Origin of the sequence: Burkholderia sp. MSMB1826 (genome assembly GCF_001526325.1) — a bacterium.
In the GTDB taxonomy this organism is placed as follows: domain Bacteria; phylum Pseudomonadota; class Gammaproteobacteria; order Burkholderiales; family Burkholderiaceae; genus Burkholderia.
Genome location: NZ_LOYN01000030.1, coordinates 1 through 56966, shown reverse-complemented (window position 1 = coordinate 56966; position 56966 = coordinate 1). Strand labels below are relative to the sequence as shown.

The window sequence follows — 56966 nt, the reverse complement described above, 5'->3', positions numbered from 1 at the left end:
CCGTCGATCCCGCGCAGAACGACGCACCGTACATCCTGCCCGGCTTCATCGACCTGCACGTGCACGGCGGCGGCGGCGCCGACGTGATGGAAGGCGGCGACGCGATCGAGACGATCGTCCGCACGCACGCGCAATTCGGCACGACGAGCCTGCTCGCGACGACGATGACCGCGCCGCGCGACGAACTGATGGAGGTCGTCGCGAACCTCGGCACCGTCGCGCGCAACCGCACGCCGGGCGGCGCGCGCGTGCTCGGCGTGCATCTCGAAGGGCCGTACATCAACCCCGGCAAGCTCGGCGCACAGCCCGACGCGGCCGTGTCGGCCGCGCTCGACGAGGTGCTGAAGTACCTGTCGATCGCGCCGATCCGCGTCGTCACGCTCGCACCGGAAATCGCGGGCCACATCGAGATCATCGGCGAGATGGCCGCGCGCGGCGTGCGCGTGCAGCTCGGCCACTCGCTCGCGACCTACGACGACGCGGTCGCCGCGCTCAAGCACGGCGCATGCGGCTTCACGCACCTGTTCAACGCGATGTCGCCGCTGCATCACCGCAACCCGGGCCTCGTCGGCGCGGCGCTCGCGCACGCCGAATACGCGGAAATCATTCCCGACCTGCTGCACGTCCACCCAGGCGCGATTCGCGCGGCGCTGCGCGCGATTCCGCGCCTGTACGTCGTGACCGACAGCACGTCCGCCACCGGCATGCCCGACGGCGAATACCGGCTCGGCAGCCAGCACGTGACGAAGTGCCTCGGCGGCGTGCGGCTCGCCGACGGCACGCTCGCCGGCAGCACGCTGACGATGGACCAGGCGCTGCGCAACCTCGTGTCGCTCGGCCTGCCGATCGCCGACGTGTCGAACCGGATGTCGCGCTATGCGGCCGACTACCTCGGCGTCGCCGATCGAGGCCGCCTCGAGCGCGGCGCATGGGCCGACCTCGCGGTGTTCGATCGCGACCTGAACCTCACCGCGACCTACGTCGAAGGAGAATCGATTGTCGAATATGCTTAAGGAAGCGCGCGAGTCCGCCCAGGTCGTCGCCGCGCAGATCGCCGACACCGCGCGCGTCGAAGCGCTCGCCGGCCAATTGCTCGATCACCCGCCGGCCGTCGCGCTGACGGTCGCGCGCGGCAGCTCGGATCACGCCGCCAGCTATTTCGCGAGCCTGACGATGAGCCGCCTCGGCGTGCCGGTCGCGTCGCTGCCGATGTCGGTCGCGACGCTGCAGCAGGCGCCGCTGAAGGTGAAGGACCAGCTCGCGATCGCCTTTTCCCAGTCGGGCAAGAGCCCCGATCTCGTCAATACGATGGCCGCGCTGCGCGAAGCCGGCGCACGCACCGTCGCCGCCGTGAACGTGCTGCCGTCGCCGCTCGCCGACGCGTGCGAGCACCAGTTGCCGCTGCTGGCCGGCCCCGAGCTGTCGGTCGCCGCGACCAAGAGCTATATCGCGATGCTGTCGCTGTCCGCGCAGATCGTCGCGTACTGGCAGCGCGACGCCGCGCTGATGACCGCGCTGCGCGGCCTGCCCGACGTGCTCGCGCAGGCCGGCCGGCTCGACTGGTCGCAGGCCGTCGCGGCGCTCGCGGGCATCGAGCGGATGATCGTCATCGGCCGCGGCCTGGGCCTCGCGATCGCGCAGGAAGCCGCGCTGAAGCTGAAGGAAACGTCCGGCATCCAGGCCGAGGCGTTCTCGAGCGCCGAAGTCCGTCACGGCCCGATGGAGCTGATCGACCGCGACTATCCGCTGCTCGTGTTCGCGCCGCCCGGGCCCGAGCAGGCCGGCCTGCTGCAGCTCGCCGCGGACATGCGCGCACGCGGCGCCGCCGTGCTGCTCGCGGCGCCCGCCGGCACGCCCGGCGTATCGGGCACCGTGCTGCCGCTCGCGCAGTCCGCCCATTCGGCGCTCGACCCGATCGCCGCCATTCTTTCGTTCTACGTGATGGCGGCGGATCTCGCCGTCGCGCGCGGCCGCAATCCCGACACGCCGCGCCACCTGAACAAAGTGACAGAAACGCACTGATAGCCGAGAAAGCCGATGAGACGCGCCGAGGAATCCCAGTTGAAGAGCCCCACCCACGATCAGATCGTTCTGCTCAGCCCGTTGACGGGGCCGATCGTCGCACTGGCCGACGTGCCCGATCCGGTGTTCTCCGGCGGGATGTTCGGCGACGGCATCGGCATCGACCCGCTCGCGGGCCGGCTCGTCGCGCCGTGCGCGGGCGTCGTGTCGCATCTGGCGCGCACCGGCCACGCGGTGACGATCACGACGCCGCAAGGCGCGGAAGTGCTGCTGCACATCGGCATCGATACCGTCGAGCTGAACGGGCAGGGCTTCATCGCGCACGTCGAAGCCGGCGCGCGCGTCGAAGCGGGTGCGCTGTTGATCGAGTTCGACCAGGACGCGGTGGCGCGCCATGCGCATTCGCTCGTGTCGGTGATCGCGATCGCGAATTCCGACGCGTTCGAGGTCGTCGATCGCGCGAGCGGTTTCGCGACCGCCGGCGAGACGCCGTTGCTCGCGCTGCGCGGCAAGGGCGACGCCGCCGCGCAGGCGGCGCAGGCGGGTGCTGCCGCGCACAACGAAGTGCGCCGCGCGATCGTGCTCGCGCAGCCGGGCGGGCTGCATGCGCGGCCGGCCGCACGGGCGCGTGAAGCCGTGCGCGGGTTCGACGCGGCCGTCGACGTGCTGTACGACGGCCGCAAGGCGTCGATCGCGAGCGTCGTCGGCCTGCTCGGCCTCGGCGCCGGCGAAGGTGCGACGGTCGAACTGGTCGGCCGCGGCGCGCACGCGCAGCAGGCGGTCGATGCGGTCGAGCACGAGCTGCTGCGCGAGGCGCACGGCGAAGTGGAAGAAAAGCCGGCGCGGCTGACATCGCCCGCGCCGCAGACGGTCGCACGCCACGCCGGCGCACCGATCGACGGTGCGCCCATCGATCCGAACACGCTCGCCGGCGTATGCGCGTCGCCCGGCATCGCGGTCGGCACGCTGGTGCGTCTCGACGATGCGGACATCGTGCCGCCCGAACAGGCCACCGGCACGCCGGCCGCGGAAAGCCGCCGGCTCGACCACGCGCTGAAGGCGGTCGACGCCGAACTCGGCGAAACGGTGCGCAACGCGTCGGCGCGCGGCGCGGTCGGCGAAGCGGGCATTTTCGCGGTGCATCGCGTGCTGCTCGAGGACCCGACGCTGATCGACGCGGCGCGCGACCTGATCAGTCTCGGCAAGGGCGCGGGCTTCGCATGGCGCGCGACGATCCGCACGCAGATCGACACGCTGTCGAAGCTCGACGACGCGCTGCTCGCCGAACGCGCGGCCGACCTGCGCGACATCGAGAAACGCGTGCTGCGCGCGCTCGGCCACACGAACGGCGCCGCGCGTGCGTTGCCCGACGAGGCGGTGCTCGCGGCCGACGAGTTCACGCCGTCCGACCTGTCGTCGCTCGATCGCGAGCGCGTGACCGCGCTCGTGATGGCGCGCGGCGGCGCGACGTCGCACGCGGCGATCATCGCGCGGCAGCTCGGCATCCCGGCGCTGGTGGCGGTCGGCGACGCGCTGTACGCGATTCCGGACGGCACGCAGGTCGTCGTCGATGCGAGCGCGGGCCGGCTCGAACACGCGCCGACCGCGCTCGACGTCGAGCGCGCGCGGCACGAGCGCCAGCGCCTGGACGGCGTGCGCGAGACGAACCGGCAACGGGCCGGCGAGGCGGCCGCGACGGTCGACGGCCGCGCGATCGAGGTCGCCGCGAACATCGCGACGCTCGACGACGCGAACACCGCGGTCGACAACGGCGCGGACGCGGTCGGGCTGCTGCGCACCGAGCTGATGTTCATCCATCGCCAGGCCGCGCCGACGGCGGTCGAACACCGGCAGAGCTACCAGTCGATCGTCGACGCGCTGCAGGGCCGCACGGCGATCATCCGCACGCTCGACGTCGGCGCGGACAAGGAAGTCGACTACCTGACGCTGCCGCCCGAACCGAACCCGGCGCTCGGCCTGCGCGGCATCCGTCTCGCGCAGGTGCGCCCCGATCTGCTCGACGATCAATTGCAGGGCCTGCTCGCGGTGAAGCCGTTCGGCGCGGTGCGCATCCTGTTGCCGATGGTGACCGACGCGGGCGAACTCGTGCGGCTGCGCAAGCGCATCGACGAATTCGCGCGCGCGCAGGGCCGCACCGAGCCGATCGAGGTCGGCGTGATGATCGAGGTGCCGTCGGCCGCGCTGCTGGCCGACCAGCTCGCGCAGCACGCGGATTTCCTGTCGATCGGCACCAACGACCTGACCCAGTACACGCTCGCGATGGACCGCTGCCAGGCCGATCTGGCCGCGCAGTCCGACGGCTTGCATCCGGCCGTGCTGCGCCTGATCGACATCGCCGTGCGCGGCGCGGCAAAGCACGGCAAGTGGGTCGGCGTGTGCGGCGCGCTGGGCGGCGATCCGCTCGCGGTGCCGATCCTGGTGGGCCTCGGCGTGACCGAACTGTCGGTCGACCCGGTGTCGGTGCCGGGCATCAAGGCGCGTGTGCGCCGTCTCGATTACCAGTTGTGCCGTCAGCGCGCGCAGGATCTGCTCGCGCTCGATTCGGCACAGGCGGTAAGGGCAGCAAGCCGCGAGGTCTGGCCGCTCGACTGACGTCGGCGGGGGGCGCGCGACCCGTTTCACTACGAAAGCAATTAGGTCAACGACGATTGAAGAGACATGGATTGGAGGACTGAATGGACGGGAACCCGTTTCTGAAGATACAGGGCCTGGGTCGGGCGCTGATGCTGCCGATCGCGGTATTGCCGGTCGCCGGCATCCTGCTGCGGCTCGGCCAGCCGGATGTGTTCAACATCAAGATGATCGCCGACGCCGGCGGCGCGATCTTCGACAACCTGCCGCTGCTGTTCGCGATCGGCGTGGCGGTCGGCTTCGCGAAGGACAACAACGGCGTGGCGGCGCTCGCGGGCGCGATCGGTTACCTGATCGAAACCGCGATCATGAAGGACATCGATCCCAAGCTGAACATGGGCGTGCTGTCCGGGATCATCGCGGGCGTGGTCGCGGGCCTGCTGTACAACCGCTACAAGGACATCAAGCTGCCCGACTACCTCGCGTTCTTCGGCGGCAAGCGGTTCGTGCCGATCATCACGGGGCTGGTCTGCGTGATATTGGGCATCGCGTTCGGGTACGTGTGGCAGCCGATCCAGCATGCGATCGACGCGGCCGGCCAGTGGCTGACGACGGCGGGCGCGATCGGTGCGTTCGTGTTCGGCTTCCTGAACCGTCTGCTGCTCGTCACCGGCCTGCACCACATCATCAACTCGCTTGCGTGGTTCGTGTTCGGCAACTTCACGCCGCCCGCCGGCGGCGAGATCGTGCACGGCGACCTGCACCGCTTCTTCGCGGGGGACCCGACCGCGGGCACCTTCATGGCCGGCTTCTTCCCGATCATGATGTTCGGCCTGCCGGCGGCGTGTCTCGCGATGCTGCACGAAGCGCCGAAGGAGCGCCGCGCGATGGTGGGCGGCCTGCTGTTCTCGATGGCGCTGACGTCGTTCCTGACCGGCGTGACCGAGCCGATCGAGTTCAGCTTCATGTTCCTCGCGCCGGTGCTGTACGTGATCCACGCGGTGCTGACGGGGTTGTCGCTCGCGCTCTGCCAGATTCTCGGCGTGAAGCTCGGCTTCACGTTCTCGGCCGGCGCGATCGACTACGTGCTGAACTACGGGCTGTCGACGAAGGGCTGGATCGCGATTCCGCTCGGCATCGCGTATGGCGCCGCGTACTACGGGCTGTTCCGCTTCTTCATCCGCAAGTTCAACATGGCCACGCCGGGCCGTGAGCCGGCATCGACCGATGCGGCCGCGCAATCGTACGCATCGGGCGGCTTCGTCGCGCCGGGCGCGGCTGCGACGGCTGCCGCACCGCGCGCGCAACGCTACATCGCCGCGCTCGGCGGGGCGGCCAACCTGTCGGTCGTCGACGCGTGCACGACACGCCTGCGCCTGACCGTCGTCGATCCGGAGAAGGTATCGGAGCCGGAACTGAAGTCGATCGGCGCACGCGGCGTGCTCAAGCGCGGCGGCAACAGCGTGCAGGTGATCATCGGGCCCGAGGCCGACATCATCGCCGACGAGATGCGTGCTGCGATCGGCGGCGGCGCGACCGGTGCCGCATCGGCGGCAACGGGCGCTGCCGCGCAGCCCGTCACGGGCGCGGCCGCCGGGCCGCTCGATCCGGAGCCGGCCCGCTGGCTCGCGGTGTTCGGCGGGGCGACCAACGTCGCGTCGCTCGAGGCGGTGGCCGCCACGCGCCTGCGCGTGGTCGTGCGCGATCCGTCGGCGGTCGATCGCGAGCGTCTCGGCACGCTCGACGTCGCATGGGTGTCGCTCGACACGTTCCACATCGTCTGCGGCAACGCGGCGGCGCGCTATGCCGAACAGCTCGGCGCGCGCCTGCCGCCGTCGGGCGGCGGCACGGCCGCACAACCGGCGTGATGCGGTGAAGCCGGCCTGATCGATCCGCGCGGCGGATTCGGGCCGGCGGTCAAAAAAGCACGGCTTGCGACGTACGCGTCGCAAGCCGTTTTTCTTTTTGGGGCGGGCGATGCGCGATGCGTTGGCCCGCATCGCGCATCGCCGGATGCTTTCAGCCGTTCACGGATTCGTCAGCGTGAACGTCGGCTTCCGGTAGCCGACGCCGGCGCGGTCGAGCTTCGGCAATTCGCGTTGCGTGAGCAGCGTCGCGAAGCCGGCCCAGTCGCGCTGCAGCGCGGCGATGTCGACGTGGTGCGTGTCGCCGCGCTTGAAGCGCACGCCGGCCGCATACGGCAGCTCCCAGTCGGCCCGGTGCCACGCGCGCTCGGCGAGCGCGAGCAGCCGCGGATAGGCCATGTATTCGAGGAAGGTGTCGTTGCGCATCACTTCGCCCCACGCCTGGCCTTGCATGCCTTCGATGCGCGGCGCGGCGCCCGTGCCCGTCACCTCGAACGGGTTGCCGTCGCGGTCGCCCATCACCTCGGCGTTCTGCGGCAGGTTCTCCGGCGCGAACGAGAACACCTTGTACTCGTCGGTGGCGTGCGAGCCCCAGTAGTAGCCGCGCTCGCGCGGATTGAGCGTGTACGGGAAGTCGAAGTACAGATAGTCGGGCAGCGCGAGCACCGTCAGGTAGCCCTTGCCGCTCAGGTCGCGCGCGCTGTCCGACGCACCCCAGAAGACCGTGTCCCACAGCGACACCATCACGTGGCGCGTGCTGAAATCCTGCGGCCCGTTCGCATGCTTGATGCCGTCCTGCCACGCGGCCATCGTGCCGATCCCGTTCGCGTCGACCGCCGCGCTCACCTGTTTCGCGAAACGCGTCGGCAGCTCGTCGATCGACTTGATCTCGCCGCGCTGGAGCAGCGCCGTGCACGCGGGCGACCGCGCCCACGGCTTGTCCTGCGCGGCCAGATCGATGCGCCCCTTGTTCGGGTCGGTGCCGTTCAGCGGCTGGAAGCCGCCGCCGAGGAAGATGTTCTTCGCTTCGTCGCCGCCGTAGTGCCAGGTCTGCAGCGGCGCTTGCGCGTCCGCGTGCATCGCCGCGATCTCGCGGATCACCTTCGACGCGAAGTTGAGCGCGCCCGGCACGCACGGGTTCAGATCGCTGCGCCGGTCGTAGAACTGCACCGTCGTCAGGTTCGTCGTGTCCTGCGGGTCGAGCAGCCGATACGCGTTCGCTTCCTGCTCGCGGCCGGCCGCATGCAGCCGCCGGTAGCGCGCCTCCATCGTCACGACGGCCGCCCGTGCATGCGCGGGCATGTCGATCTCGGGGATGATCTGCACGAAGCGAGCGGCCGCGTAGCGCACGAGCGCCACGTAGTCGTCGCGCGTCAGGTAGCCGCCGCCGGAGCGGTTGTCGGGGCCGGAGCCGAGCTGCGGCAGCAGGCAGCGCGTCTCGCTCGGGTCGTGGCAGCGGCGTGCGCCGATCTCGGTCAGCTCGGGCAGGCCGGGAATCTCGATGCGCCAGCCTTCGTCGTCGGACAGATGCAGGTGCAGGCGGTTGAGCTTGTACGCGCTCATCTGGTCGATCAGGCGGCGCAGCGTCGCCTGATGCTTGAAATTGCGCGCGAGATCGACGTGCATGCCGCGATGCGTGAAGCGCGGCGCGTCCTCGACGAGCATCGCCGGGATCGGGCCGCCGCCGGCCGGCGCGAGCGAGTAGAGCGTCTGCACGCCGTAGTAGAGGCCCGCGCGATCGTAGCCTTCGATCAGCACGCCGCGCGGCCCGATCGCGAGCCGGTAGCCGCCCGGTGTCGCGAGGTCGGCCGGCAGCCGGCGCGGCGCGAGTGCGCCGCGAACCGGCACGCGCGCGCCGTCGAGCCCGAGGGTCGTCGCACGCTCGCGCAGCGCCGCGACCTGGGCGTCCGGCAGATCCGGCAGCGAGAGTTCGACGCCGCGCAGATCGAGCGTGCCGGGCAGCGGCTGTTCGCGCTTCACGCTCGGCAGCGCGCGGCCCGGATCGGGGCGGGCGGCCACCGGCGGCGCGTTGCCGGTCGAGTTGCTCTGCGCGTCGGCCGGCAGCGATTCGACGTAGCGCAGTTCGTTGTCGGTGTCGTCGTAGCGCAGCACGGCCGGCGGCGCGCCGTCGACGACGACATACGGGCGCGGAATCACGTCGCTGTAACGCAGCAGCCAGTATTCGGCGACGAACGGCAGCTCGATGCGCTCGCCGGGCGCGAGCCGCACCGAGCCCGGCTGCGGCGTCAGTTCGTACAGGTCGCCGGTGAGCCGCCGCAGCGCGAAGCCCGGACGATCGATCCGCAGCAGGCGGCGGATGCTGTGCAGGTAGAGCTTCCAGCCGCCGTCGGCGATCGCCTGGTGGCCGCGGTTCTGCAGGATCAGGCGGCCCGTCGCGCAGGCGGCGCCGTCGGCGCCGAGATCGGCGCACGGCACGCCGGCCGCGGCCGCGTGGTTGTTGTCGACGGCCACGCGCAGCGCGAGGCCGTCCGACAGCAGCGCCGCGAGACCGGCCGCCTGGGCGCCGCCGGTGCTCGCGCCGGCGACGGCCGACGCCGGCGTCGACGCCGCCGAGATCGCGGCCGGCGACAGCACCGCGATCAGCAGACCGGCAATGAGGGAGGGCAAGGTAGATTTCATTCGAACTCCTGAGGAAAAGGGGGCGTAGCGGCGTCGTGACGCGACGTCGCTGCGAGCGGGTCTTTCAGTGGAGCTGCGGGCGATACCAGCACGCGGGGCGATGCGGGTGCCCCGCGCGCATTCGGCACGCGGGAGCGTGCGTTACGGAACGGGAGGCGGGCATGCGTGCCGATCGGACCGGCGCGGCGGCGGGCGCGGATTCATCGGCGGCAGCCGGCAATCGCCACGCCGGCGAGGCGGCGGCAGCCGGCGGCATTCGTCCGGCCGCGCACGGTCGCGACGACGGCGCGCACCCTCGCGCACGGACGTCGACACGGCGCGCAGGCGCACGCCCTACACGGAATTCGCATGTCTCCCCCACCCGGAAGGAATCGGCCTGTCAGCGGCCGTGTCCAACGATCTTATGAAACCTTTTATTGGTATTCAAGTGGTATCAATCTGGCGCTAAATTGGCATCGACGTACGGCGCCTGCCCGCGCGGCCGGGACGAAAAAAACCTCGCGCGAAGCGAGGTTCTTTCCTTTCCGGACGGCGGCGGCGCGCTCGGCTGCGCGCGTCGTCGATGCCGTCAGTCGCGGCGCGCGCGCACCGGCGCTTCCTGCGGCTTCTGCCGCGCTTCGAGCCACATCGCGTTGACGATGCCGAACGACAGCGCGACGCCGATACCGAGAATCCAGCTGAAATACCACATGATCCGACTCCTTGCGAAACGGTGGGCGAGGGCGCCTGCACGCCCCGCCCGGTTCAATGCATCAATACATCGAGTGCTTGTTCTCTTCGAGCGTCTGGTGCGTGACCTTGCCGCGCATCACGCGATACACCCAGCTCGTGTAGAGCAGGATGATCGGCAGGAACACGATCACCGCGAACAGCATCACCTGCAGCGTCATGTGGCTCGACGTCGAATCCCACACGGTCAGGCTGCTGCGCGGGTCGAGCGACGACGGCATGATGAACGGGAACATCGAGAAGCCCGCGGTCAGGATCACGCCGACGATCATCAGGCCGGTGCAGAAGAACGCCGTCTTCTCCTGCTTCGAGCCGGCGAGCAGCAGCGCGAGCACGCCGCCCGCGATCCCGACGACCGGCGCCGCGATCATCCACGGATAGTCGCCGTAGTTCGCGAGCCACAGGCCCGAACCGGCGGCGACGTCCTTGAGCAGCGGGTTCGCGACGGTGTCGGTCGGCGCGGCATGGGTGATGTGGAAGCCGCCGATATAAGAGGCCACCAGCACGCCGGCCAGCACGAACAGCACGACCGCGAGCAACGACGCGACGCGCAGCGCGATCGACGCGCGGCGCGCGATCGCGCCGTCGGTCTTCATCTTGATGAACGCGGCGCCGTGCGCGACGAGCATCGTGAGGCTGACGAGCCCGCACAGCAGAGCGAACGGATTCAGCAACGCCCAGAAGCCGCCGTAGTAGGTCACGCGCAGGTCGCTGTCGAACTTGAACGGCACGCCCTGCAGCAGGTTGCCGAACGCGACGCCGAACACCAGCGCCGGCACGAAGCCGCCGACGAACAGGCCCCAGTCCCAGCCCGCGCGCCAGCGCGGGTCGGGCCGCTTGCTGCGGTAGTCGAAGCCCACCGGCCGGAAGAACAGCGCGAACAGCACCAGCAGCATCGCGAAGTAGAAGCCGGAGAACGACGCCGCGTAGACGAGCGGCCATGCGGCGAACATCGCGCCGCCGGCCGTGATCAGCCACACCTGGTTGCCCTCCCACGTCGCGCCGACGGTGTTGATGATGATGCGGCGCTCCTCGTCGCTCTTGCCGAGGAACGGCAGCAGCGCGGTCGCGCCCATGTCGAAGCCGTCGGTGACGGCAAAGCCGATCAGCAGCACGCCGACGAGCAGCCACCAGATCAGCTTGAGAGTTGCATAGTCCATAGCGATTCCTTGTTCGGTTGCGAGGGCGTGCTCAGACTGCGGCCCGCTCGCCGGCAGCGGCGAGTTCGTGGTGATAGCGGCCGGTATGCAGCGACGACGGGCCGAGGCGCGCGTACTTGAACATCAGCTTGATCTCGATGACGAACAGCGCGGTGTAGAACGCGATGAAACCGGCGAGGCTCAGGTACAGATCGCTCGGCTGCAGGCTCGACGCGGACAGGTGCGTCGGCAGGATGCCGGCGATGGTCCACGGCTGACGGCCGAGTTCGGCGACGACCCAGCCGAATTCCGCGGCGAGCCACGGCAGCGGGATCGCCCACACCGCGTAGCGGAGGAACCAGCGGCGGTTGTCCTGCAGCAGTTCGCGGCGCGCGCAGAACCAGAACGCGGCGGCGAAGGTCGCGAGGAACAGGAAGCCGAGGAACACCATGATCCGGAACGAGAAGAACACGGGCGCGACCGGCGGGATCGTCTTCTGCGCGGCGGCCTTGACCTGCTCGGGCGTCGCGTCGACCACGTTCGGCGTGAACTGCTTGAGCATCAGCCCGTAGCCGAGATACTGCTTGTGCTGGTCGAACAGTGCGCGGGTCGCGTCGCTCGTGTCGCCTTCCTTGATCTTCTGCAGCGCGCCATACGCGACCATCCCGCTCCGGATGTGCTCCTCGCTGTGCTTCGCGAGCTCGCGCAGGCCGATCACCGGCTCGTCGATCGAGCGCGTCGCGATCAGGCCGAGCGCATACGGGATCTTGATCGCGTAGTCGGTGCGCTGTTCCTCCTGGTTCGGAATGCCGATCAGCGTGAACGATGCGGGCGCCGGCTGCGTTTCCCATTCGGATTCGATTGCGGCGAGCTTCATCTTCTGCACTTCGCCGGTCGTATAGCCCGATTCGTCGCCGAGCACGATCACGCACAGCGTCGCCGCGAGGCCGAAGCCGGCCGCGACCGCGAACGAGCGCAGCGCGAAGTCGACGTCGCGCTTCTTCAGCAGGTACCACGACGACACGCCGAGCACGAACATCGCGGCCGTCACGTAGCCGGCCGACACCGTATGCACGAACTTCACCTGCGCGACCGGGTTGAACAGCACGTCGAACAGGCTCGTCAGCTCCATGCGCATCGTCTGGTAATTGAATTCGGCGCCGACCGGATTGTTCATCCAGCCGTTCGCGACGAGGATCCACAGAGCCGACAGGTTCGAGCCCAGCGCGACGAGGAACGTGACGATCAAGTGCTTGACCTTCGACAAGCGGTTCCAGCCGAAGAAGAACAGGCCGACGAACGTCGATTCGAGGAAGAACGCCATCAGGCCTTCGACCGCGAGCGGCACGCCGAAGATGTCGCCGACGTAGTGCGAGTAGTACGACCAGTTCGTGCCGAACTGGAATTCGAGCGTGATGCCGGTCGTCACGCCCATCGCGAAATTGATCCCGAACAGCTTGCCCCAGAACTGGGTCATGTCCTTGTAGACCTGTTTGCCGGTCATCACGTAGACCGCTTCCATGATGACGAGCAGCCAGGACAGGCCGAGCGTCAGCGGCACGAACAGGAAGTGGTAGAGCGCCGTGATGCCGAACTGCAGACGCGACAGATCGACGACTTCGCTACTTATCATGGTGGTCTCCCTCGGTAGATGCAGGCGCCGGCACCGAGAGCAGCTTCTCGGCCACGGCGGCAGGCGGCAACGACATGTGTTCGGCCTGCGGATGATTGAAGAATGCGTATTTGAGCGACATCAGGAGGATCAGCTTGACGATCAGCACCAGGGTGATGTCGCGGGCGAGGGTCGGTCCGCGTGCCCACGCGGCGATACGCGCGCGCCAGCCGATCGTGCCGGCCGGCCGCGAAGGCGATGCAGGCTCTTTATTGATCGAGATCAAGGCGATTATCCTGAATCGATTTACGTCGGATTGGGGGCGACTTTACGTCGGATTTATGACGGCCGTGAAGCTGTTTTAATCCTTTTGCGCCTGACATGCCAATTTTAAAAGGACGGCTTTCCGATGCCGAGTGCTGCGCTGCGGCAGACCGTCGCGAAACATGGGGTAGAAATTGAGGCAGATCAAGGTTATGCGGAAGGGCGCCGCAAATGACGTCATACCCGATGAATCGGGTCAATTGATCGGCGAAGAAACGGAGCGAGAAACGCGCTGAAAAGCGGGTGAAAAGCGGCGGAAAACGGATGAAAAAAACCGCTGCCGGTCGGGCAGCGGTTTTCGATGAAGCGCTCTGAATCGTCGGGGATTTATGCGTATTCGGCGAGGGCGGTGCGCATTTTTTTCATCGCGCTCGCTTCGATCTGGCGGATACGTTCCGCCGACACGCCGAACTCCGCGGCGAGATCGTGCAGCGTCGAGCCGCCCGAGCCGTCGTCGTCGACGTGCAGCCAGCGGGCCTCGATGATGCGGCGGCTGCGCGCGTCGAGTGCGTCGAGCGCCTGCGCGATGCCGTCCGTCTGCAGCATGTCGCGCTGGCGCGCGGCGAGCACGGCGGTCGGCTCGTTGTGCGAGTCGGCCAGGTAGGCGATGGGCGCGTACGATTCCTCGCCGTCGTCCACCTGCCCTTCGAGCGCGATGTCGCCGCCCGACAGGCGCGTTTCCATCTCGGTCACTTCCTCGCGCTTGACGTTGAGCTCCTGCGCGAGGCCGTCGATTTCCTCGGGCGTCATCGCCTGCATGCTCTTCTTGTGGCTGCGCAGGTTGAAGAACAGCTTGCGCTGCGCCTTCGTCGTCGCGACCTTCACCATGCGCCAGTTGCGCAGGATGTACTCGTGGATCTCGGCCTTGATCCAGTGAATCGCGTACGACACCAGGCGCACGTTTTGCGCCGGGTCGAACCGCTTCACGGCTTTCATCAGGCCGATGTTGCCTTCCTGGATCAGGTCGCCGTGCGGCAGGCCGTAGCCGAGATAGTTGCGCGCGATCGACACGACGAGACGCAGGTGCGACAGCACGAGGCGGCGCGCCGCGTCGAGGTTGTTGTCTTCGCGGAATTCGGTTGCGTACCGGCGTTCCTCCTCGGCGGTCAGCAGCGGAATGCGGTTGACGGCCTGGATGTACGCGTCGATGTTGCCGAGCTGGCCGGGCAACATCGATTGGGCTGCGAGCGCCAACGAGCCTGCCGATTCGGCCTTGGCCGGCGTCGGGCTCAGGGTGTTCGGGAGGGTCAGGGCGTTGCTCACTAAAAACTCCTTTGGAATCAGGGACAAACCCCGGTCTCGGATGAGATTCCGGAAGTCATCTTAGCACTCCCGCAAGGCGAGTGCTAATTCCTTAGAGCGGGCGGGGGCATCCGAGTTCCCCATTTTCTATCGAACCGGTTGAGTCGATAGTCTATTCTGCGACAAGGGGCGTGCCTCGAAGTTCCGTAAGCCGTTGTTTTCGATGGGAATCGGTAGACGATTTCGATTTTTGTCTTTTTGGAAGCAAGCTATTTCGCTTCGTGATGCCGATCCGAAAAGTCCTTTACCATACCATTCAGTTCGCTCGGGCCCGGCCGTTGCGGCAGGCTCCATTCAACCCACAAAGTTGGAGTGTCAGATGAACAATAAGAAGAATCGCCGGCCCCGCAGCCGGCTGGTGCTGCATGCGATGCTGGCGGCATCTCTTCTGGGTGGATCGGGTGCGGCTTTCGCGGATCGATGGGGGATCCAGGCGGGCGGCGGGTTTTCGGATCGTCGCGGGATCGACAAGGCCGATATCGGCGTGGTATGGGATCCGGGCTGGAACTGGTGGGAAATCGGCGGTTGGCACTTCGCGTTCGTCGTCGAAGGGCACGCCGGCTACTGGCACACGGGCGGCAACGTCCATGGCAGCATCGGCGAGTTCGGCGTCACGCCGATGTTCCGTTTCATCAAGAGTAGCGGGGAGATTCGCCCGTTCATCGAGGCGGGCGGCGGCGTCCGGCTTCTGACGCACCCGACGATCTCGAACAATTTCTCGCTGTCGACCGCGTTCCAGTTCGCGCCGACCGGCGGCGTGGGCGTGCAGTTCGGTCAACGGCAACAGTATCAGGTCGGCTACCGTTTCGAACATGTGTCTAACGCGGGTATCAAAGAGCCGAATCCTGGTATAAATTTCCACCAGTTCTACCTGCAGTACAACTTCTGATCCGTACGCCCGAGCAAGGCGGGCGCGTTGCCGAGGAGTCAGGCGATGGCGAAGGTGGTCGATGCGATCCGCGCGCTCGAGCGCGATCGCTTCCGGGCGATGGTGGACGGCGACGGCGAGGCGCTCGACGCGCTGTTGTCGGACAAGGTGTTTTTCGTCCACACCAACGGCAAACGCGAAACCAAGCAGCAGTTCATCGACGCCATCGTCGCCGGCCGCCGCCGCTATCGCCAGATCGAAATCCAGTCGCAGGACGTGCTGCCGGTCGGCGACGAGACCTGCGTCGTCACCGGGCGTGCGTTGATCGAGATGGAAACGAACAACGGCGGCCTCGTCTTCCCGATTGCCTATACGTCCGTCCACACGCACGCCCAGGGCCGCTGGTGCCTGTTCGCGTGGCAGGCGACGCGGTGCGCGACCGAAACCTGAGCGCGGGTGGCGCTCCGTTTCATGTGTCGACCGAAGCGGCCTTCTGAGCCGCTTTTTGCTGCCTCGTGCGGCGCGGATCGCGCGGCGCACGGGCGGTCACGCACCGCTCGCTGACGTTTCAACCCTGCATCGAAGCCCGCGCTCAGGCCGCCGCGCGGCGGTCCGCGCAGTGCCATGCCGAGCGGTTGATCGCGCTGACGACCGCATCGAGCGCCGCGCTCGCCGCATCGGCGTGCACGCCGACACCGTGCCGCAGCGGCGCGTCGCCGACCCGGCAGCCGACCGATACCGCGATCCGGCCGTCCGCGGCGCGCGTGTGTTCGCACGACGCGACGTCGATCGCGACGCCGGCGGCCGCCGCAAATGCCGCGGCGAAATGTCGCACGGCGTCGTCGGGCGTCGCGTCGGCGGCAGGCGCCACCGCGATCTCGCGGTTCTGCCAGCGCGCGCCGTCGCCATGGCGCGCGGCCGGGCCGTCGGTCTCGAAGAATTCGCGTGCGAACAGCGCGCAGATCGCGTCGCCCGTCACTTCCTCGCCCGATGCATCGGCGAGCGTCTGCACCGCATGGCTGAACTCGATCTGGACGCGGCGCGTCGGCGTGAAGCCCATCCCGCGTTCGAGCAGGAACGTCGCGCCGCCCTTGCCGGACTGGCTGTTCACGCGGATCACCGCGTCGTAGCTGCGGCCGAGATCGGCCGGGTCGATCGGCAGGTACGGCACCTCCCACATCGCGTCGGGGCGCTGCTGCGCGAAGCCCTTGCGGATCGCGTCCTGGTGCGAGCCCGAGAACGCGGTGAACACGAGGTCGCCCGCGTACGGATGGCGCGGATGCACGGGGATCTGGTTGCAGCGCTCGACGACGCGGCGCACGGCGTCGATGTCGGAGAAATCGAGGCCGGGGTCGATACCTTGCGTGTAGAGGTTCAACGCGAGCGTGACGAGATCGACGTTGCCGGTGCGCTCGCCGTTGCCGAACAGGCAGCCTTCGATCCGGTCGGCGCCCGCGAGCAGCGCGAGTTCGGCCGCCGCGACCGCGGTGCCGCGATCGTTGTGCGGATGCACGGACAGCACGATGCTGTCGCGATACGCGAGGTTGCGGTCCATCCATTCGATCTGGTCGGCGAACACGTTCGGGGTCGCGGCCTCGACGGTGGCCGGCAGGTTGACGATCATCTTGTGGTCGCGGGTCGGGCGCCACGTCTGCGCGACCGCGTCGCAGATCTCGCGCGCGAACGTCAGCTCGGTCATGCTGAAGGTTTCCGGCGAGTACTGGAACGTCCACTGCGTATCGGGGCGCGCGGCCGCGTGTTCCTTGATGATGCGCGTGCCGTCGATCGCGAGCGCCTTCACGTCGTCCTTCGACATCCCGAACACGATGCGGCGGAACGACGGGCAGACCGCGTTGTACAGGTGCACGATCGCGCGCGGCACGCCTTCGAGCGCGTCGAACGTGCGCGCGATCAGGTCTTCGCGCGACTGCACGAGCACTTCGATGGTCACGTCGTCGGGAATCCGCTTCTCGTCGATCAGCTTGCGGACGAAATCGAAGTCGGTTTGCGACGCCGACGGAAAACCGACTTCGATCTCCTTGAACCCGATGGCGACCAGCATTTCGAAGAACTCGAGCTTCTGCTCGATGCTCATCGGCTCGATCAGCGACTGGTTGCCGTCGCGCAGATCGGTGCTCATCCATACGGGCGCACGCTCGATGGTGCGGGCGGGCCAGCGGCGGCCATTGAGGCGGACGGGCTCGAACGGACGGTACTTGTCTTGCGGATTGCGCATCATCTTCTGGACCTCGGGTCTCAAGTCGCGAGCGAAGACGGGCGGCAGGGCGCCGGTGGGCGCTGCCTCGCATCCGGCGCGCGATGGCGCCGCGGATGCGGATGATCTTCGCGAATCGGCCGACGGATGGACGGACGAATGCTGACGACTTCGGGTTGTAAAAATTACGAGAGGGGTACTGCGAGGAACTGCTGGGAGGACCGTGCGGACGGCACACGGCGCTACGACAGCCTTAGGCTAGTCGTAGCGATAGCGGCCGCGCTAGGCGGCCGGAGGTAATTCGGAGGGTGTTCGGAAAGGAACGCATGACGGCCACTCTATGCCAGGATGCGCTCGCGTGTCAAATGTCGGGATAAAGGGGCGGGTCGCCGCGGCGCCCTCAGTGCGCGACGCGGGCGATCCGGACGATCGTCGCGACCTGTCGCGCCACCGTGTCGGGCACCGGCACCTCGCCGCGCAGCACGGCGTCCGTCCACGCGGCCGTGGTCGCCGCATCGCGCGACTCGGGCAGTGCGACGGGCGGCGCATCGGTCGACGAACGCTCGGCGTCGATCAGCGTGTCGCACACGCCGTCGTGCAGCCAGTCGACCTGTACCTGGCGTCGCGTATCGGCCACCGCTTCGCCTTCGGTGCCGCGCGCGAGCAGCGCGCCGCCCCGCGCGGCGTCCGGATGGTCGCGGAACAACTGCGCGAGGCTGTCGCGGTACGGCGGGTGCGTGTAGTTGACGAGCCGCAGCCCGGCCGGCGCGAACGGCTGCAGGATCTTCACGAGCGTATGCGTCGAATTGCGCACGCCGAGCACGCGGCGCATCGACAGCAGGTGCGCGATACGCGGCGCCAGCACGTCGATCGGGGCGAACGCGACACGGCGTTCGGCGAGCGTGTCCTCGATCGCATCGTGCGACGTCGACGGCGCGAGCGACAGTGCCGAGAAAATCTCGGCGCTCGTCACGCGGCCCGGATCGCATTCCACGCCATGCACCAGCACCGGCACGCCTTCGCGCGCGAGCAGCAGCGCAAGCAGCGGCACGAGGTTCGGCTGCTTGCGCGCACCGTTGTAGCTCGGGATCGACACCGGCCGGAACGCGGCGTCCTGCACGTGCACGGGCTCGAACGATGCCTGCGCGGCGGCGAGCATCGCGGCCAGTTCGTCGGCGGATTCGCCCTTCAGCCGATAGGCGATCAGGATCGCACCGAGTTCGACGTCCGACACGCGCGCATCGAGCATCGCGCGATAGAGCTCGAACGTGTCCTCGGCGGACAGGGCGCGCGCGCCGTTCGGGCCCCGGCCGATTTCCTTGATGAAGCGGGCGCAGGGGAACGGAGCGGCGGCGGGATCGTGGGAAGCGGTCATCGGGGCGTGGGGCGGGCGGCCGGCATCGGGCCGCGCGGTGAGCGATCAGGAATGCCCCGAGTATCGCACGGGCGCGGCCGTGCATCGTGCCGCGCTACACTCTGGTTCCCGGCGACGCGCGCACCGGCTGCGCCGCACCCGTGCCGTTGCCGGCCAAATACGACAACGAGAGACATCCCATGAAGCTCTACAGCTATTTCCGCAGTTCCGCGTCGTACCGCGTGCGGATTGCCCTGAACCTCAAGCAGTTGCCGTTCGACTACGCACCCGTGCACATGCTGCGCGACGGCGGCGAGCAACTGAAGGACGCGTACCGCGCGCTGAATCCGGATGCGGTCGTGCCGACGCTGGTCGACGGCGACGCGACGCTGCAGCAGTCGCTTGCGATCATCGAATATCTCGACGAAACCCATCCCGAGCCCGCGCTGCTGCCGAAGCAGCCGGTCGATCGCGCGTACGTGCGCGCGGTGGCGCTGCAGATCGCATGCGAAATCCATCCGCTCAACAATCTGCGCGTGCTCAAGTACCTGAAGCACACGCTGCAGGTGCCCGAGGACGCCAAGAACGCGTGGTACCGGCACTGGATCGAGGCCGGTTTCGAAACGCTCGAGGCGCGTCTCGCGAACGATCCGCGCACCGGCACGCTGTGCTTCGGCGACACGCCGACGCTCGCCGACATATGCCTCGTGCCGCAGGTGTTCAACGCGAACCGCTTCTCGATCGACACGACGCGTTTCCCGACGATCCAGCGCATCGTCGACCATGCGGCGACGATCGATGCGTTCAAGGCCGCCGAGCCGGGCGTGCAACCCGACGCGGAATGAGCGCGGCGCGCCCGTGGCGGGCAACGATCGGGCGCGCATGAAAAAGGGCGCCCGAAGGCGCCCGTGCGAGGTGCGACGCGAGCCGGCGGCGTTCAGCCGAGCAGCGCGTCCGCGAATTCCGCCGCGCTGAACGGCTGCAGGTCCTCGACCTTCTCGCCGACGCCGATGAAGTAGACGGGCACCGGGCGTTGTCGCGCGATCGCGGCGAGAATCCCGCCCTTCGCGGTGCCGTCGAGCTTCGTGACGATCAGGCCGGTGAGGCCGAGCGCGTCGTCGAATGCCTTCACCTGCGTGAGCGCGTTCTGGCCGGTGTTCGCGTCGATCACCAGCAGCACTTCATGCGGCGCGCCGTCGTGCGCCTTCGCGATCACGCGCTTCACCTTCTTCAGCTCTTCCATCAGATGGAGCTGCGTCGGCAGGCGGCCGGCCGTGTCGGCCATCATCACGTCGATCTTGCGCGCGCGCGCGGCGCTGACCGCGTCGAAGATCACCGCGGCCGGATCGCCGCTTTCCTGCTGCACGACCGTCACGTTGTTGCGCTCGCCCCAGACCGCGAGCTGTTCGCGCGCGGCCGCGCGGAACGTGTCGCCGGCGGCCAGCAGCACCGACTGGTCGAAGCTCTGCAGATGCTTCGCGAGCTTGCCGATGCTGGTCGTCTTGCCCGCGCCGTTCACGCCGGCGATCATCATCACGAGCGGCTGCGCGCGGCCTAGCATCAGCGATTTCTCGAGCGGCGTCAGCAACTCGACGAGCAGGTCGCGCAGTGCATTCTTCACCTGTTGCGGATCGGTCAGCCGGCCCGCGCGCACCTTCTCGCGCAGCGCGCCGAGCAGGTATTCGGTCGCGTCGACGCCCGCGTCGGACATCAGCAGCGCGGTTTCGAGCTCCTCGTACAGATCCTCGTCGATCTTCGTGTTGACGAAGACGCCGGTGATGTTCGAGCCCGTCTTCGCGAGACCCGTTTTCAGGCGCGCGAGCCACGACTTCTTCGCGGACGCGTCCTGCTGCGGCGGCGGGACGATCTCGACCGTCTCGACGACTTCGTCGCGGCCGTCGTTGGTCGGCGTGACCGTCATCACGACGGCCGGCGCGGCTGGTTGCGCGGGCGCCTGCGGCACGTCGGCCGCGGGCGGCGTCGCGCGCGCGTCGGCGTCGGACGCTTCGTCCGCTTGCTGCGCGTCGGCCGATTGCGATTCCGCCGGATCGGGCTCCTGCGTTTTCTTGAATCGTTTGAAGAAACTGAACATGGTCTGACGTCGGGAAGAGGGCGGGCCGCCGCCGAGGGCGGGGCGCCGGACGGGCCGTTCTGCGTTCGCGCGGGCGCGGCGCACGGCGGCCGAAACCGTGCATTTTATCAGCGCGGCGTGGCGCTCGCGTCGGTGCGCGTCGCCGCTGTGGTAACGTGCGCCTGTTTGGCGGCGCCCTCTGCGCGCGCCCGGTCCCTCCGTTGTCGATATCCCGTATGTCCCGTTCCTCTTCCGGCCGCCCGGCGGCCCCCCCTGGCCGCGGCAAGCCGCACACGATCCGCATCATCGGCGGCGACTGGAAACGCACGCCGCTCGCGGTGCTCGATCTCGACGGCCTGCGCCCGACCCCCGATCGCGTCCGCGAGACGCTGTTCAACTGGCTCGGCCAGGATCTCGACGGTTGGCGCTGCCTCGACCTGTTCGCGGGCACCGGCGCGCTCGGCTTCGAGGCCGCGTCGCGCGGCGCGGCGAGCGTCGTGATGGTCGAGCGCCATCCGCGCGCCGCGCAGCAGCTTCGTGCGATCAAGGACAAGCTCGGCGCCCGTTCGGTCGAGATCGCCGAGGCCGACGCGCTGCGGCTCGCGGCCGGGCTCACGCCGGGCGCGTTCGACGTCGTGTTCCTCGATCCGCCGTTCGACGACCTGGCCGCGCTCGAGCGCGCGATCGCGTTGTCGGCGCCGCTCGTCGCGGCCGGCGGCGCGCTGTACGTCGAAACGGGGGCGGAACTCGATCCGGCCGCGCACGACGCGCTCGCGGGCTGGCAGGTGGCGAAGCACGGCAAGGCCGGTGCGGTTCACTATCATTTGCTGCGGCGCGAAAATGATGAATAATGCGCGTTCCATACGAGGCGGCGCGCGGCAAAGGCGACGCATGCCCATCTCGGCAGCGGCGTGCGCATCGCACGGCTGCCATCCCGTTTGCGTGATGACAGGAGGAGCGACATGGTAGTCGCCGTGTATCCCGGTACGTTCGATCCGCTGACGCGCGGGCACGAAGACCTCGTGCGGCGTGCGTCGAGCATTTTTGATACGCTGGTGGTGGGTGTCGCCGACAGCCGCGCGAAAAAGCCGTTTTTCTCGCTCGAAGAACGTCTGACGATTGCGAACGAAGTGCTCGGTCATTATCCGAACGTGAAGGTGATGAGTTTCACCGGCCTCCTGAAGGATTTCGTCCGCGTCAACAATGCGCGCGTGATCGTGCGCGGGCTGCGCGCCGTGTCCGATTTCGAATACGAGTTCCAGATGGCGGGCATGAACCGCTATCTGCTGCCCGACGTCGAGACGATGTTCATGACGCCGTCCGACCAGTACCAGTTCATCTCGGGAACGATCGTGCGCGAAATCGCGCAATTGGGCGGCGATGTCAGCAAGTTCGTGTTCCCGTCCGTCGAGAAGTGGCTGACCGAGAAAGTCGCCGCGATCGGAGGCCCGGCCGCGTGACGCGGCGCCGGCCGGTTTCGTTGCGAAGCCGGCCGGCGGCCTGAAGAAGTGAGATCAGTATGTCTTTGATGATTACCGACGAGTGCATCAATTGCGACGTGTGCGAGCCCGAGTGCCCGAACGGCGCGATTTCGATGGGCCCGGACATCTACGTGATCGACCCGAACAAGTGCACCGAGTGCGTCGGCCATTTCGACGAACCGCAGTGCCAGCAGGTGTGTCCGGTCGAATGCATTCCGCGCGATCCGCAGCATGACGAATCGCACGCGCAATTGATGGAGAAGTATCACGCGTTGATCGCCGCGAAAGGCGACGACGCATCGTGATCCTGCGCTGACGCGCGCGCCTGGCTTGGCTCGCGCGCGTCGTGCTTTCGGATCGGCGCCGCCCGGCGCCGGTTCCTTCGTGTCAGCCCAGCAGCTCGCGCAGCGCCGCGACGAGCGCATCGCATTCGGCATCGGTGCCGACGGTGATGCGCAGGTGCTGGTCGATCCGCGGCAGCCGGAAGTGCCGCACGAAAATCTCCCGTTCCTTCAGCTTCGCCGCGATCGTGCCCGCATCGTGCGCGGGATGGCGCGCGAACACGAAATTCGCGGCCGACGGCACGATCTCGAAGCCGAGTGCGTCGAGCGCATGCGTGAGCCGCGCCCGGCTGTCGATCACGCGCCGGCAGGTGGCGTGGAAATAATCGGCGTCCTCGTAGGCGGCCTGCGCGGCCACCTGCGCGAGCCGGTCGAGCGGATACGAGTTGAAGCTGTCCTTCACGCGGTTCAGTGCGTCGATCAGCGCCGCATCGCCGAACGCGAAGCCGACGCGCATGCCCGCGAGCGAGCGCGCCTTCGACGTCGTATGCACGACGAGCAGGTTCGGATGACGGTCGATCAGCGTGATGGCCGACTGCGCGCCGAAATCGACGTACGCTTCGTCGATCACGACGACCGACGACGGATTCGCGGCCGCGATCCGCTCGACGTCCGCGAGCGGCAACGCGCGCCCGGTCGGCGCATTCGGGTTCGGAAACAGTACGCCGCCGGCGTCGTCGAGATAGTCGTCGACGCGGATCGAGAAATCGTCCGCGAGCGGCACGATCGTGGTCTCGACGCCGTACAGGCGCGCGTAGGTCGGATAGAAGCTGTACGTGATGTCGGGAAAGCGGAGCGGCCGGTCGTGCTTGAGCAGTGCCTGGAACGCGTGCGCGAGCACCTCGTCGGAGCCGTTGCCGACGAACACCTGCTCGGGCGCGATGCGATGATGGGCCGCGACCGTCTCGCGCAGCGCGCGCGCGACCGGGTCCGGATAGCGGCGCAGCGAGTCGCCGGTGTCGCCGAGTTCGCGTGCGATCGCCGCGACGACGCGCGGCGAAGGCGGATAGGGATTCTCGTTGGTGTTCAGCTTGACGGGGTGTGCAAGCGCGGGCTGTTCGCCCGGCACGTAAGGCACGAGTTGCTGAACGACGTCGCTCCAGTAACGGCTCACCGCTTGGCTCCTGACGGGCAAAACGTCGAGAGTACCGCATGTGCGCGTCGCGGTGGGGCGGGCGAGGCCGCCCGGTTGCGCCGAACGGTCGATGCACCAGGCCGGTGCGACGGGCGGTCAGTTGCGATGCAGTTGCATCGTCGCGCGATCGAGTTCGCCCTTGACGATCATCGGCATCACGGCGAGCGCGCGTTCGATCGATGCGTCGATCACGTCCTGTTCCTCGCGGCGCGGCGGCTTCAGCACGAAGTTCGCGACGTCGGGCTTCGCGCCGGCGCGCGCACTTTCCGGAATCAGGTCGCGCGGATGGCCGATGCCGATCCGCAGCCGCCAGTACTGCTGCGACGACAGGTGCGCGGAGATGTCCTTCAGGCCGTTGTGGCCGCCGCTGCCGCCGCCGAGCTTCAGCTTCACGGTGCCGGGCGGCAGGTCGAGTTCGTCGTGCGCGACGAGGATCTGGTCGGGCAGGATCTTGAAGAATTGCGCGAGCGCGACGACCGATTGGCCGGAGCGGTTCATGTAGGTTTGCGGCTCGAGCAGGTGGACTTCCTCGCCGTGCAGGCGCGCTTTCGCATAGAAGCCGTGGAAGCGGCGCTCGTCGCGCAGCGTCGTGCCGGCTTCGCGGGCGAGCTGGTCGATCAGCCAGAAGCCGGCGTTGTGGCGCGTCGCGGTGTATTCCGCCCCGGGATTGCCGAGGCCGACGATCAGTTTGATCATGACGTTTCGAAGGCGGCGGCTGCCGCCTGGGCGCAGAAAAAGAAAAACCCGCCGGGCAGGCCGCGGCGGGTTGCGTCGATCGTTTCGTGAAACGGATCGATGGGGCGCGTGAGCGGCCGCTTAGGCAGCCGGCGTTTCGCCTTCGTCTGCTGCGTCCGACACGGCGCCAGCCGGGATCGTTGCCGAGGCGACGACCGGGTTTTCCGCGTCGACGTGCGCGACCAGCGCGACGCCCTTCGGCAGCGCGATGTCCTTCGCGTGCAGCGATTGACCGGCTTCGATCTTCGACAGGTCGACTTCGAGGAATTCCGGCAGGGCAGCCGGCAGGCACTCGACTTCGATTTCCGTCGCGACGTGCGAAACGACTGCGCTCGACAGCTTCACGGCCGGGCTGACTTCAGCGTTCAGGAAGTGCAGCGGCACCTTCGTGTGCAGCTTCTTCTTCGCGTCGACGCGCTGGAAGTCCACGTGCAGCACCAGTTGCTTGAACGGGTGGTATTGCACGTCGCGCAGCAGAACCTGTTGCGACTGGCCGGCCACTTCGAGGTCGAGGATCGACGAGTGGAAGGCTTCCTTCTTCAGGGCGTGCCACAGGGCGTTGTGATCGAGTTCGATCTTTTGCGGAGCGGCTTCGCCACCGTAAACGATACCCGTGGTCTTACCGGCGTTGCGCAGGCGGCGGCTCGCACCCGTACCTTGCTGTTGGCGCTCGAAAGCGACGACTTTCATGTGATTCTCCAATGGCTGCCCGCGACCAGGCAGTGAAACGGGGCCATCAAGCGGCCCCCGATGAAACGGCCGGGGTTTCGTCTATCCCGTCCGATTGTGCAAAAAGCGAAGCGTTGCCGCTTCGCTTTCCGCGCATACTATATTCCGTCGATTCGCGATCAGGATTCCGCGAACAGCGACATCACCGAATCGCCGCGGCGAATCCGCGAGAACGTCTCGGCCAGCAGGCTCGCGCTCGTCAGCGAGCGGATCTTCGAGCACGCCAGCGATTCGGCCGACAGCGGAATCGTGTCGGTCACGACCAGCTCGTCGAGTTCCGATGCGGCGATGCGTTCTGCGGCGCCGCCCGACAGCACCGGGTGCGTCGCGTACGCGAACACCTGTTTCGCACCGCGGTCCTTCAGCACTTGCGCAGCCTTGCAGAGCGTGCCGGCCGTATCGACCATGTCGTCCATGATCACGCAGGTGCGGCCTTCGACTTCACCGATGATGTTCATCACTTCGGCGACGTTCGCCTTCGGGCGACGCTTGTCGATGATCGCGAGATCGCAGTTGAGCTGCTTCGCGAGTGCCCGGGCGCGCACCACGCCGCCGACGTCCGGCGACACGACGAGCAGATCCGAGTAGTTCTGCTTGCGCAGGTCGCCCAGCAGGATCGGCGTGGCGTAGATGTTGTCGACCGGAATGTCGAAGAAGCCTTGAATCTGGTCGGCGTGCAGATCCATCGTGATGATCCGCTCGACGCCGGCGATTTCCAGCATGTTCGCGATGACCTTCGCCGAGATCGCGACGCGCGCCGAACGCGGGCGGCGATCCTGACGCGCATAGCCGAAGTAGGGGATGGCTGCAGTGATCCGGCCGGCGGACGCGCGCTTGAGCGCATCGACCATGATCATCAGTTCCATCAGGTTGTCGTTCGTCGGTGCGCACGTGGATTGCAGGACGAAGACGTCCTTGCCGCGCACGTTTTCCTGGATCTCGACCTGGATCTCGCCGTCGGAGAAACGGCTGACCATCGCTTTGCCGAGGGGGATACCAAGGATATTGACGACTTCCTGGGCGAGCGCGGGATTCGCGTTGCCAGTAAAGACCATCAGGCCATCATGGCTGTGGCTGCTCATCGTGCACCTGCTTCAGGCTTGGGCGGGAAATGCGGGAAAATTTTTGGCAGGGGAGGAAGGACTCGAACCCTCGCATGCCGGAATCAAAATCCGGTGCCTTGACCAACTTGGCGACTCCCCTACACTTAACTGATAACTTCACCGAACTCGTGTAGGCCGTTCGGCAAAGTAAAACTTCATGACGCGAAAGCGAAGAGCGGATGCTCGTCCAGGCTCTCGGCAACTGCGCCATTCCAACTGGCGGGCAGTTTGGCTTTCGCCGCTTCTGCCTCGTGCTTGCTGTGAAACGCTGCAAACACGCTTGCTCCGGAGCCGGTCATCCTCGCGGGGGTCACATCATACAACCATTTGACCACCTGCGCAACTTCCGCGTACTTCCTTGTTACAACTTCCTGCATATCGTTCCGACCGAAGCTATCTGGCCATCCCGCATCGCTGGTTTGCTGTGCAAGAAAGTCAGCAATTGTGACGGGCTTCGTATCTCTTGTCAACAACTCATCTGAAAATATTTCAGCGGTCGGGACATGAACGCGTGGCGTCACAACCAGGAACCAGCGAGTCGGCAATTCTACCTCAGCTAATTCTTCTCCGATACCCTCTGCGAACGCATTTTTTCCAAAAATGAAAAACGGCACGTCGGCGCCGAGTTTGACCGCGAGCGACTGGAGTTCGGCGCGCGGCAAATCGAGTTGCCACAGGCGGTTCAGCGCGAGCAGCGTCGTCGCCGCGTCGGAGCTGCCGCCGCCGAGGCCGGCGCCCATCGGCAGGATCTTGTCGATCTCGATGTCGACGCCGTGCGCGGTGCCCGTATGCGCTTTCAGCAGGTTGGCCGCGCGCACGACGAGATCGCTTTCCTCGGGCACGCCCGGCACGTCGGTGACGCGTGCGACGCGGCCGTCGTCGCGCCGCGTGAAGTGCAGCGTGTCGCCCCAGTTCAGCAGCTGGAATACGCTCTGCAGATCGTGATAGCCGTTCGGGCGACGGCCGGTGATGTGCAGGAACAGGTTGAGTTTCGCGGGCGCCAGGCAGTTGCGCAGCGAGCGGGTCGAATCGGTCATGCGGGTATCGGGGGCTAGGCGCGCGTGCTCACTGATCGAGCACGAGCTTGATGTCGAGCGGCGGCGTCGCGCGCACGAGGTTGACGCGTTTGACGCCCGTGGCCGGGGCATCCGCGTAGGCGAGGTAGTCGATCGTCCAGCCGTCCTGGCGGAGCTGCTTGAGGCGCGTGCCGTCGGCCGGGTCGCGCACGGTTTCCGCGGGCGTCGCGGGCGCGGCGCTCGGCAGCAGCCAGTAGCGCAGGCCCGCGAGCGGCAACTCGAAGCCGAGCGTTTTCTGCATCAGGTCGCCGACGTCCGACGCATATTGGGTCGGACGGTTCGGCAATTCGAGCGACGCCGCGCGCGGCGTCGTTTTCACGACCGCAAGCGTCTGACCGAGCGGGCTGCGCAGTTCGAGCGACACGTCGTCGCCGTGTTCCTGCCAGTCGAAGTTGCCGTACACGTTCTGCGGGTTGCCGAGACGATCGTCGTACCGCACCGCGAAGCGGCCGTGGTACGCATGCGTCGCCGCCGTCTGCAGTGCGGCGCCCGCCGGCGTGCCGGCCGACGGCGGCGTGCTCGCGCAGCCGGCGAGCGCGAGCGCTGCGCCGGCTGCGGCCAGCGTGCGCTGCGCGCGGGAAGACAGGGAAAACATCGCGAACATCCGCATCAGAGGCCGTTGATCTGCAGGCGCTTCAGCGTCTGCACGAGCGTTTCGTTGTCGGGCTCGAGCTTCTGCGCGGCACGCCACGCATTGCGCGCGTCTTCCTGCGCGCCGCTCTTCCACAGCACTTCGCCAAGATGCGCGCCGATTTCGGCGTTCGGCTGCAGTTCGTATGCACGTTGCAGCACCTTCGTCGCGCCGGCCGTGTCGCCCATCCGGTACTTCACCCAGCCGAGGCTGTCCATGATGTAGGCGTCGTTCGGCGCGAGCGCCATCGCCTTGTCGATCAGCTTGCTGGCCTCGGGCAGGCGCTGGTTGCGGTCGGCGAGCGAATAGCCGAGCGCGTTGTAGGCCTGCGGGTTGTCGGGCTGCGTGCGGATCAGCTCGCGCAACTGCTTTTCCATCGTCGCATAGTGGCCCGTCTTTTCGGCCGCCATCGCGTAGTCGTAGCGCAGGTCGGGATCGTCCGGGAAGTCCTGGACGGCCTGCCCGAGCCGCGCCTCCGCTTCCGGATAGCGCTTCGCCGTGAACAGGATCGACGCATCGGTGCGCGCCACCACGGCCGCGTCGCGCGGATCCGTGATCGGCAGGTTGTCGAGCACCTTGCGCGCCTCGTCGGTCTTGCCCTGTTTCTGCAGCAGTTGCGCGCGCGTGATCTGCGCGGGCAGGTAGTGCTGGCTCGTCTGGTCGACCTTGTCGAGCCATTGCGACGCCTGCGCGTCGTTGTTCTGGTCGATCGCGATCTGTGCGAGGTAGATGTAGCCCTGGCCGACGTCGAGATTCGGCTGCTTGTCGCCGAGCTGCACGTACTGCTTCAGGTAGCCGGTCGCCTCGTCGAGCTTCTTCTGCTGGATCTTGATCAGCGCGAGCGCCATCAGCGGCGTCGGATCCTTCGAGTCGAGCTTGCGCATCGTCTCGAACTGCTTCTGTGCGTCGTCGAGGCGATCGTCTGCGAGATAGAGCTGCGACAGCGCGAGCCGTGCGTCGCGCGACTTCGGATTCTGCTGAACATACTTCTCGAACGACGCGATGCCCGCCGCGCGTTCCGCCGGCCCCATTTGCGACAGCATCAGCGCCGCCGGCAGGTAATCGGGGCGAATCTGCAGCGCCTGCTTCAGCGATTGCGCGGCGCCGTCCTTGTCGTCGACCGCGAGCTGCTGCCGCGCGATCGCCAGCTGCGCCTCGGGGCGATTCATGTCGTTCTTCAACATGTCCTTCAGCACCGCGAGGCCGCCGACGCGGTCGGGGCCGCGCACGAGCAGCGCCTGCAGCGCGAGGATCGCCGGGCCGCGCGTGTCGCCGGTCGCGCGGGCCAGCTCGCGCGCGAGCATCGGCTGCGCGTCGGCCGGCTTGCCGGCGAGCACCAGCAGCGCGGCGTCGACCTGCGACGCGCGGTTCGAATCCGGTGCGTACTGGCGCCACAGATTCGCGGCGGACAGCGCGTCGGCCGGGCTCTGCGCGCCGAGCGCGATTTCGGTCGCGCGCTGCGCCATGCGCGGATCGCGCGTGTCGCGGGCAAGCGCGAGGTAGGTCTGGTAGGCCGGTGCCGGCTGGTTGCGCTGGAGCGCGACCTCGGCGGCGAGCACCTGGTAGACGATCTGGCTCGTCAGCGGCACGCCGGGGAGATTCTTCTGCTCGTCCGGCATCACATGCTCGAACGCGCCCTGCGGCTCCGCGTCGTCCGAGGCCGGATCCTGCGCGTGGGCCGGAAAGGCGGTGAGGGTCCAGGCGGCAAGCAGCGCGGCACCGAGTGCACGGCGGACCGGGAAGGCGCGCGCGCCGCGCACGGCGGCGGGGCGCTTCTGAAGCAGCTTCGAGGGCAGGGTCATGGAAATCCGTTCGATGTTTCAACCGATTGTAACGCGCTCGCTACAATACACGCACGATCGTGATAGGGTCCGCTTACCTGTGGAATCCCCATGCGAATGCCCGAAATCGCCCGTCTCGCGTGCTGCCGGGCGGGCGATTTCGGGCATTCCCGTGTCTCGTTCGGGGGCGCCGCGAGCGCGGCCGTTCTCGTGGCGGCACACGCGCGTTCCTATGTAAACAGACCGTAGCCTCAGACCCGCAAAACATGCCAGAGTTGCCAGAAGTCGAAGTCACGCGCCGGGGCATCGCGCCCTTTGTCGCGGGCCGCCGCGTCGAGCGTGTCGACGTCCGTACCGCGATGCTGCGCTGGCCCGTGCCGGCGGGGCTCGCCGAGCAGTTGCGCGCGCGGGAGGTGCTCGCCGTCGAGCGCCGCGGCAAGTACCTGCTGTTCGAGGTCGATGCAGGCTGGTTCATCGTCCATCTCGGGATGACCGGCACGCTGCGCGTGCTACCCGCAACCGGCGTGCCGGTCGCGGCGAAGCACGACCACATCGACTGGATCTTCGACGAATTCGTGCTGCGGTTCCGCGATCCGCGCCGCTTCGGCGCCGTGCTGTGGCATCCGCGTGAAGCAGGCGACGTGCATGCGCATCCGCTACTCGCGAGCCTCGGCGTCGAGCCGTTCTCGCCGGCGTTCACCGGCGCGCTGCTGCATGCGCGCACGCGCGGCCGCACGGTGTCGGTCAAGCAGGCGCTGCTCGCGGGCGACATGGTCGTCGGCGTCGGCAACATCTACGCGTCGGAGAGCCTGTTTCGCGCCGGCATCCGGCCGACGACGGCCGCCGGCAAGGTGTCGCTGCCGCGCTACGAGCGGCTGGCCGATGCGGTACGCGCGACGCTCGCCGACGCGATCGAGCGCGGCGGCAGCACGTTGCGCGATTTCGTCGGCAGCAACGGCGAAAGCGGCTACTTCCAGCTCGACTGCTTCGTCTACGATCGCGCCGGCCAGCCGTGCCGCGTATGCGGCACATCGATCCGCCAGATCGTGCAGGGCCAGCGATCGACCTATTTCTGCCCGACGTGCCAGCGTTGAAACCCTTTTCCGCCATCAGACAAACTTGAAGCCGCCCCGCATCGCCCCCGCTCCGTTCCCCGTCACGCCGCTGCACCGCACGTTCGCCACCCGTCTCGTCGCGTGGCAGCGCGAGCATGGCCGCCATGACCTGCCGTGGCAGAACACCCGCGATCCGTACCGGATCTGGCTGTCGGAAATCATGCTGCAGCAGACGCAGGTATCGACCGTCATTCCGTATTACATGCGTTTTCTCGACCGCTACCCCGACGTCGCCGCGCTCGCGGCCGCGCCGAGCGACGACGTGATGGCGCTGTGGGCGGGGCTCGGCTACTACTCGCGCGCGCGCAACCTGCACCGCTGCGCGCAGGTCGTCGTCGCCGAGCACGGCGGCGCGTTTCCGGCGACCCCCGAAGCATTGGCCGAACTGCCGGGCATCGGTCGCTCGACGGCCGCCGCGATCGCGTCGTTTGCGTACGGCGCGCGCGCGACGATCCTCGACGGCAACGTGAAGCGCGTGCTCGCGCGGGTATTCGGCGTCGAGGGCTTTCCGGGCGAGAAGCGCGTCGAGAACGACATGTGGGCGCTCGCCGAATCGCTGCTGCCCGACGCCGCGAACGCGGCCGACGTGAGCGCGTATACGCAGGGGCTGATGGATCTGGGCGCGACGCTGTGCGTGCGCGGCAAACCCGACTGCGCGCGATGCCCGTTCGCGGGCGACTGTGTCGCGCAATCGACAGGCCGTCAGCGCGAACTGCCGGCCGCGCGGCCGAAGAAGGCCGTGCCGACGCGCAAGACCTGGATGCTCGTGCTGCGCGACGGCGACGCCGTGCTGCTCGAGCGCCGGCCGCCGACCGGCATCTGGGGCGGACTGTGGAGCCTGCCGCAAGCGGACGGCGATGCCGCGCTCGCGGATCTCGCGCGCGGCTTCGGCGGCGGCGGCACGGTGCCGCTCGCGCCGCTCACGCATACGTTCACGCATTTCCGGCTCGAGATCGAGCCGCGGCTGAGCGATCTGACGGAAGGCAAGGGCCTGCCGTCGTCGGCGCGGGACGCGGACACCGCATGGGTGCCGCTGAGCCGGCTCGACGCGTACGGCGTGCCGGCGCCCGTGCGCAAGCTGCTCGATGCGCTGAGCGGGCCGCTGCTGTAACGAACGGCGTGGGGCGCGGCGCGGGCCGCGTTCGGGAAGGCGCCTGACTGCCGCGGCTGTGCCGTCGCGCAGGCAGGCTCGCCGGGCAGGTACGCTGCGCGACGGAGGCTGCGGCGTTACAGCCAGCCGTGCCGGTCGAGCACGTGGTGCACGGCGTCGATGCGCGCGCCGACGTCCGGAAACTCCATCAGCTTCTGCCGCGCGCGCAGGTCGAGCGGCAGCAGTTCCGCGAGACGATTCGATACCCAGCTCGGATCGTCGAGGCGGAACGGTTCGCCGAACGGCATTTTCTCCGGATCGGACTTCTTCAGCGCGTCGATGATGCGCTCAAGTACCTCGGCGCACGAGCCGAACTGCGCGAGCGCCTGCTCGCCTTCGAGCGGGATGTCGTCGGGCAGCGGCTCCGCGATGCCGACCAGCAGCCCGTTGCTTTCGACGCGATACGACAGCAGCTCGAAACGCTGCGTGCCGACCGCTTGCAGATAAAGCATCCCGAACTCGCCGGTATCGCACTCGGTGATGCGCGCCATGCAGCCGATGGTTTCGGGCACCGACACCGCGCCGTCCTGCGCGACTTCGGGCCCGCTCTTGAGCAGGCACACGCCGAACGGCGCGTCGTCGCGCAGGCATGCGCGCGACATGTCGAGATAGCGCGCCTCGAACACCTTGAGCGGGAGCAGCCCTCCCGGAAACAGCACCGTGTGCAGCGGAAACAGCGGCAAGTCGATCAGGGTGGTCGATAGGGAGGACATGGCGCGCGGGCGTGGGGGCGGGTGTCGCTAGGGTCGATCGACCTCGGAGACGAGCCGCGACGACGCGTCGACATCCACTGGCGCGTCACGATGCCGCACGATCACGTTCGCGTCGCGCGCGAGGCGCGCGGCGAGCGTTTCCGCGATGAACACCGAGCGATGCTGGCCGCCCGTGCAGCCGATGGCGACGGTCAGGTAGCTGCGGTTGTCATCGCGGAAGTGCGGCAGCCATTTCATCAGGAACGCATGGATGTCGTCGATCATCTGATGGACGATCGGCAGTGCGTCGAGAAAGGCGATGACCGGCTGGTCGAGCCCGGTGAGCGGGCGCAACTGGTGGTCGTAGTACGGATTCGGCAACGCGCGCACGTCGAACATCAGGTCGGCGTCGAGCGGCACGCCGCGCTTGAAGCCGAACGATTCGAACATCACCATCAGGTCGTTGTTCTTCTGCTCGATGAAGCGCTTGACCCAGGTGCGCAGCGCGTTCGCGCGCAGCGTGCTGGTATCGATCTGGTGGCCGAATTCCGCGAGCGGCGCGACGAGCTCGCGTTCGCGCTCGATCGCTTCCTCGAGCGACGACAGCAGGCCGACGTCCGCATCGTGCGACCGCGAGCCGGACAACGGATGGCGGCGGCGCGTTTCGGAGAAGCGCTGGATCAGCGCCTGGGTGCTCGCGTTGAGGAACAGCACGCGCACGTCGTGCTCGCGGGATAGCTCGCGGATCAGGCCGGGCATTTCATCGAGCGACGCGCTCGAGCGCGCGTCGATCGCGACCGCGAGCCGGCGCTGGCCGTCCTGGGCGAGGTAGCGGGCGAGTTCGGGGAGCACGTGCGGCGGCAGGTTGTCGACGCAGTAATAGCCTGCGTCTTCGAGCGCGTTCAGCGCGACGGACTTGCCTGAGCCGGAGATGCCGGTAATGAGGACGATGCGCATGGGAACGGAGAATCCTGACGTTTCATCATAGCACCGGCTCGACGCGTCGGCGTTGCGTGGCCGGCGCGTGCGGGTTACACCAGTTTGCCGGGGAACTGACTGTCGGGATCTTGCATCGCGAGTCGTTGCCGATCCATGAAATCGCGCAACGTGTCGATTCCGCGCAACTGCAGGATCGTGTTCCGGACGGCTGCCTCGACGAGCACCGCGAGGTTGCGGCCGGCCGCGACCTGGATCGTGACCTTGCTGATCGGCAAACCGAGCACGTCGACGGTCTGGCTTTCGAGCGGCAGGCGCTGGAATTCGCCGTCAGGGCGCCGCACGAGCTGGACGATCAGCTTCAGCTTCATTTTCCGTCGCACCGCGGTTTCGCCGAAGATCGTCTTGATGTCGAGCAGGCCGAGGCCGCGCACTTCGAGCAGGTTCTGCAGCAGCGGCGGGCAGCGCCCTTCGACGAAATCGGGGCCAAGGCGGACGAAGTCGACCGCGTCGTCGGCGACGAGGCCGTGTCCGCGGCTGATCAGCTCGAGGCCGAGCTCGCTCTTGCCGAGGCCCGAATCGCCGGTGAGCAGCACGCCCATCCCGAGGATGTCGAGGAACACGCCGTGCAGCGTCGCGCGCGGCGCGAGGATGCGCGACATGTAGAGCCGCAGGCTGTCGATCACCGCGGCGGCCGACATCGGCGTCGTGAACAGCGGCGTGGACGAGCGCGTGCAGCGCAGCACCAGTTCGGGCGGCGCCGCGGCGCCGCCGGCGACGACGAGGAACGGCGGCTCGAGCGCGATCAGCTCGGCCATGTGGCGCGAGCGGTCTTCGTCGGTCTGTCGCTGGTAGTAGTCGATTTCGGCTTCGCCGAGCACCTGGATCCGGTTCGGGTGGATCAGGTTCAGGTGGCCGACGAGGTCGGCGCTCGACGTTGCGTTGCCGACCGTGTCGGCCGAAAAGCCGCGTTCCCAGCCTTCATGCCCCGTCAGCCAGCTCAGTTTCAGCGTGGCTGCGTTGTCGTCGAAGATGCTCTGGGCGTTGATGCTGGACGTATCCATGACTCTCGTCACTCCAATGGGCCGGTGCAGGCGCGCGGCGACGGACGTCGCCATGCCGGGCCGGCGCCGGGCGGCCCTGGACGGCGGCGCGTGCCGCCTGGTACGGGGAAATATTCCGCCCGGAACAACTCAAGGTTGCCACTGAGTGAGCAGGCGATGCAACTCGGCGATATCCGTTTCGTTGTGCAGACGCTCGCGTGCGTCGCGATCGGACAGCAGTTGCGCGATTTCCGACAGGATCTCGAGGTGTTGCTGGGTCGCTTGCTCGGGGACGAGCAGGAAGATCAGAAGGCCGACCGGCTGGCCGTCGGGCGCTTCGAACGGGATCGCATCGGCGAGGCGGACGAACGCGGCGAGCGGGTGCTTGAGGCCCTTGATGCGGCCGTGCGGAATCGCGACACCTTCGCCGAGCCCGGTCGAACCGAGGCGCTCGCGTGCGAACAGGTTGTCCGTGACGGTGCTGCGGCCGATGCCGTTCTGATTCTCGAACATCAGCCCGGCTTGTTCGAAGACGCGTTTCTTGCTGGTGACCGAGAGGTCGATGACGACGTTCTCTATGGGCAGGATTTTGGCTAGGCGATTCATGTTGGCAGGCGATTGGGCGGCCTGGGGTCTCCTTGCGGCGGCGGACTGATTTTCCATGTTCGGCGATATCAAGGCATGTGGCATGGCAACCTGCAACGCCGCTACCGCATCCAACACCCCCCGGCGATAACCGGAACATTATAGAGCACAGCCGCGTGCGTGGCGCGGCACGGACGGACCGGCTGCACCTTCGCGCGGAGTCGCAAAAAAAACGCCCGGCGAACCGGGCGGCGTGCGTGTTGCAGTGACGGTTATTGCGGCGGCAGTTCGATCTGGTCGATCGACGGCTGCAGCTTGATCGGATCGTGCGCGTGCGTTTGCAGGCGCTCCATGTGCTTGACGACCTGGCGATCCAGCTTGTCGATCAGCAGATCGATCGCGGCGTACAGGTTGCCGTTCGCGCTTTCGACGAAGATGTCCTTGCCCTTCAGGTGCAGATTGATTTCCGCGCGCTGCTGCTTGTCCTTTTCCTTGTGGTTGTCGACCGAGAGGATCACAGTGCCATCGATCACCTGATCGCTATGCCGTAGCACCCGGTCCAGCTTGGTGATCACGTATTCGCGAATGGCAGGCGTGACTTCGAGATGATGTCCACTGATCTTCAGGTTCATAGTGCTTCTCCAAGCGAGTGACCACCCGGCCGCATCGAGGCGGCGCTCCGGTCGACTTGCCCGTGCCGCACGAGGCGGCGTATCGCGGACAGGTCGCCCGGCCTGTTCCCCGTGTGCGCGGTGGCCGGAACACGCCTGCCGCCGGGCAGGCAGCAGGCTTAAAGAGACTTGCGCAGATTCACTGCCGGGATCTTGAGGGCTTCGCGATATTTCGCAACCGTGCGGCGCGCGACCACGAACCCCTGTTCTGCCAGCAGCTCGGCAATGCGGCTGTCCGAAAGTGGCGATTTTGGGTCTTCAGCTCCTATCAGTTGCTTGATGAGGGCTCGGATGGCGGTCGACGAGGCGGCGCCACCGGTGTCGGTCGAAACGTGAGATCCGAAGAAGTACTTAAATTCAAGCGTCCCGAACGGGGTCAGCATGTACTTCCCGGTTGTCACACGGCTGACAGTCGACTCGTGTAGGCCCAGCGTATCAGCTATTTCCCGCAAAACCAAGGGGCGCATGGCAATTTCGCCGTGCGCAAAGAAATTCTTCTGACGCTCGACAATAGCCTGCGCGACACGCAGGATCGTGTCGAAACGTTGCTGGATATTTTTGATCAGCCAGCGCGCTTCCTGAAGCTGCTGCTTCAGCGATCCGGCCGACGGATCGCCGCGGCTGTTGCGCAGGATGTTCGCGTACAGGTTGTTGATCCGCAGGCGCGGCACGACCTCCGGATTGAGTTCCGCGAGCCATCCCTGGCCGGCCTTCTTCACGATGATGTCGGGCACGACGTAGTCGGCCTCGGCCTTGCCGTATGCGGCGCCGGGGAACGGCTCCAGCGAGCGGATCAGCGTGTGCGCGTCGCGCAGCGCGTCGTCGCTCGCCTTCAGGTGCTTGCGCAACCGTGTGAAGTCGCGGGCGGCGAGCAGTTCGAGATGCTGCGACACGATCTCGAGCGCGAGCGTGCGCGTCGGGGACGGATCGAGACGCAGCAACTGCAGCTTCAGGCATTCGGAGGCCGAGCGCGCGCCGACGCCGGCCGGGTCGAAGCTGTGCAGCAGCGCGAGCGCCGCGTTCAGTTCGTCGCCGTCGATTTCCAGTTCGGGCGGCAGGTCGGCGAGCACTTCGTCGAGCGTGGCGGTCAGGTAGCCGTCGTCGTCGAGCGATTCGATCAGGAACATCACGAGCGCGCGATCGCGCGGGCCGGCCTGCGTGACGCGCAACTGCGCGGACAGGTGGTCGCGCAGAGACGTCGCGGCTTCCTGCACCTGCAGCGGCGGCAGGTCGTCGTCGTCGGACGCGCCGCCCGAGCGGCCGTATTCGTCGAGGTTCCACTGCGGGCCGTCGTTGCCGTCGCCGGACCCGTAACCGTCGTATTCGTCGGCGCCGGCCGGCTCGTCGCGCTCCGCGCGATCGCTGGACGTGCCGCTGCCGTTCGTCGCGACGGGTTCGGTGTTCTGTGCGGGCGGCGTCTGCGCGATCAGCGATCCGTCCGCCGCGACGCGCAGCGGGCTCGCGATCCATTCGTCGTCGGTTTCGAGCAGCGGATTCTGCGCGACGGCCATCGCGACTTCCTGCTGCAATTCGAGCGTCGACAACTGCAGGAGCCGGATCGACTGCTGCAGCTGCGGCGTCAGCGCCAGATGTTGCGACAGGCGAAGTTGGAGGCTGGCTTTCATGGCAAGGAGGGAGTCATACCGGCAGTTTGCCACGACCCAGGCGCATTGAGCCATCCGCGATTACGCGCGGCGCGCCGCGTGGCCGCGGGCATGGCCGCGAAGCGGGACGCGGCCCCGCGCGGCCATGCCGGGCGGGGTGCAGCCAGCCACGAGGAGAACGTTACATGCGGAAGTGCTCGCCGAGGTACACGCGGCGCACGCTTTCGTTTTCGATGATTTCGCTCGGCGCGCCCGCGGCCAGCACCGAACCGTCGCTGATGATGTACGCGTGGTCGCAGATGCCGAGCGTTTCGCGGACGTTGTGGTCCGTGATCAGCACGCCGATGTTGCGCTGCTTCAGGAACTTGACGATCTTCTGGATCTCGAGCACCGCGATCGGATCGACGCCGGCGAACGGTTCGTCGAGCAGGATGAAGTTCGGGTTGGTCGCGAGCGCGCGCGCGATTTCGACGCGGCGCCGTTCGCCGCCCGACAGCGACAGCGCGGGGTTCTCGCGCAGGTGGCCGATCTGCAGCTCGTCGAGCAGCGCTTCGGTGCGCGACGAGATCGCATCCTTCGACAGCCGCTTGCCGTCTTCGCCGTGCTGCAGCTCGAGCACCGCGCGGATGTTCTCCTCGACGGTCAGCTTGCGGAACACGGACGCCTCTTGCGGCAGGTACGACAGGCCGAGCGACGCGCGCTTGTGGATCGGCAGCAGGCCGATCGAGCTGCCGTTCAGCGAGATTTCGCCCCCGTCCGTCGGCACGAGGCCGACGATCATGTAGAACGACGTGGTCTTGCCGGCGCCGTTCGGGCCGAGCAGGCCGACGACTTCGCCGCTCTTCACGTCGAGCGACACGTCCTTGACGACCGTGCGCGAGCCGTAGCGCTTCTTCAGGTTGCGGACGACGAGCGAGCTCGTGGTGCCGGCCGGCTGGCGATTCGGGAGCGCGTTCATTGGCCCGGCGCTCCCTGGATCGTGGTCGACGGCGACAGCTTGGCCGGCGCCCCGTTCAGCGGCGCGGGGCCGCCGTTCTTCGGCGACAGCATCGCGCGCACGCGGCCGTTCGGGTTGCCCGGCGCCGCGACGTCCTTGCCGCCCTTCGCGGTGTAGAAGTCGCGCTGGCCGTCATACGTGATCACGCTACCGTGCACGGTATCGGCGACGGTCGACGTGCCCTGCAGGCGGCGCACGGTCGCCGCGGTGGTCAGCGTGGTCAGGTCCTGCTTGCCGTCGTAGTCGATGCGCTCGGCATCGCCGTCGATGTATTCGTCGAGGCCTTCGCGCTTCTGGCGGAACGTCGCGTGCTTCTTGCCGCTGCCGAACGACGTCGCGTACTGGTAGCCTTCCGGGTCCTGGCGCACTTCGACGCGATCGCCCTTGATGATGATCGTGCCCTTCGTGATCACGACGTTGCCGGTCGCGACCGTGACCTGCTTCAGATCGTCGTAGGTCAGGTTGTCGGCCTCGACGTTGATCGGCTTGTTCTGGTCGGCCTTCTCGGCATGGGCGAGCGGCGCCAGCCCGACGAGCGGGAGCGCCACGAGCGTCGCGGCGAGCGCGGCGCGGACGGCGCGCGCAGCGCCGCCGGAAATCTGTCGAGGGAACGGTTCGTTCATGCAGTCACGTGAGGGATGCGTCACTTGGGTTGACCTTTCGAGCCGCCGGACGTGTCCGCCGCGGCGATCGTGCCGCGCACGTTGCCGTAAAGCTCGATGACCCGGGTGACGTTGTTGTACTTCATGCCGTCGGTCGCGTTGACGAGCGACAGGCCGCGCTGAAGTTTAACCGGCTTTTCGGTCTGGATCACATCGTCATTGACGAAGATCCGGAAATGCTGGGAATCGGCCTGCATCTGCGGATCGCCGCCGCCGGCCGCGCGCAGGATCCGCGCATCGTCGTACAAATCGACGATCGACACGTCGCCGTTGACGGTGCCGCGCTTCGCGGTGGTCGTCACGACGGGCTTGCCGGGCTGGAACGCGCGCATGGCCGGATCGGTCAGGTCGCTGCTTTCGGTGTCTTCGTAATGGACCAGCTTCGCGGCCGTCAGCCGGTACTGGGTCGTGCCGGACTGGTCGAGCTCGGTGACCGAGAAGTTGTCCGCGAAATAGTCGGGCGTATGGCGCTTCGGCTGCGCGACGCCCTCGCCGGGCGGCGGCAGCGTGGCCTGCAGCAGCCACCAGGTGACGCCCGCGAGCGCGGCGACCGCGGCGAGCGGCAGCAGCTGGGTCCAGCGGAAATGCGTGCTCATCGGTCAGGCTCCGCAGGCGGCGGCGAGCAGCGCGTCGTAGCGGCGCTGTGCGCGCAGGATCGCATCGCAGACCTCGCGCACGGCGCCGTGGCCGCCGCGGGCTTCGGCGACCCAGTGCGCACGGGCGATCACCTCGGGGTGCGCGTTCGCGGGGGCCGTCGCGAAGCCGCAGCGCAGCATGACCGGCAGATCGGGCCAGTCGTCGCCCATGTAGCCGCATGCGTCGGCCGTCAGGCCGAGCGACGCGATCAGGTCGGCGAACACGGCGAGCTTGTTCTCGACGCCCTGGAACAGGTGCGCGATCTTCATTTCCTTCGCGCGCGACGCGACGATGTCCGAGCGGCGGCCCGTGATGATCGCGGTCGCGATGCCGGCTTCGCCGAGCAGCTTCACGCCGTGGCCGTCGAGCGAATTGAACGACTTCATCGCGTCGCCGGCCGCTGTAAACAACAGGCCGCCGTCGGTCAGTACGCCGTCGACGTCGAAAATCATCAGCTTCACGCGGCTCGCGCGTTCGGCCGCAGTCAGCGCTGCGCTCATCAGATCACCTTCTTCGAAAACAGGTCGTGCATGTTCAGCGCGCCGATCAGCGCGCCGTCGGCATCGACGACCAGCATCTGGTTGATCCGGTGGCGCTCCATCAGTTCCACGGCCTCGACCGCCAGGTGATCCGGCGCGATCGTGCGCGGGTCGCGCGTCATGACTTCGGTGATCGGCAGCGTGCGGAAGTCGCCGTCGCGCGCGAGCACGCGGCGCAGGTCGCCGTCCGTGAAGATGCCGACGACCTTGCCGTCGGCGTCGACCACGGCCGTCATGCCGAGGCGCTTCGCGGTGATCTGGAACAGCGCGTCCGACAGCGTCGCGTTCAGCCCGACGGAGGGGACGTCGTCGCCCGAGCGCATCACGTCGCGCACGTAGGTGAGCAGGCGCCGGCCGAGCGCGCCGCCCGGATGCGAGCGCGCGAAATCTTCCGAGCCGAAGCCGCGCGCATCGAGCACGGCGACGGCGAGCGCATCGCCGAGCGCGAGCGCGGCGGTCGTGCTCGCGGTGGGCGCAAGGTTCAGCGGGCACGCTTCCTTCGACACCGCGGCGTTCAGGTTCACGTCGGCGAGCGTGCCGAGGCTCGACCCCGCGCGGCCCGTGATCGCGATCAGCTTCGCGCCGATCCGCTTCACGAGCGGCAGGATCGCGACGAGTTCTTCCGATTCGCCGGAATAGGAGATGCCGATGAAGACGTCGTCGGAGGTGACCATCCCGAGGTCGCCGTGGCTGGCCTCGGCAGGGTGGACGAAGAAGGCCGGCGTACCGGTGCTGGCCAGCGTGGCCGCGATCTTGCGGGCGATATGCCCCGATTTGCCGATCCCGGAGACCACGACGCGGCCGCGGCAGCCGAGCAGCAGCGCAACGGCCTGGACGAAGCTGCCGTCGAGCTGGTCGCGCAGCGCGCGCACGGCGTCCGCCTCGATGTCGAGCACGTCGCGGGCGAGCGCGAGCGCCCGATCATCATTGATTTTCGCTATCATGCGCGGAGTATAGCAAAGGCGTTTGTTCGCCGCGCCGCGCCTTCGGACTCGTCCGATGTCGCGTGTCCACCGCCACCACCCGCGCCCGCATTGCCGTGGCCCCGACGAACGAGGACGCTTCGCCTGTGATTTCCCCGCTCGAAATGACCCTGCTGCTGCTGCTGGCCTCGGTGGTGGGCGTCGTCGTATTCCGCTCGCTGAACCTGCCGCCGATGCTCGGCTACCTGACCGTCGGCATCCTGGTCGGCCCGCACGCGTTCGGCGTCGCGGCGGATCTCGAACGGGCCGAGCACCTCGCGGAGTTCGGCGTGGTGTTCCTGATGTTTTCGATCGGCCTCGAATTCTCGCTCGCGAAGCTGAGGGCGATGCAGCGGCTCGTGTTCGGGCTCGGCCTGCTGCAGGTCGTCGCGACCCTCGTGCTCGCGCTCGTGCTCGGCGTGCTGTTCGAGCGTTGGGTGCACATCACGTGGCAGGGCAGCATCGCGCTCGGCGGCGCGCTCGCGATGTCGTCGACGGCGATCGTGTCGAAGATGCTCGCCGAGCGGCTCGAGATCGAGACGGAGCACGGCCGCAACATCTTCGGCGTGCTGCTGTTCCAGGATCTCGCGGTCGTGCCGCTGCTGATCGTGATCGCCGCGTTCGGCGCCGAATCGTCGAAGGACCTCGCGATCACGCTCGGCTTCGCGGCGCTCAAGATCGTGATCGCGCTCACGCTGCTGCTGGTCATCGGCCAGCGTTTCATGACGCGCTGGCTCAACGTCGTCGCGCGGCGCCGCTCGCAGGAGCTGTTCGTACTGAACCTGCTGCTCGTCACGCTCGGCGCCGCGTTCGTCACCGACCGCTTCGGCCTGTCGCTCGCGCTCGGCGCGTTCATCGCGGGGATGCTCATTTCCGAGACGCCGTTCCGCCATCAGGTGGAAGAGGACATCAAGCCGTTCCGCGACGTGCTGCTCGGCCTGTTCTTCGTGACGACGGGGATGCTGCTCGACCCGCGCGTGATCTGGGAGCATCCGTTGATCGTGCTCGGCTTTTTCGTCGGGCAGATCCTGTTCAAGGCGACGATGATCGCGGGGCTCGCACGGCTGTTCGGCGCGACGCCGGGCGTTGCGATGCGCACGGGGATCGGCCTCGCGCAGGCCGGCGAATTCGGCTTCGTGCTGCTGAACCTGATCCTCGACCGGCATCTCGTCGATTCGACGCTGCTGCAGGCGATCCTCGCGTCGATGCTGCTGTCGATGCTCGCCGCGCCGTTCCTGATCCAGAACGCCGACCGCATCGTGATGCGGCTGTCGTCGACGGAGTGGATGCAGCAATCGCTGCAGATGACGCGGATCGCGACGCAAAGCCTCAAGCAGCGCGGCCACGTGATCATCTGCGGCTATGGCCGCGCGGGGCAGAACCTGGCGCGCATGCTCGAGCAGGAAGGCATTTCGTACGTCGCGCTCGACCTCGATCCCGATCGCGTGAGCGCGGCCGCGACGGCCGGCGAATCGGTCGTGTTCGGCGACGCGGCGCGCCGCGAGTCGCTGCTCGCGGCCGGTATCCACCGTGCGGCGGCCGTCGCGATCACCTACGCGAACACGCCGTCCGCGCTGCGGGTGCTGCACCACGTGCACGAGCTCGAGCCGACGCTGCCGGCGATCGTGCGCACCGTCGACGATGCCGATCTGGAGAAGCTGCTCGCGGCCGGCGCGACCGAGGTGATTCCGGAGATCGTCGAGGGCAGCCTGATGCTCGCGTCGCATACGCTGGTGCTGGTCGGCGTGCCGATGCGCAAGGTCGTGCGGCGCGTCGAGGAGATGCGCGACGAGCGCTACAGCCTGCTGCGCGGCTATTTCCGCGGCGCGGACGACGCGGACGACGACGATCACGAGCAGGTGCGGCTACAATCGGTGCCGGTCGACGCGCGCGCGGACGCGGTCGGGCGTTCGCTGGAAGAGCTCGGGCTGTACGCGCTCGGGCTGGAAGTCACGGCGATCCGCCGGCACGGCATCCGCGGCGTCGAACCCGATCCGCAGACCAAGCTGCGCGCGAGCGACATCGTGGTGCTGCGCGGGTTGCCCGAGGCGCTCGCGCTCGCGGAGGAGCGGTTGTCGCGCCATCGGCGCGATCCGCCGGCCGCGGCTGCGTGAGCCGCGAATCACAACCTGACCCGTATTGATCAGAAACGGTGCCCGATCTTCGCGCACCGTTTTTTTCGGAGAGTTTCATGCCGCATTCGTCGTCGGGCGCACCGCTCGATCCGGTCGCCTTCATCCACAGCCAGATCCGCACGGTGCCCGACTGGCCGCAGCCGGGCGTGCAGTTCCGCGACATCACGACGCTGCTGCAGAGCCCGAAGGCGCTGCGCATCCTCGTCGACCTGTTCGTCGAACGCTATGTCGATGCGAAGCTCGATTACGTCGCGGGCCTCGACGCGCGCGGCTTCATCATCGCGCCGATCGTCGCGTACGAGCTGAGCGTCGGCTTCGTGCCGATCCGCAAGGTCGGCAAGCTGCCGTACAAGACCCGTTCGGAATCGTACGACCTCGAATACGGCAGCGCGACGGTCGAGATCCACGAAGATGCGTGCCGCCCCGGCGACCGCGTGATCATCATGGACGACCTGATCGCGACCGGAGGCACGATGATGGCGGGGCGCAACCTGCTGCAGCGGCTCGGCGCGGTGGTCGTCGAAGGCGCGGCGATCATCGACCTGCCGGATCTCGGCGGCTCGGCGCTGCTGCGCAATGCCGGCCTGCCCGTCTATACCGTTACCGAATTCCCCGGCCACTGAACGCCGGTCCGGCCGCGGCTTGCCGCCCCGGCTTGCGCGGGTTCACGCCTGGTTCACGCTTGGCTCACGTTACGCAGCGAGGTCACGATGCCCAACTTCATGCTGTTTCTCGCCACGTCGATCGCGATCACGTTCGCGCCGGGGCCCGACAACCTGCAGGTGCTCGCACGCGGCATCTCGCAGGGCCGCGCGGCCGGCTTCGTCGCCGCGCTCGGCTTCACGGCGGGGATCCTGTTCCACACGACGCTCGCGGCGCTCGGCGTCGCGGCCGTGCTGCGTTCGTCGCCGGTCGCGTTCCAGATCCTGAAGCTCGCGGGCGCCGCGTACCTCGTGTGGATCGGCATCAAGGCGCTGCGCAGCCAGGGCCTCGCGAACGCGCATGCGCGCCCGCCGCAGCCGCTCGGCGCGATTTTCCGGCAGAGCGTGATCGGCAACCTGATGAACCCGAAGGTCACGCTGTTCTTCGTCGTGTTCCTGCCGCAGTTCGTCGATCCGCACGGCGCGCAGGGCGTGACGCTGCAGATGTTCGAGCTCGGCGCGCTGTTCATGCTGCAGACGGCCGCGGTCTTCTCGCTGTTCGGCGTCGGCGCGGGCATGATCGGCGCGTGGCTGAAGCGTCGCCCGAAGGTCGGCGTGTGGCTCGACCGGATCGCCGGCGCGACGTTCATCGCGATCGGCATTCGCGTCGCGCTGAAGGATTGAGCGCGATGACGTTTCCGTGCATCGCGGCCGCGCGCCGCTTCGATCCGGCCGCGCACCTGCGTTTCGAGATCGCCGGCCAGGCGGTCGGCTGGGTGCGCCGCCGGGACGTCGCCAGGCTCGCGCGCTGGCCCGACGTGTTCGAGCTGACCGGCGAGCGGGTCGTGCTGTCGGCGCGCTACGATTCGGTCGACGCGCGCAGCATGGCGCTGGCCGGCGCGATCGGCGCGCTCGCCGCCGAAGGCGCGATTCCCGGCTGGCGCGACGAGATCTACGCGATCCGCAATCGCTTCGACGATCCGCCGCTCGCCTACATCGAGCGCGCCGCGTCGCGCTTCTTCGGCACGCAGACCTATGCGGTGCACCTGAACGGCATCGTAGAATATGCGGTTGCACCGGGGTCGCCCGCCGCACCGCAAATGTGGCTCGGCCGCCGCAGCGCGACCAAGGCCACCGACCCCGGCATGCTCGACAACGTCGTCGCGGGCGGCATCGGCTGGGGCCTGGGCGTTCACGAGACGCTCATCAAGGAGTGCTGGGAAGAGGCTGGCATGCCGGCGGAACTCGCGGCACGCGCGATTGCGGGCCGGGCAGTGCAGGTGTTGTGCTCGCTGCCGGAAGGCACGCAGTCCGAACTGATCTTCGTGTACGACCTGCCGCTGCCGCGCGACTTCGCGCCGCACAACCACGACGGCGAAGTGGCCGAGCATCTGCTGGCCGGCGTGCCCGAAGTGATTGCCTGGCTGCGCGAAGGCCGCGCGACGATGGACGCGAGCCTCGCGATGCTCGACACGTTGCTGCGCCATCGCTGGCTGGCGGCGGCCGACGCCGCGGACATCGACGCGCTGTTCACGGCGGCCGCATAGCGCGCCCCATGCGGGGCCTGCGCGTGCGCGTGGCGCGCGGTGCGGCCGAACGAGCGCCAATTTGACGAATACCGAAACGAAGGGAGTAGCGGTCATGCCGACCGATCACAGCTTTATCTTGAAACTGTCGTGCCCCGACCGGCACGGCATCGTCCATGCGGTCTCGGGCTTCCTGTTCGAGCGCAGCAACAACATCCTCGATTCCGCGCAGTTCGGCGACAGCCGCACCGGCGAGTTCTTCATGCGCGTGCACTTCGAGCAGGACGGCGGCGGCGTGGATGCCGCGTCGGCGCTCGACACGCTTCGCAAGGAATTCGCGCCGCTCGCCGAACAGTTCTCGATGCGCTGGGAGCTGCACGATGCGGCCGTGAAGCCGCGCGTCGTGATCATGGTGTCGAAGATCGGCCACTGCCTGAACGACCTGCTGTTCCGCTATCGCACCGGCCAGTTGCCGATCGAGATTCCGGCGATCGTGTCGAATCACAAGGAGTTCTACCAGCTCGCCGCGAGCTACAACATTCCGTTCCATCACTTCCCGCTGGTCGGCGGTTCGTCCGATGCCGCGAAGGCGGCGCAGGAAGCGCGCGTGCTGGAAGTGATCGACGAGCATCAGGCCGATCTCGTCGTGCTCGCGCGCTACATGCAGATCCTGTCGCCGAACATGTGCGAGCAGCTCGCCGGGCGCGCGATCAACATCCACCATTCGTTCCTGCCGAGCTTCAAGGGCGCGAAGCCTTACTACCAAGCGTTCGACCGCGGCGTGAAGCTGATCGGCGCGACCGCGCACTACGTGACGACCGATCTCGACGAAGGCCCGATCATCGAGCAGGAAGTCGAGCGCGTCGACCACAGCATGACGCCCGACCAACTGACCGCGATCGGCCGCGACGTCGAGTGCGTGACGCTCGCGCGCGCGGTGAAGTGGCATGTCGAGCACCGGATCGTGCTGAACGGGACGAAGACGGTCGTGTTCCGCTGATCCGCCGGCCCGAAAGGCCGGCCCCACGAGCAAAAACGCCGCGCCCTTCGGGGCGCGGCGTTTTTTTATCGCCGTCGGCGAGCGGGCGGCTTCAGATCAGCCGCAGCAGGTGCAGCTCGCGTTTCAGGTACGCATAGAAGATCGGCGCGGCGATCACGCCCGGCAGCCCGAACGCGGCTTCCATGATCAGCATCGCGAGCAGCAGCTCCCACGCGCGCGACTCGATCTGGCCGCCGATGATCTTCGCGTTCAGGAAATATTCGAGCTTGTGGATGATCACGAGGAACGCGAGCGACGCGATCGCGGTGCCCATGCTGACCGACAGCGACACCGCGACGATCAGCGTGTTCGAGATCAGGTTGCCGATCACCGGCAGCAGGCCGACGATGAACGTGACCAGCACGAGCGTTTTCGACAGCGGCAGCCGCTGGTGGAAGATCGGCAGCGCGACGAGCAGGTAGATGCCGGTGAAGGCCGCGTTGATCGCGGAGATCTTGATCTGCGCGAACACGATGCGGCGGAACGCATCGGCGAAGCGCGACACGCGCGTGACGAGCGCGGTCGACAGCGGCCGGCGCACCTTGCCCTGCTCGACGCCGATCGCGATCATCGCGCCGATGATCATCCCGAACAGCACGTGGCCGAAGCCGCGCGCGACGCTCTTGCCGCTTTGCTGGAGCTGGTCCATGTGCGAATGCATCAGCACGGCCGCCTTCGTCTTCATCTGTTCGACGTCGACGGGCAGCAGATTGGCGATCCACGCCGGCGTGCGTGCGCGCGTCTGTTCGACGATCTGCATCAACTGGTCGAGCAGGCTCTGCAGGTTCGGCACCGTGTGCTCGAAATGCTCGATGATGCCGATCGTCAGGCCGGTGAGCCCGCCGACGATCGCGATCGACAGCAGCACGACGGCGACCCACCGCGCGCGCATGCTGGTGGTATGGCGTTCGATCACGGGCGCGATCGTGTGGATCAGCTGATAGACGAGCAGGCCGGCCAGCATCCCGCCGAGCAGCCGGAGCTCGAGGACGAGCCACATCATGGCGAGCGCGAAGAGGTAGCTGCCGATCTCGAGCGCCGACAGCTTCGGCAGGCTCAAGTCGCTCGTCAGCCGCACACTGCGCAGGTGCGGCTCGCGGTTCTGCGTGTCGCGCGACTCTTGTTGCTTCTCCATCGTGGATTCCTGTCGTCGGTGTGTCGGGCCGCGCAGTGCGAGGCAGAGCGCCGGTCGCCCGATGCCGCACCGGATTGGTGCGGACGGCGAACCTTACGACCGTAAAGTATAGCTGCCATTATGGTCCGCAAACGGGCCGTTTGGCGCGTGGTGTAAACGCAGAAGGGAAAACGAGGGGGCGGCCTGCCGTCGACGCGCGCGCGGCCGGGCCGCCGCGCGCGGGAAAGGGCGGAACCGGCGGAACGGGGTCAGCCGGCCGCGACTTTGCGGGTCGGCCGCTTGAGCAGCGGCGCGAGGTACTTGCCGGTGAAGCTCGCCTTCGTCTTCGCGACCTGTTCGGGCGTGCCCTGCGCGATGATCTGGCCGCCGCCGGCGCCGCCTTCGGGGCCGAGGTCGATCACCCAGTCGGCCGTCTTGATCACGTCGAGGTTGTGCTCGATGATCACGACCGTGTTGCCCTGGTCGCGCAGCCGGTGGATCACTTCCAGCAGCAGCGCGATGTCGTGGAAGTGCAGGCCGGTGGTCGGCTCGTCGAGGATATACAGTGTGCGGCCGGTGTCGCGCTTGCTCAGCTCCAGCGACAGCTTCACGCGCTGCGCCTCGCCGCCCGACAGCGTCGTGGCCGACTGGCCGAGGCGGATGTAGCCGAGGCCGACGTCGAGCAGCGTCTTCAGCTTGCGCGCGATGACCGGCACCGCGCTGAAGAACTCGTACGCGTGCTCGACCGTCATGTCGAGCACTTCGCTGATGTTCTTGCCCTTGTATTGCACTTCGAGCGTTTCGCGGTTGTAGCGCTTGCCGTGGCACACGTCGCACGGCACGTAGACGTCCGGCAGGAAGTGCATCTCGACCTTCAGCACGCCGTCGCCCTGGCACGATTCGCAGCGGCCGCCTTTCACGTTGAACGAGAAGCGGCCCGGATCGTAGCCGCGCTCCTTCGCGGTCGGCACGCCCGAGAACAGCTCGCGGATCGGCGTGAACAGGCCCGTGTACGTGGCCGGGTTCGAGCGCGGCGTGCGGCCGATCGGCGACTGGTCGACGTTGATCACCTTGTCGAAGTGCTCGAGGCCCTCGATTGCCTCGTGCGGCGCCGGCTCGGCAGCCGAACCGTACAGGTGGCGCGCGACCGCGTGATACAGCGTGTCGTTGATCAGCGTCGACTTGCCGGAGCCCGACACGCCGGTGATGCAGGTCAGCAGCCCGACCGGCAGTTCGAGATCGACGTGCTTCAGGTTGTTGCCGTGCGCGTCGACGATGCGCAGCATCCGTTCCGGATCGGGCGCGAGCCGCTCGTCCGGGTACTCGATGACGCGCTTGCCGACCAGATACTGGCCGGTCAGCGATTGCGGGTTCGACTGCACCTGCTTCGGCGTGCCTTCGGCGACCACGATGCCGCCGTGCTCGCCCGCGCCGGGGCCCATGTCGACGACGTAGTCGGCCGTGCGGATCATGTCCTCGTCGTGCTCGACGACGATCACCGAGTTGCCGAGGTCGCGCAGATGCTTGAGCGTCGCGATCAGGCGGTCGTTGTCGCGCTGGTGCAGCCCGATCGACGGCTCGTCGAGCACGTACATCACGCCCGTGAGGCCCGAGCCGATCTGCGATGCGAGCCGGATCCGCTGCGCCTCGCCGCCCGACAGCGTTTCGGCGCTGCGCTCGAGCGACAGGTAATCGAGACCGACGTTGTTCAGGAACGTCAGGCGCGCGACGATTTCCTTGATCACCTTGTCGGCGATCTCGCGCTTCGCGCCTTCGAGCGTCAGCCCGTCGAAATAGCCGAGCGCGTCGCGCAGCGGCCAGCCGCTGATTTCATAGATGCCGCGCGCGTGGTCGCCGGTGCCGATCCGCACGTGGCGCGCCTCGCGGCGCAGGCGCGTGCCGTCGCAAGACGGGCACGGCTGGTTGTTCTGGTATTTCGACAGCTCTTCGCGCACCGCGACCGAATCGGTCTCGCGGTAGCGGCGTTCGAGATTCGGGATGATCCCTTCGAACACGTGCTCGCGGATCGTCGTGCGGCCGCGCTCGTTGATGTACGAGAACGGGATCGTCTGCTTGCCGGAGCCAAACAGCAGCACCTTCCGGATCTTTTCGGGCAGATCCTCGAACGCGGCGTCGATGTCGAATTCGTAGAAGGCCGCGAGGCTCTGCAGCATCTGGAAGTAGAACTGGTTGCGGCGGTCCCAGCCCTTCACGGCGCCGGCGGCGAGCGACAGCGACGGGTGCGCGACGACCCGCTTCGGGTCGAAGAACGTGATCTGACCGAGGCCGTCGCATTCCGGGCACGCGCCCATCGGGTTGTTGAACGAGAACAGGCGCGGCTCGAGCTCCTGCAGCGAGTACGAGCAGACCGGGCACGCGAACTTCGAGCTGAACAGGTGCTCGCGGTCGGTATCCATCTCGAGCGCGATCGCCCGGCCGTCGGCGAGGCGCAGCGCCGTCTCGAACGATTCGGCGAGCCGCTGCTTCATGTCCGGGCGCACCTTCAGGCGATCGACGACGACGTCGATCGTGTGCTTGTCGTTCTTCTTCAGCTTCGGCAGCGACTCGACCTCGTAGATCTTCGCGACGCCTTCGTTCGCGGCGCCGCCGCCCGAGCGCACGCGAAAGCGCACGAAGCCCTGCGCCTGCATCTCCTCGAACAGCTCGGCGTGCTCGCCCTTGCGGTTCGCGACGACCGGCGCGAGGATCATCAGCTTGGTTTCCTCGGGCAGCGCGAGCGCCGCGTCGACCATCTGCGACACGCTCTGCGCCTCGAGCGGGATGTCGTGGTCGGGGCAGTACGGCGTGCCGACACGTGCGTACAAAAGCCGCAGGTAGTCGTGGATTTCGGTGACCGTGCCGACGGTCGAACGCGGATTGTGGGACGTTGCCTTCTGCTCGATCGAGATCGCCGGCGACAGCCCCTCGATCAGGTCGACGTCGGGCTTCTCCATCAGTTGCAGGAACTGGCGGGCGTATGCGGACAGGCTTTCCACGTAGCGGCGCTGGCCTTCGGCATAAAGGGTGTCGAACGCGAGCGACGACTTGCCCGATCCGGACAACCCGGTAATCACGACCAGCTTGTGGCGCGGCAGGTCGAGATTGACGTTTTTCAGGTTGTGGGTGCGTGCCCCACGGATGCGGATCTGTTCCATGAACCTGGCGAAAATGGAGGGAACCAAACCTGCTACTATAACGGCTTTTCGAGACCGTCGTTTACGGCCCTCAGCCTTTACAGCAGGTGGCAGCAAGGCGACGCCTGCGCCGGGGAAAGCGGTCGCGCCGCACGTTCCGGGCGGCCCGCGGGCCGCCTGCATCCGGCCCCGACGTGTCGCCCGAAAGGCCGCCAGGCCGCCGGTCCTGATCTTCCGCCGCCCGCTGCCGGGCGGACATTCCGATCATTCGAAATTCATTCCCGATGTCCAATCCGTCTGCCACGTCTTCCCGCATGACCGCGCCCGAACTGCGCGCGACCACGTCGCTCGCGGCGATCTTCGCGCTGCGCATGCTCGGCCTGTTCATGATCATGCCGGTGTTCTCGGTCTACGCGAAAACCATCCCGGGCGGCGACAACGTGCTGCTCGTCGGGGTCGCGCTCGGGGCCTACGGCGTCACGCAGTCACTGTTCTACATCTTCTACGGCTGGGCGTCCGACAAGTTCGGCCGCAAGCCGGTGATCGCCACGGGCCTCGTGATCTTCGCGCTCGGCAGCTTCGTCGCCGCGTTCGCGCACGACATCACGTGGATCATCGTCGGCCGCGTGATCCAGGGGATGGGCGCGGTGTCGTCCGCGGTGCTCGCGTTCATCGCCGACCTGACCTCCGAGCAGAACCGCACGAAGGCGATGGCGATGGTCGGCGGCTCGATCGGCGTGTCGTTCGCGGTCGCGATCGTCGGTGCGCCGATCGTGTTCCACTGGGTCGGGATGAGCGGGCTGTTCGCGATCGTCGGCGTGCTGTCGATCCTCGCGATCGGCGTCGTGCTGTGGATCGTGCCCGACGCGGCCAAGCCCGTGCACGTGCCCGCGCCGTTCGCCGAGGTGCTGCACAACGCCGAGCTGCTGCGCCTGAACTTCGGCGTGCTGGTGCTGCATGCGACGCAGACGGCGCTGTTCCTCGTCGTGCCGCGCCTGCTGGTGGACGGCGGGCTGCCGGTCGCCGCGCACTGGAAGGTCTACCTGCCGGTGATGGGGCTCGCGTTCGTGATGATGGTGCCGGCGATCATCGTCGCGGAAAAGCGGGGCAAGATGAAGCCGGTGCTGCTCGGCGGCATTCTGGCTATCCTGATCGGCCAATTGTTGCTCGGCAGCGCACCGCATACCATTCTGATTGTGGCGGCGATCCTGTTCGTGTACTTCCTCGGGTTCAACATCCTGGAAGCGTCGCAGCCGTCGCTCGTGTCGAAGCTCGCGCCGGGTTCGCGCAAGGGCGCGGCCACGGGTGTCTACAACACCACGCAGTCGGTCGGGCTCGCGCTCGGCGGCATCGTGGGCGGCTGGCTGCTCAAGCACGGCGGCGCGAATACGGTGTTCTACACGTGTTCGGGGCTCGTTGCCGCGTGGCTTATAATCGCGGCCAGCATGAAAGCGCCGCCGCGCAAGGCCTGAATCTGATCGTCGGGCAGGCGCGGGCGGCGTTCGCCGGCTAGCCCGGCGGGCCGCTCGGACGGCTTTCGCGGGCGGCCCCGCATCGAATTTACTGGAGAAACACATGGCATCCGTCAACAAGGTCATCCTCGTCGGCAATCTCGGCGCCGATCCTGAAGTCCGTTACCTGCCGAGCGGCGACGCGGTTGCGAACATCCGTCTCGCGACGACCGATCGCTACAAGGACAAGGCGAGCGGCGATTTCAAGGAAATGACCGAATGGCACCGCGTCGCGTTCTTCGGCCGTCTGGCGGAAATCGTCAGCGAATACCTGAAGAAGGGTTCGTCGGTCTATATCGAAGGCCGCATCCGTACGCGCAAGTGGCAGGGTCAGGACGGCCAGGACCGTTACTCGACCGAAATCGTCGCCGAACAGATGCAGATGCTCGGCGGCCGTGGTGGTTCGGGCGGCGGCGGTGGCGGCGGTGACGAAGGCGGTTATGGCGGCGGCTACGGTGGTGGTGGCGGCGGTCGCGGCGAGCAGGCGGAGCGCGGTGGTGGCGGCGGCCGTGCTGGCGGCGCGGCGCGTGGCGGTGCGGGTGGCGGCGGCCAGAGCCGTCCGAGCGCGCCGGCAGGCGGCGGCTTCGACGAGATGGACGACGATATTCCGTTCTGATCGCAAGTCGCACACCGCATCACGATGGGCCCGAATGTCCGCGTCAAGCCAGTCGCTTGGCCCGGGTTTTCGGGCCTTGCTTCGTTTACGTCGCGCATACCCGTCGCGCTCGGGACGAAACGTGGCTGACGCACTTCCCGACCTCATCGCTCCCCGTCTCGACGTCCTGTTCTGCGGGATCAATCCCGGCCTGATCGCGGCCGCGAGCGGCCATCACTTCGCGGGGAGAAACAACCGCTTCTGGCGCGTGATCCATCTCGCGGGTTTCACGCCGATGGAACTTGCGCCGCGGGACGATCGCGCGATACTCGGTTACGGCTGCGGGCTGACGACCGTGGTGCCGCGGCCCACCGCGCGTGCCGATCAGCTCTCGCGCGCGGAATTCGTGGCCGCGGCCGCCGCGTTCGAACGGAAGGTCGCGCAGCATGCACCGCGCTTCGTCGCGTTTCTCGGCAAGGCAGCGTATTCGGCGCTGTCGGGGCAGCGCGAAGTCGCGTGGGGTTCGCAGCCATCGCGCATCCGGCAAGCGCGGGTGTGGGTGCTGCCCAACCCCAGCGGGAGAAACCTCGCATTCGCGCTCGACGATCTGGTCGATGCGTATCGTGAGCTTCGTCTCGTGGCGACGGCAGAGAAGCACGATGCGACGCAGTAAGACCGCGGATCCATGGCCAGGCACCATCGTGCCGCGCGCATTCTTCAACCGCATGGCCACCGAGGTGGCGCCGCAACTGCTCAACAAGATCCTCGCGGCCGCGGACGGCCGGGCCGGCCGCATCGTCGAAGTGGAAGCGTATGCGGGCGCGCTCGATCCGGCCGCGCACACCTATCGCGGCAAGACGCCGCGCAATGCGACGATGTTCGGGCCGCCCGGGCACTTCTACGTTTATTTCACGTACGGCATGCACTGGTGCTGCAACTGCGTGTGCGGCCCGGACGGCGCGGGAACGGGCGTGCTGATCCGCGCGCTGGAGCCGCTGCACGGGCTCGAACGGATGCGTGCGGCGCGGCCGCCGCGCACGCGCGATCGCGACCTGTGCCGCGGGCCGGCGCGGTTGACGCAGGCGATGGGGATCGGCGGTGCGCAGGATGGCGTCGACCTGGTCGGCGCGCATGACGGGTTCGCGATCGTCGACGACGGGATGGCGCCGGCCGCGGATCTGGCGGGCGGGCCGCGCATCGGCATTCGCGTCGGCCAGGATCTGCCGTGGCGGTGGAGCGTGCCCGGCAACCGGTACGTATCGGGCGCGGCGCCGCACACGTGACGGGTGCCGCGCCCAGTTCGCGTCCACTTCGCTCCCAATTCGACCCGCGTCACGCGGCCGCCATGATTGACCGGCTAAGCTGGCCGTTTCGACGTTTCGATCGAGGGGACACCATGCGGCGGGTCGTATTCAACCAGAAGGGCGGCGTGGGCAAGTCGACGATCGTCTGCAACCTGGCGGCGATCAGTGCGAGCGAAGGATTGCGCACGCTCGTCATCGATCTCGATGCGCAGGCGAACTCGACGCGCTATCTGCTCGGCGACGCCGCGGCCGATGCGCAACCGGGCGTCGCCGGCTTCTTCGAAACCGCGCTGACCTTCAACTTCCGTCCGGTCGACATCGCGTCGTTCATCCACGCGACCCCGTTCGACGGGCTCGACGTGATGCCCGCGCATCCGGATCTCGACACGCTGCACGGCAAGCTCGAATCGCGCTACAAGATCTACAAGCTGCGCGACGCGCTGAACGAGCTCGACATGTACGACGCCGTGTACATCGACACGCCGCCCGCGCTGAATTTCTATACGCGCTCGGCGCTGATCGCGGTCGAGCGCTGCCTGATCCCGTTCGACTGCGACGATTTCTCGCGCCGCGCGCTGTACACGCTGCTCGAGAACGTGAAGGAAATCCAGCAGGACCACAACGCGGCGCTCGAGGTGGAAGGGATCGTCATCAACCAGTTCCAGCCGCGCGCGAGTCTGCCGCAACGGCTGGTCGACGAGCTCGTCGACGAAGGGCTGCCGGTACTCGCGTCGCGGTTGTCCGCGTCGGTGAAGATCCGCGAATCGCATCAGCAGTCGACGCCGGTGATCCATCTCGAGCCGACGCACAAACTGGCGCAGGAGTTTCGCGCGCTGCATCGCGAACTGGCGGGCTGATCCCGCGCCCGACCGCGTCGACCGGAGCCGCTTCAAGCGGCCTCTTTTATCGCTCCCGTAATTTATCCGATTATTGAATTCGGTATTAATAATGTAGAAAACGATTTCATAAAGAATCCAGAAAAACGGTTACATGGGTGGTCGCTGAATTTCCAATGAGGGCCGGTTTTCTAATAAGCAGAATAATGAATTGGTAAATATTGCGCGACATCATGTTGCGCTATGCTGTAAAAAGGTAAAAAAGCATTGCGGGTCGGAGCAAGCGATATCACGGCCACGACGTCGACGCGCCGGGGGCTTCGGCAGGCGCTCCAAAGGGTAATAAGGGTTTATACCTATCATTAATGCCACTTAATTGACAATTAATCGCTCTAAAATGGCTTCCTTCAACCGCCCGTGCACAAAAAGGTGACGGGTTGTCAATAAGGAAGCAGCTGCCGATCAAGCTTCCATTTTTCTTCAAGTCGTCTCTCGCATTGCTAACAGGAGCGTGCCCGATGTCCGTATTTGCCCCCGAAAAACTCGCCGCCGATTATCAATCCGGTATCGCCGCCTGGTTCGCGATCGCCCGTCCGGCGATCCACGGTTTCGAGGCCGTCGTCGAACTCAACCTGCAGGCGGCCCGGACGGCGCTTGAGGAATACGAGGACAAGCTGAAGAACGCGTTCAACGGCAACAACCCGGCCGCAGGCTTCGCGCAGCAGGTGGCCGCGCCGCAGGAAGCGGCCGGCAAGGTCGTGTCGTACGGCCGCCATCTGTTCGACATCGCGGTGTCGACGCAGTCCGAATGGGCGAAGGTCGCGCAGGCGCAGTACGAGCAGAACGACAAGCGTCTGAAGGACGTGCTCGGCGAACTGTCGAAGCATGCGCCGGCCGGCTCGGCGCCGGTGGTGGCCGCGCTGAATTCGGCGCTGTCCGCGGCGAGCGCCGCGGCCGACTCCGTGCGTGCGGCGACGGGGCAGGCGCTCGAAGCGGCGCAGAGCGGCTTCGATGCGGTCAGCGAAACGGCCGCGCGCGGCGCCAAGCAGACGGCGACCGCTGCCCGCAAGGACGCAGCGGCTGCGCGCGAATCGGCAGCGTAACCGCGTGAGTGCGTGTCGCGCGCAGGCGCGACACGATTGACCGGCGCCGGATGGCGCCGGACGCCGCGTGTGCCACGCGGGGGTCCGGCGAACGCCCGGTGCGCCGCAAGACGACCGTGCACGGTTGCCCGTGCCGCGGTGTGCCGTGCCGCCGGTGCGAACGGATGCTGCCCGCCACGCGGCGGCATGCGACCGCGCTCGCGCCGGATGGCCCGACGCACGCCATCGCCACGTGCAGCCGCCTCGTGCCGGCGTCGGAACGACGAACTGATTTCAATGCAGGGATTGAACATGACGGATGTAGTGATCGTATCGGCCGCGCGGACCGCGGTCGGCAAATTCGGCGGCTCGCTGGCGAAGATTGCGGCGCCGGAATTGGGCGCGACGGTGATCCGCGCAGTGCTGGAGCGTGCGGGCGTGAAGCCCGAGCAGGTCAGCGAAGTGATCATGGGTCAGGTGCTGACGGCCGGCTCCGGGCAGAACCCGGCGCGGCAGTCGCTGATCAAGGCGGGGCTGCCGAGCGCCGTGCCGGGGATGACGATCAACAAGGTGTGCGGCTCGGGCCTGAAGGCCGTGATGCTGGCGGCGAACGCGATCGTCGCGGGCGACGCGGACATCGTGGTCGCGGGCGGCCAGGAGAACATGAGCGCGGCGCCGCACGTGCTGCCGGGCTCGCGCGACGGGTTCCGGA

General features: G+C 67.4%; 53 protein-coding genes and 1 tRNA gene (1 of these 54 running past the window's edge). 24 read left to right on the top strand and 30 right to left on the bottom strand.

Features of this window, described 5'->3' with window-relative positions:
* The 4 genes from nagA to nagE all read left to right on the top strand — a co-directional run.
* A protein-coding gene (gene nagA / locus WS95_RS19705) for an N-acetylglucosamine-6-phosphate deacetylase (protein WP_034208765.1) crosses the window boundary here: on the top strand, positions 1-1013 show its 3' portion. 91 nt of this gene lie to the left of the window's left edge; the window shows 1013 of its 1104 coding nt (coding positions 92-1104); its start codon lies off the left edge, out of view; it ends in the stop codon at positions 1011-1013.
* Entirely contained in the window at positions 1006-2022 is a 1017-nt protein-coding gene (locus tag WS95_RS19700) for an SIS domain-containing protein (protein WP_059825155.1), read from the top strand. Before nagA ends, WS95_RS19700 begins: the two co-directional genes overlap by 8 nt.
* 15 nt (positions 2023-2037) lie before the next feature.
* Positions 2038-4635, top strand: coding sequence for a phosphoenolpyruvate--protein phosphotransferase (ptsP, locus tag WS95_RS19695; RefSeq protein ID WP_059825152.1), 2598 nt, complete (start codon positions 2038-2040; stop codon positions 4633-4635).
* Positions 4636-4718: 83 nt separating this feature from the next.
* A complete protein-coding gene (nagE, locus tag WS95_RS19690) occupies positions 4719-6482 on the top strand; it encodes an N-acetylglucosamine-specific PTS transporter subunit IIBC (RefSeq protein WP_059825151.1) in 1764 nt (587 codons plus the stop codon).
* A gap of 159 nt (positions 6483-6641) precedes the next feature.
* Here nagE and WS95_RS19685 read toward each other — a convergent pair whose 3' ends face one another.
* The 6 genes from WS95_RS19685 to rpoH form a co-directional block, all read right to left on the bottom strand.
* Entirely contained in the window at positions 6642-9119 is a 2478-nt protein-coding gene (locus tag WS95_RS19685) for a family 20 glycosylhydrolase (RefSeq protein WP_059825148.1), read from the bottom strand.
* Between the two features lie 568 nt (positions 9120-9687).
* Positions 9688-9810 carry a cytochrome bd-I oxidase subunit CydX gene (gene cydX, locus WS95_RS19680; RefSeq protein ID WP_006483737.1) on the bottom strand — a complete coding sequence of 41 codons (123 nt, stop codon included), beginning with the start codon at positions 9808-9810 and terminating at the stop codon, positions 9688-9690.
* 61 nt (positions 9811-9871) lie between these two features.
* Positions 9872-11008, bottom strand: a complete 1137-nt coding sequence (gene cydB / locus WS95_RS19675; protein ID WP_059825146.1) for a cytochrome d ubiquinol oxidase subunit II — start codon at positions 11006-11008, stop codon at positions 9872-9874.
* Positions 11009-11039: 31 nt separating this feature from the next.
* Positions 11040-12620: a cytochrome ubiquinol oxidase subunit I gene (locus WS95_RS19670; RefSeq protein ID WP_034208434.1), complete on the bottom strand. Its 1581-nt coding sequence runs from the start codon at positions 12618-12620 to the stop codon at positions 11040-11042.
* The gene (gene cydP / locus WS95_RS19665) at positions 12610-12885 is read right to left on the bottom strand and encodes a cytochrome oxidase putative small subunit CydP (protein ID WP_059781456.1); all 276 of its coding nucleotides are present in this window, start codon (positions 12883-12885) and stop codon (positions 12610-12612) included. Before cydP ends, WS95_RS19670 begins: the two co-directional genes overlap by 11 nt.
* A gap of 365 nt (positions 12886-13250) precedes the next feature.
* Positions 13251-14186 (bottom strand): RNA polymerase sigma factor RpoH, encoded by a 936-nt coding sequence (rpoH, locus tag WS95_RS19660; RefSeq protein ID WP_034208432.1) that lies wholly within the window; start codon positions 14184-14186, stop codon positions 13251-13253.
* 358 nt (positions 14187-14544) lie between these two features.
* On the opposite strand from rpoH, the gene pagL reads away from it, so the two are divergent.
* Together pagL and WS95_RS19650 are read left to right on the top strand one after the other, a co-directional pair.
* Entirely contained in the window at positions 14545-15114 is a 570-nt protein-coding gene (pagL, locus tag WS95_RS19655; protein ID WP_034208431.1) for a lipid A 3-O-deacylase PagL, read from the top strand.
* A gap of 45 nt (positions 15115-15159) precedes the next feature.
* Positions 15160-15543 (top strand): nuclear transport factor 2 family protein, encoded by a 384-nt coding sequence (locus tag WS95_RS19650; RefSeq protein WP_034208430.1) that lies wholly within the window; start codon positions 15160-15162, stop codon positions 15541-15543.
* A gap of 142 nt (positions 15544-15685) precedes the next feature.
* On the opposite strand, the gene leuA is transcribed toward WS95_RS19650, so the two are convergent.
* Together leuA and ybiB are read right to left on the bottom strand one after the other, a co-directional pair.
* A complete protein-coding gene (leuA, locus tag WS95_RS19645; protein ID WP_059825143.1) occupies positions 15686-17332 on the bottom strand; it encodes a 2-isopropylmalate synthase in 1647 nt (548 codons plus the stop codon).
* Positions 17333-17708: 376 nt separating this feature from the next.
* Entirely contained in the window at positions 17709-18683 is a 975-nt protein-coding gene (ybiB, locus tag WS95_RS19640; protein ID WP_059825141.1) for a DNA-binding protein YbiB, read from the bottom strand.
* A 179-nt stretch (positions 18684-18862) separates the two neighbouring features.
* On the opposite strand from ybiB, the gene maiA reads away from it, so the two are divergent.
* Entirely contained in the window at positions 18863-19507 is a 645-nt protein-coding gene (gene maiA / locus WS95_RS19635) for a maleylacetoacetate isomerase (RefSeq protein ID WP_059825274.1), read from the top strand.
* A gap of 92 nt (positions 19508-19599) precedes the next feature.
* On the opposite strand, the gene ftsY is transcribed toward maiA, so the two are convergent.
* Positions 19600-20754: a signal recognition particle-docking protein FtsY gene (gene ftsY, locus WS95_RS19630; protein ID WP_059795510.1), complete on the bottom strand. Its 1155-nt coding sequence runs from the start codon at positions 20752-20754 to the stop codon at positions 19600-19602.
* Positions 20755-20969: 215 nt separating this feature from the next.
* On the opposite strand from ftsY, the gene rsmD reads away from it, so the two are divergent.
* The 3 genes from rsmD to WS95_RS19615 all read left to right on the top strand — a co-directional run bounded on the left by rsmD (position 20970) and on the right by WS95_RS19615 (position 22519).
* Positions 20970-21584, top strand: coding sequence for a 16S rRNA (guanine(966)-N(2))-methyltransferase RsmD (gene rsmD / locus WS95_RS19625; RefSeq protein ID WP_034208426.1), 615 nt, complete (start codon positions 20970-20972; stop codon positions 21582-21584).
* 111 nt (positions 21585-21695) lie between these two features.
* A complete protein-coding gene (gene coaD / locus WS95_RS19620) occupies positions 21696-22193 on the top strand; it encodes a pantetheine-phosphate adenylyltransferase (RefSeq protein WP_027785472.1) in 498 nt (165 codons plus the stop codon).
* Between the two features lie 59 nt (positions 22194-22252).
* A complete protein-coding gene (locus tag WS95_RS19615) occupies positions 22253-22519 on the top strand; it encodes a YfhL family 4Fe-4S dicluster ferredoxin (RefSeq protein WP_027785471.1) in 267 nt (88 codons plus the stop codon).
* Between the two features lie 82 nt (positions 22520-22601).
* On the opposite strand, the gene hisC is transcribed toward WS95_RS19615, so the two are convergent.
* From hisC to WS95_RS19575, 8 genes are all read right to left on the bottom strand, one after another.
* On the bottom strand, positions 22602-23669 hold the full coding sequence (hisC, locus tag WS95_RS19610; protein WP_059781465.1) for a histidinol-phosphate transaminase: 1068 nt from the start codon (positions 23667-23669) through the stop codon (positions 22602-22604).
* 117 nt (positions 23670-23786) lie between these two features.
* Positions 23787-24386: an aminoacyl-tRNA hydrolase gene (gene pth / locus WS95_RS19605; RefSeq protein ID WP_027785469.1), complete on the bottom strand. Its 600-nt coding sequence runs from the start codon at positions 24384-24386 to the stop codon at positions 23787-23789.
* A gap of 120 nt (positions 24387-24506) precedes the next feature.
* Positions 24507-25115, bottom strand: coding sequence for a 50S ribosomal protein L25/general stress protein Ctc (locus tag WS95_RS19600; RefSeq protein WP_034208424.1), 609 nt, complete (start codon positions 25113-25115; stop codon positions 24507-24509).
* 158 nt (positions 25116-25273) lie between these two features.
* Positions 25274-26236, bottom strand: coding sequence for a ribose-phosphate pyrophosphokinase (locus WS95_RS19595; protein WP_034208423.1), 963 nt, complete (start codon positions 26234-26236; stop codon positions 25274-25276).
* Positions 26237-26280: 44 nt separating this feature from the next.
* Positions 26281-26357: transfer RNA gene (locus WS95_RS19590), tRNA-Gln, on the bottom strand.
* A gap of 55 nt (positions 26358-26412) precedes the next feature.
* On the bottom strand, positions 26413-27294 hold the full coding sequence (gene ispE, locus WS95_RS19585; RefSeq protein WP_059825138.1) for a 4-(cytidine 5'-diphospho)-2-C-methyl-D-erythritol kinase: 882 nt from the start codon (positions 27292-27294) through the stop codon (positions 26413-26415).
* A 28-nt stretch (positions 27295-27322) separates the two neighbouring features.
* Complete coding sequence (lolB, locus tag WS95_RS19580; protein ID WP_034208421.1) at positions 27323-27943, bottom strand: lipoprotein insertase outer membrane protein LolB; 621 nt, start codon at positions 27941-27943, stop codon at positions 27323-27325.
* On the bottom strand, positions 27943-29766 hold the full coding sequence (locus tag WS95_RS19575; protein ID WP_059781469.1) for a tetratricopeptide repeat protein: 1824 nt from the start codon (positions 29764-29766) through the stop codon (positions 27943-27945). Before WS95_RS19575 ends, lolB begins: the two co-directional genes overlap by 1 nt.
* Positions 29767-30011: 245 nt before the next feature.
* Between WS95_RS19575 and mutM the strand changes: the two genes are divergently transcribed.
* Complete coding sequence (mutM, locus tag WS95_RS19570; protein ID WP_034208419.1) at positions 30012-30839, top strand: bifunctional DNA-formamidopyrimidine glycosylase/DNA-(apurinic or apyrimidinic site) lyase; 828 nt, start codon at positions 30012-30014, stop codon at positions 30837-30839.
* Between the two features lie 25 nt (positions 30840-30864).
* Positions 30865-31971: an A/G-specific adenine glycosylase gene (mutY, locus tag WS95_RS19565; RefSeq protein ID WP_059825136.1), complete on the top strand. Its 1107-nt coding sequence runs from the start codon at positions 30865-30867 to the stop codon at positions 31969-31971.
* 116 nt (positions 31972-32087) lie between these two features.
* Here the strand turns inward: mutY and WS95_RS19560 are convergent, their stop codons facing one another.
* The 11 genes from WS95_RS19560 to kdsD form a co-directional block, all read right to left on the bottom strand.
* A complete protein-coding gene (locus tag WS95_RS19560; protein ID WP_034208417.1) occupies positions 32088-32723 on the bottom strand; it encodes an LON peptidase substrate-binding domain-containing protein in 636 nt (211 codons plus the stop codon).
* Positions 32724-32750: 27 nt separating this feature from the next.
* Positions 32751-33659 (bottom strand): RNase adapter RapZ, encoded by a 909-nt coding sequence (gene rapZ / locus WS95_RS19555; protein WP_006477783.1) that lies wholly within the window; start codon positions 33657-33659, stop codon positions 32751-32753.
* 74 nt (positions 33660-33733) lie between these two features.
* Positions 33734-34702 (bottom strand): HPr(Ser) kinase/phosphatase, encoded by a 969-nt coding sequence (gene hprK, locus WS95_RS19550; RefSeq protein WP_006483133.1) that lies wholly within the window; start codon positions 34700-34702, stop codon positions 33734-33736.
* A gap of 129 nt (positions 34703-34831) precedes the next feature.
* Positions 34832-35344, bottom strand: a complete 513-nt coding sequence (locus tag WS95_RS19545; protein ID WP_027806888.1) for a PTS sugar transporter subunit IIA — start codon at positions 35342-35344, stop codon at positions 34832-34834.
* Between the two features lie 194 nt (positions 35345-35538).
* The gene (gene hpf, locus WS95_RS19540; protein WP_006477786.1) at positions 35539-35898 is read right to left on the bottom strand and encodes a ribosome hibernation-promoting factor, HPF/YfiA family; all 360 of its coding nucleotides are present in this window, start codon (positions 35896-35898) and stop codon (positions 35539-35541) included.
* A 158-nt stretch (positions 35899-36056) separates the two neighbouring features.
* The gene (locus WS95_RS19535; RefSeq protein WP_034208415.1) at positions 36057-37562 is read right to left on the bottom strand and encodes an RNA polymerase factor sigma-54; all 1506 of its coding nucleotides are present in this window, start codon (positions 37560-37562) and stop codon (positions 36057-36059) included.
* Between the two features lie 160 nt (positions 37563-37722).
* Positions 37723-38499 carry an LPS export ABC transporter ATP-binding protein gene (gene lptB / locus WS95_RS19530; RefSeq protein WP_034208414.1) on the bottom strand — a complete coding sequence of 259 codons (777 nt, stop codon included), beginning with the start codon at positions 38497-38499 and terminating at the stop codon, positions 37723-37725.
* The gene (gene lptA, locus WS95_RS19525) at positions 38496-39161 is read right to left on the bottom strand and encodes a lipopolysaccharide transport periplasmic protein LptA (RefSeq protein ID WP_006483139.1); all 666 of its coding nucleotides are present in this window, start codon (positions 39159-39161) and stop codon (positions 38496-38498) included. The genes lptB and lptA overlap by 4 nt, the downstream gene beginning before the upstream one ends.
* Positions 39162-39181: 20 nt before the next feature.
* Complete coding sequence (lptC, locus tag WS95_RS19520; protein ID WP_034208413.1) at positions 39182-39796, bottom strand: LPS export ABC transporter periplasmic protein LptC; 615 nt, start codon at positions 39794-39796, stop codon at positions 39182-39184.
* A 3-nt stretch (positions 39797-39799) separates the two neighbouring features.
* Positions 39800-40336 (bottom strand): KdsC family phosphatase, encoded by a 537-nt coding sequence (locus WS95_RS19515; protein WP_034208412.1) that lies wholly within the window; start codon positions 40334-40336, stop codon positions 39800-39802.
* Positions 40336-41319, bottom strand: coding sequence for an arabinose 5-phosphate isomerase KdsD (gene kdsD, locus WS95_RS19510; protein ID WP_034208411.1), 984 nt, complete (start codon positions 41317-41319; stop codon positions 40336-40338). Before kdsD ends, WS95_RS19515 begins: the two co-directional genes overlap by 1 nt.
* A 125-nt stretch (positions 41320-41444) precedes the next feature.
* On the opposite strand from kdsD, the gene WS95_RS19505 reads away from it, so the two are divergent.
* The 5 genes from WS95_RS19505 (at position 41445) to purU (ending at position 46639) form a co-directional block, all read left to right on the top strand.
* A complete protein-coding gene (locus WS95_RS19505; protein ID WP_034208410.1) occupies positions 41445-43451 on the top strand; it encodes a monovalent cation:proton antiporter family protein in 2007 nt (668 codons plus the stop codon).
* A 77-nt stretch (positions 43452-43528) separates the two neighbouring features.
* On the top strand, positions 43529-44095 hold the full coding sequence (locus WS95_RS19500; RefSeq protein ID WP_034208409.1) for an adenine phosphoribosyltransferase: 567 nt from the start codon (positions 43529-43531) through the stop codon (positions 44093-44095).
* Positions 44096-44182: 87 nt separating this feature from the next.
* Positions 44183-44797 (top strand): LysE family translocator, encoded by a 615-nt coding sequence (locus WS95_RS19495; RefSeq protein WP_059825133.1) that lies wholly within the window; start codon positions 44183-44185, stop codon positions 44795-44797.
* A gap of 5 nt (positions 44798-44802) precedes the next feature.
* Positions 44803-45660, top strand: coding sequence for an NUDIX hydrolase (locus WS95_RS19490; RefSeq protein WP_059825131.1), 858 nt, complete (start codon positions 44803-44805; stop codon positions 45658-45660).
* 94 nt (positions 45661-45754) lie between these two features.
* A complete protein-coding gene (gene purU, locus WS95_RS19485; RefSeq protein WP_059506669.1) occupies positions 45755-46639 on the top strand; it encodes a formyltetrahydrofolate deformylase in 885 nt (294 codons plus the stop codon).
* Positions 46640-46730: 91 nt separating this feature from the next.
* Here purU and WS95_RS19480 read toward each other — a convergent pair whose 3' ends face one another.
* Both WS95_RS19480 and uvrA read right to left on the bottom strand, forming a co-directional pair.
* The gene (locus tag WS95_RS19480) at positions 46731-47813 is read right to left on the bottom strand and encodes an AI-2E family transporter (RefSeq protein ID WP_034208405.1); all 1083 of its coding nucleotides are present in this window, start codon (positions 47811-47813) and stop codon (positions 46731-46733) included.
* 248 nt (positions 47814-48061) lie between these two features.
* Positions 48062-50947, bottom strand: coding sequence for an excinuclease ABC subunit UvrA (gene uvrA, locus WS95_RS19475; protein WP_059825128.1), 2886 nt, complete (start codon positions 50945-50947; stop codon positions 48062-48064).
* Between the two features lie 263 nt (positions 50948-51210).
* Between uvrA and WS95_RS19470 the strand changes: the two genes are divergently transcribed.
* The 7 genes from WS95_RS19470 to WS95_RS19440 form a co-directional block, all read left to right on the top strand.
* Positions 51211-52398 carry an MFS transporter gene (locus WS95_RS19470; RefSeq protein ID WP_034208403.1) on the top strand — a complete coding sequence of 396 codons (1188 nt, stop codon included), beginning with the start codon at positions 51211-51213 and terminating at the stop codon, positions 52396-52398.
* Between the two features lie 103 nt (positions 52399-52501).
* Complete coding sequence (locus WS95_RS19465) at positions 52502-53053, top strand: single-stranded DNA-binding protein (RefSeq protein WP_034208402.1); 552 nt, start codon at positions 52502-52504, stop codon at positions 53051-53053.
* 121 nt (positions 53054-53174) lie between these two features.
* Entirely contained in the window at positions 53175-53705 is a 531-nt protein-coding gene (mug, locus tag WS95_RS19460; protein ID WP_059781485.1) for a G/U mismatch-specific DNA glycosylase, read from the top strand.
* The gene (locus tag WS95_RS19455; RefSeq protein ID WP_059825125.1) at positions 53692-54315 is read left to right on the top strand and encodes a DNA-3-methyladenine glycosylase; all 624 of its coding nucleotides are present in this window, start codon (positions 53692-53694) and stop codon (positions 54313-54315) included. The genes mug and WS95_RS19455 overlap by 14 nt, the downstream gene beginning before the upstream one ends.
* 113 nt (positions 54316-54428) lie before the next feature.
* Entirely contained in the window at positions 54429-55193 is a 765-nt protein-coding gene (locus WS95_RS19450; RefSeq protein ID WP_034208399.1) for a ParA family protein, read from the top strand.
* Positions 55194-55690: 497 nt separating this feature from the next.
* Positions 55691-56275: a TIGR01841 family phasin gene (gene phaP / locus WS95_RS19445; RefSeq protein ID WP_059825123.1), complete on the top strand. Its 585-nt coding sequence runs from the start codon at positions 55691-55693 to the stop codon at positions 56273-56275.
* A gap of 291 nt (positions 56276-56566) precedes the next feature.
* Positions 56567-56966: beta-ketoacyl synthase N-terminal-like domain-containing protein (locus WS95_RS19440; RefSeq protein ID WP_306454118.1), on the top strand; the 400-nt coding region annotated here is incomplete at its 3' end.

Coding starts and splice junctions, on each gene's coding strand:
- cydX (WP_006483737.1), bottom strand. CDS start 9,810: ATGTGGTATTTCAGCTGGATTCTCGGTATCGGCGTCGCGCTGTCGTTC.
- WS95_RS19480 (WP_034208405.1), bottom strand. CDS start 47,813: ATGGAGAAGCAACAAGAGTCGCGCGACACGCAGAACCGCGAGCCGCAC.
- mutM (WP_034208419.1), top strand. CDS start 30,012: ATGCCAGAGTTGCCAGAAGTCGAAGTCACGCGCCGGGGCATCGCGCCC.
- lolB (WP_034208421.1), bottom strand. CDS start 27,943: ATGCGGATGTTCGCGATGTTTTCCCTGTCTTCCCGCGCGCAGCGCACG.
- WS95_RS19600 (WP_034208424.1), bottom strand. CDS start 25,115: ATGAAAGTCGTCGCTTTCGAGCGCCAACAGCAAGGTACGGGTGCGAGC.
- hprK (WP_006483133.1), bottom strand. CDS start 34,702: ATGGATACGTCCAGCATCAACGCCCAGAGCATCTTCGACGACAACGCA.
- pagL (WP_034208431.1), top strand. CDS start 14,545: ATGAACAATAAGAAGAATCGCCGGCCCCGCAGCCGGCTGGTGCTGCAT.
- pth (WP_027785469.1), bottom strand. CDS start 24,386: ATGATCAAACTGATCGTCGGCCTCGGCAATCCCGGGGCGGAATACACC.
- coaD (WP_027785472.1), top strand. CDS start 21,696: ATGGTAGTCGCCGTGTATCCCGGTACGTTCGATCCGCTGACGCGCGGG.
- WS95_RS19535 (WP_034208415.1), bottom strand. CDS start 37,562: ATGAAAGCCAGCCTCCAACTTCGCCTGTCGCAACATCTGGCGCTGACG.
- rsmD (WP_034208426.1), top strand. CDS start 20,970: ATGTCCCGTTCCTCTTCCGGCCGCCCGGCGGCCCCCCCTGGCCGCGGC.
- ybiB (WP_059825141.1), bottom strand. CDS start 18,683: ATGACCGCTTCCCACGATCCCGCCGCCGCTCCGTTCCCCTGCGCCCGC.
- WS95_RS19560 (WP_034208417.1), bottom strand. CDS start 32,723: ATGTCCTCCCTATCGACCACCCTGATCGACTTGCCGCTGTTTCCGCTG.
- phaP (WP_059825123.1), top strand. CDS start 55,691: ATGTCCGTATTTGCCCCCGAAAAACTCGCCGCCGATTATCAATCCGGT.
- purU (WP_059506669.1), top strand. CDS start 45,755: ATGCCGACCGATCACAGCTTTATCTTGAAACTGTCGTGCCCCGACCGG.
- WS95_RS19650 (WP_034208430.1), top strand. CDS start 15,160: ATGGCGAAGGTGGTCGATGCGATCCGCGCGCTCGAGCGCGATCGCTTC.
- ftsY (WP_059795510.1), bottom strand. CDS start 20,754: ATGTTCAGTTTCTTCAAACGATTCAAGAAAACGCAGGAGCCCGATCCG.
- WS95_RS19670 (WP_034208434.1), bottom strand. CDS start 12,620: ATGATAAGTAGCGAAGTCGTCGATCTGTCGCGTCTGCAGTTCGGCATC.
- WS95_RS19615 (WP_027785471.1), top strand. CDS start 22,253: ATGTCTTTGATGATTACCGACGAGTGCATCAATTGCGACGTGTGCGAG.
- rapZ (WP_006477783.1), bottom strand. CDS start 33,659: ATGCGCATCGTCCTCATTACCGGCATCTCCGGCTCAGGCAAGTCCGTC.
- uvrA (WP_059825128.1), bottom strand. CDS start 50,947: ATGGAACAGATCCGCATCCGTGGGGCACGCACCCACAACCTGAAAAAC.
- WS95_RS19465 (WP_034208402.1), top strand. CDS start 52,502: ATGGCATCCGTCAACAAGGTCATCCTCGTCGGCAATCTCGGCGCCGAT.
- lptC (WP_034208413.1), bottom strand. CDS start 39,796: ATGAGCACGCATTTCCGCTGGACCCAGCTGCTGCCGCTCGCCGCGGTC.
- lptA (WP_006483139.1), bottom strand. CDS start 39,161: ATGAACGAACCGTTCCCTCGACAGATTTCCGGCGGCGCTGCGCGCGCC.
- ptsP (WP_059825152.1), top strand. CDS start 2,038: ATGAGACGCGCCGAGGAATCCCAGTTGAAGAGCCCCACCCACGATCAG.
- leuA (WP_059825143.1), bottom strand. CDS start 17,332: ATGATGCGCAATCCGCAAGACAAGTACCGTCCGTTCGAGCCCGTCCGC.
- WS95_RS19545 (WP_027806888.1), bottom strand. CDS start 35,344: ATGGAAAATCAGTCCGCCGCCGCAAGGAGACCCCAGGCCGCCCAATCG.
- WS95_RS19450 (WP_034208399.1), top strand. CDS start 54,429: ATGCGGCGGGTCGTATTCAACCAGAAGGGCGGCGTGGGCAAGTCGACG.
- WS95_RS19595 (WP_034208423.1), bottom strand. CDS start 26,236: ATGAGCAGCCACAGCCATGATGGCCTGATGGTCTTTACTGGCAACGCG.
- WS95_RS19495 (WP_059825133.1), top strand. CDS start 44,183: ATGCCCAACTTCATGCTGTTTCTCGCCACGTCGATCGCGATCACGTTC.
- WS95_RS19490 (WP_059825131.1), top strand. CDS start 44,803: ATGACGTTTCCGTGCATCGCGGCCGCGCGCCGCTTCGATCCGGCCGCG.
- lptB (WP_034208414.1), bottom strand. CDS start 38,499: ATGAACGCGCTCCCGAATCGCCAGCCGGCCGGCACCACGAGCTCGCTC.
- maiA (WP_059825274.1), top strand. CDS start 18,863: ATGAAGCTCTACAGCTATTTCCGCAGTTCCGCGTCGTACCGCGTGCGG.
- WS95_RS19575 (WP_059781469.1), bottom strand. CDS start 29,766: ATGACCCTGCCCTCGAAGCTGCTTCAGAAGCGCCCCGCCGCCGTGCGC.
- nagE (WP_059825151.1), top strand. CDS start 4,719: ATGGACGGGAACCCGTTTCTGAAGATACAGGGCCTGGGTCGGGCGCTG.
- WS95_RS19685 (WP_059825148.1), bottom strand. CDS start 9,119: ATGAAATCTACCTTGCCCTCCCTCATTGCCGGTCTGCTGATCGCGGTG.
- ispE (WP_059825138.1), bottom strand. CDS start 27,294: ATGACCGATTCGACCCGCTCGCTGCGCAACTGCCTGGCGCCCGCGAAA.
- kdsD (WP_034208411.1), bottom strand. CDS start 41,319: ATGATAGCGAAAATCAATGATGATCGGGCGCTCGCGCTCGCCCGCGAC.
- WS95_RS19515 (WP_034208412.1), bottom strand. CDS start 40,336: ATGAGCGCAGCGCTGACTGCGGCCGAACGCGCGAGCCGCGTGAAGCTG.
- WS95_RS19455 (WP_059825125.1), top strand. CDS start 53,692: ATGCGACGCAGTAAGACCGCGGATCCATGGCCAGGCACCATCGTGCCG.
- cydB (WP_059825146.1), bottom strand. CDS start 11,008: ATGGACTATGCAACTCTCAAGCTGATCTGGTGGCTGCTCGTCGGCGTG.
- WS95_RS19700 (WP_059825155.1), top strand. CDS start 1,006: ATGCTTAAGGAAGCGCGCGAGTCCGCCCAGGTCGTCGCCGCGCAGATC.
- WS95_RS19500 (WP_034208409.1), top strand. CDS start 43,529: ATGCCGCATTCGTCGTCGGGCGCACCGCTCGATCCGGTCGCCTTCATC.
- hpf (WP_006477786.1), bottom strand. CDS start 35,898: ATGAACCTGAAGATCAGTGGACATCATCTCGAAGTCACGCCTGCCATT.
- WS95_RS19470 (WP_034208403.1), top strand. CDS start 51,211: ATGTCCAATCCGTCTGCCACGTCTTCCCGCATGACCGCGCCCGAACTG.